We start from the raw sequence: 57,671 nt of genomic DNA on the forward strand, positions 1-57,671 counted from the left end.
GGATCTTGCGCTTCACCGCGACGAAGACCTTGACCATCTTCATCACGCCGGGCGGAAGCTCGTCGCCCCGCTGCAGCTTCTCGACCTTGTCGAGGAAGCGCTGCTCGAGCATCTTCTTCGACTCGTCGTACTGCTTCCGCATGGCCTCGATCTCGGCCATCAGCTTGTCGTTCGGCGAGGCAAACTGCCACCATTGCGACCGCGGATACTCGTCCAGGATCGCACGGGTGATCTTAGTGTCCTTCTTGAAGCCCTTCGGCCCCGCAACGCCCTGACGGCCGTCCAGCAACTCGGCCAGTCGGCCGAACACGTTACGGTCCAGGATCGCCTGCTCGTCGTCGCGGTCCTTGGCAAGGCGTTCGATCTCCTCGCGCTCGATCGCCAGCGCACGCTCGTCCTTGTCGACGCCGTGACGATTGAACACGCGCACTTCCACGACCGTGCCCTGCACGCCGGGCGGCACGCGGAGCGAGGTATCGCGAACGTCGGAGGCCTTCTCGCCGAAGATGGCGCGCAGAAGCTTCTCTTCCGGCGTCATCGGGCTTTCGCCCTTCGGCGTGATCTTGCCGCACAGGATGTCGCCCGCACGCACTTCCGCGCCGATATAGACGATGCCGGCTTCGTCGAGGTTCTTCAGGGCTTCTTCCGACACGTTCGGAATGTCGCGCGTGATTTCTTCCGGCCCGAGCTTGGTGTCGCGCGCCATCACCTCGAATTCCTCGATGTGGATGGACGTGAACACGTCGTCGCGCACGATGCGCTCGGACAGGAGGATCGAGTCCTCGAAGTTGTAGCCGTTCCACGGCATGAACGCGACCAGCACGTTCCGGCCGAGCGCCAGTTCGCCGAGCTCGGTCGACGGACCGTCGGCGATGATGTCGCCCTTCTTCACCACGTCACCGACACGCACCAGCGGACGCTGGTTGATGCAGGTGTTCTGGTTCGAGCGCTGGAACTTCATCAGGCGATAGATGTCGACGCCCGGCTTGGTCGGGTCGGTCTCTTCGGTCGCGCGGATGACGATACGCGTTGCATCGACCTGGTCGACCATGCCGGTGCGGCGGGCACCGATGGCAGCACCAGAGTCACGGGCAACAACGCCTTCCATGCCAGTACCGACGAACGGTGCCTCGGCGCGAACCAGCGGCACCGCCTGGCGCTGCATGTTCGAGCCCATCAGCGCGCGATTGGCGTCGTCGTTCTCGAGGAACGGGATCAACGCCGCCGCAACCGAGACGAGCTGTTTCGGCGACACGTCCATGAAGTCGACCTTGTCGCGCGGATAAGGCGCGACGTCGCCGGCATGGCGGCAGACGATCATGTCTTCGGTGAAACGGCCCTTATTGTCGATCGGCGCGTTCGCCTGCGCGACGGTGTAGCGGGCCTCCTCCATCGCCGAGAGATAGATGACCTCGTCGGTGACGCGGCCGTCCTTCACCTTGCGATAAGGCGTCTCCACGAAGCCGTACTTGTTCACCCGCGCATAGGTCGCGAGCGAGTTGATCAGACCGATATTCGGGCCTTCCGGGGTCTCGATCGGGCAGATGCGGCCGTAATGGGTCGGATGCACGTCGCGCACTTCGAAACCGGCGCGCTCGCGGGTCAGACCGCCCGGTCCGAGCGCCGAGAGACGCCGCTTGTGCGTGATCTCGGAAAGGGGGTTGGTCTGGTCCATGAACTGCGACAGCTGCGAGGAGCCGAAGAACTCGCGCACGGCTGCAGCGGCAGGCTTCGCGTTGATCAGGTCCTGCGGCATGACAGTGTCGATATCGACGCTCGACATGCGCTCCTTGATCGCGCGCTCCATGCGCAGGAGGCCGATGCGATACTGGTTCTCCATCAATTCGCCGACCGAGCGCACCCGACGATTGCCGAGATTGTCGATGTCGTCGATCTCGCCCTTGCCGTCACGCAGATCGACCAGGGTCTTTACGACAGCGAGGATGTCCTCCTTGCGCAGCACGCGATAGGTGTCCGGCGCATCGAGGTCGAGGCGCATGTTCATCTTCACGCGACCGACCGCCGACAGGTCGTAACGGTCGGCATCGAAGAACAGCGACTGGAACATCGCCGACGCGGTGTCGACCGTGGGCGGCTCGCCCGGGCGCATCACGCGATAGATGTCGAACAGCGCGTCCTCACGCGTCATGTTCTTGTCGACGCTGAGCGTGTTGCGGATATAGGCGCCGACATTGATGTGATCGATGTCGAGGATCGGCAGTTCCTTGATGCCGAGCTCGTTGATGGTCTCGAGCAGCTTCTCGGTGACCTCTTCGCCGGCTTCCGCGTAGATTTCGCCGGTTTTATTGTTGACCAGATCCTCGGCGATATAATGCCCGAGCAATTCCTCGTCGGTCATGCGGAGCGCCTTCAGGCCCTTCTCCGCAAGCTGACGCGCCTGACGCACGGTGATCTTCTTGCCGGCGTCGACCACGACCTTGCCGCTGTCGGCGTCGACCAAGTCGTTGATTGCCTTGTAGCCCTTCATGCGGTCGGCATCGAAAGGCACGCGCCAACCTTCCTTGGCGCGCTTGTAGGGCACGATCTTGTAGAAGGTCCGGAGGATTTCCTCGCCGTCCATCCCAAGCGCATAGAGCAGCGACGTCACCGGGATCTTGCGGCGACGGTCGATACGCGCATGCACGATGTCCTTGGCATCGAACTCGATGTCGAGCCAGGAGCCGCGATAGGGGATGATGCGGGCAGCGAACAGCAACTTGCCCGAGGAATGGGTCTTGCCCTTGTCGTGATCGAAAAACACGCCGGGCGAGCGATGCATCTGAGAGACGATGACGCGCTCGGTGCCGTTGACGACGAACGTACCGTTGTTCGTCATCAGCGGGATGTCGCCCATATAGACATCCTGCTCCTTGATGTCCTTCACGGAGCGGGCGCCAGTCTCCTCGTCCACATCGAACACGATCAGGCGCAGCGTAACCTTCAGCGGCGCCGCATAGGTCATGCCGCGCTGACGGCACTCGTCAACGTCGTATTTCGGGGGATCAAACTCGTAGCTGACGAAGTCGAGCTGCGAGGTGTTGGAAAAATCCTTGATCGGGAAGACGGATTTGAAGACCGCCTGCAGGCCCTCGTCGGGCCGCCCGCCCGGAGGCGGGGTGACCAGCAGGAACTGGTCGTAGGACGCCTTCTGAACCTCGATGAGGTTCGGCATCTCCGCCACTTCCTGAATTTTCCCGAAAAATTTCCTAACGCGCTTCCGACCGATAAATGTCTGCGTCTGCGCTTGCGCCATCGTGTCTTTCTCTCGTCTGTCGCTATGGAGACAGCCGGGACGACTCTCCGAACGGCCGCCATCATCGCGGCCATCAGGACAGGCGTCGGGGTGCCTGCGTTCTAGATGATTCGAGCCAACTCGAACCAAAGCATGCGGCCGCTTAGCGGCACGATAAGGGGATGTGGGACCGTATATGGGTCCCACACCCCCTGTGTCTAGGGCCAATCGGAGGATTCGGGCGGAAATGTAAAGATTTCCGACCCGGTTCCCCTCACATTGACGTCAAATCCTGGCCAGGAGCCTATCGCGACCGGGAACCGGCTTCGCGAAGCCCTCGCCTTGGATCCCAGCAAGCAATCGCTTACTTCAGTTCCACCTTGGCGCCGGCCTTCTCAAGGGTGGCCTTCATCTTGTCGGCCTCTTCCTTGTTGACGCCTTCCTTCACGGGCTTCGGCGCGCCTTCGACCAGATCCTTGGCCTCCTTGAGGCCCAGGCCGGTGAGAGCACGCACTTCCTTGATGACCTCGATCTTCTTGTCGCCGGCCGAAGCCAGCACGACCGTGAACTCGGTCTTCTCTTCGGCAGCAGCGGCACCGCCGCCGGCACCCGGAGCAGCGGCAACAGCAACCGCAGCGGCGGCCGAGACGCCCCACTTCTCTTCGAGCATCTTGGCGAGGTCAGCGGCCTCGAGGACGGTGAGCGACGAGAGGTCGTCGACGATTTTCTGCAAGTCAGCCATGGTCTTATCCTATTGTTCGAACCTGATTATTGAAGATGTCACGCCGCGTCTTTGCTGGCATAGGCCTGGACCACACGCGCCACCTTGGCGGCCGGTGCGGACACGACCTGCGCGATCTTGGTGGCCGGTGCCTGAATGAGGCCGACGATCTTGCCGCGCAATTCGTCGAGCGAAGGCAGCGAAGCGAGTTGCTTCACACCATTCACATCCAGGGCGGTCTTGCCCATCGCTCCGCCCAGGATCACGAATTGCTCGTTGGCCTTGGCGAAATCGGTGGCGACCTTCGGTGCCGCGACCGGATCGTTTACGGAGTAAGCGATCAGGGTCGGCCCCTTCAGAAGGGGCACGATGGAAGCGGCATCGGAGCCATCAAGAGCGATCTTGGCGAGACGGTTTTTCGCGACCTTCACCTGTGCGCCCGCCTGCTTCATCTGCTGTCGCAGGGTCTGCATCTGGGCGACTGTGAGGCCGGAATAGTGAGCCACCACGACCACCTTGGAAGCCGTGAAGACCTCCTTCAGTGACGCAACGGACTCCTGCTTTTCCGCTCGATTCACAAGCTCTCTCCGGTTGGCGAGCCCTTGCGGACCCGCCGGTTGCGATTGCCGTTCAGCCCGGGAAAGAATTCGAGGGCGGAACGGCGCTTGCCAGTGCCTGCCCTCCGCGCCGCCGAAGCATGCGTGGAAACGAAAGGTTCGAACCGGATCCTGGCTTGACCCCACGCCAAGAGGCGGCGGGGAAGCCCGAATCTCGTCTCTCACCCGTCTGTGCTGGCAGCCGTCATCGTGCGATGGTGGCGATTAAGCGGGGTAACCCCGCACCGGCAGTCTCGGACAGGACGCGTCAGGCCCAACGTTGGACCGGTAACGCGCAGAGGCGCGCCGGCAACCGGCACGCCTCATGGGCGCTCTCCTACCCGGAACCGCAGGAATTGCAAGTCCGAATTGTCCTTGGCGGGCAGACCACCCGTGAGGCGCTGCACGGAGCGGGAGCGAAAATGCACGGAGTGGTGCTTGCCGGGCCATGCGGACCTGCGACATTCCGGCCCGGTGCGATTCGGCACCTTCGAACCCGGAACATCCCATGAAACGCATTTTGCTGGTTGCGACGGCCGCGCTGCTGTCCGCAACCCTCTCGGCCCAAGCGCAACGTCTCGATGTCTCGACCGTCAAATGCAAGGACTTCATGTCCAGCAACACCGAAAACATCGCCTTCATCATGATGTGGCTGCAGGGCTATTACAGCGCCGAGGACTCCTCGCCGGTGATCGACTTCGACAAGATGAAGAAGGACGGCATCAAGATCGCGGAATATTGCGGCAAGAATCCCGACGACAGCCTGATCACGGCAGCGGACGAGACCATCGCCGAGTGATGGAATGCGGCGCGGCGTTGCGGCATAGTTTCCGCCAAGAACAGACCATGCTCATGGAGGAACTATGCCCGCGCATCCCGGCCGCATTCTCGTCACCCATGTCGGCAGCCTGATCCGGCCGCCGAAGCTGGTCGAGCATCTGCGAAGGACCGAGGCGGGCGAGGCCTATGACGCGGCCGCCTACGAAGCCTGCCTGAAAGACTCCATCGATGAGGTGGTCCGACAACAGGTCGCGGCCGGGATCGACATCGTCAGCGACGGAGAATTCTCCAAAGGCCGCAACTGGGCGTTCTACGTCCACGAGCGGCTGTCGGGCCTCACCACGCGTCCACTCACAGCCGACGAGGCAAAGGACCCGTTGACCCAGGCCGGCGGCGGCAACGACCGCGCGGCCTTCCCGGAATTCTACGCCGAATACGACGCCGCCACGGGGCTTGGCAAACGGCTCGGCAACCGCTTCGTCTGCAATGGCGAAATCAAATATGTCGGCCAGCAGCAGGTCGCGCGCGACATCGAAAACCTTAAATCGGCGGCGACGAAGGCAAATGCGGTGGACGCGTTCCTTCCGGTGGTTGCGCCTGCCAGCGCCCTGCCCGGCGGCAAGAACGAATTCTACGAGGACGAGGAGAGCTACCTGTTCGCGCTCGCCGATGCGCTGAATGTCGAGTATCGCGCGATCGTCGATGCCGGACTGATCGTGCAGATCGACGATGCCTTCCTGCCCTATTGGTACGAGAAGATGGTGCCGCCGATGTCGCTTGGCGAGTACCGCAAATGGGCGGCGCTTCGTATCGACGCGCTCAACCACGCGCTGCGCGGCATCCCCGAAGAGCGCTCGCGCTATCATCTGTGCTGGGGCAGTTGGAACGGCCCGCATGCCTTCGACGTGCCCATGAAGGAGATCGTCGACCTGATGCTCAAGGTAAAAACCGGCGGCTATCAGTACGAAGCGGCCAATCCGCGTCACGAGCACGAATGGGAGGTGTGGGAGAGCGTCAAACTCCCCGAAGGCAAGACGCTGATCCCCGGCTGCGTCAGCCACGCGACGAATATTGTCGAACATCCCGAACTGGTCGCGCAACGGCTGGTGCGTCTCGCCAAGCTGGTCGGCCGCGAGAATGTGATGGCCGGCACCGATTGCGGCTTCGCGCAGAGCCCGTTCGCCAAACGCGTGCATGAGAGCATCATGTGGGCGAAGCTGCGCTCGCTCAGCGAAGGCGCGGCGATTGCGTCGCGCAAATTGTGGGACACGCGCGACGCGGCGTGAAGCTGCGTGTTTCGTCATCACACAATCCGCACGGTCTCGCCGCACTGTCTCGTCGCTATCGTCAAGCCGTCGTCACACTCCGGCTGCGGCGCATGAGTTCGATGCTGGAATGTGCGCATTCATCCTTGCGATGACGGCTTCGCTCCCTAGGTGAAAAAAAGGCTGCGCGCGAGGTGGCGCAGCCCTGAACCAAAGCGGAGGACTGAGATGAAACTCACAACCGACCAGGTACAGCGGACCCTTGACCAGTTTGACGCACAGCCCATTCCGGAGAACCACCCCGTCATCACCGAACTGACCGGGCTGTTCGGCGAGCACACATTCTTTGTCGATGGCCAGGGACTCAATATCGTCGAACCAGCGGAGGGCAACAACGGTCAGGCGATGGCTCGCGTCATCAATCTGGCGGACTGGACCGACGCCACCCGCACCCGTCTTGTTCCGCACGAGCCGCAATCGCGCGATATCGAATTCGCCCTCGCCGCCTGAGCAAAAAAAGCGCCTCCCCACCGGGAGGCGCTTTCGCGAGATGCGGCAACACGTGCAGCGCTGCCCCCGACTTCAGTCCGCCGGACAATGCGCGCCGGTATCGACCCAGGCCTGCATCAGCGCACCAAACTCTTTCTGCGTGCCCGGCGCCGGCGTGCGGCCGGCTCCAGGATTCCAGCCCCAGCCGACGAGATGATCCTCGGCTGAATGATGCACGATCGCGGCGAGGTCCTTTCCGCCGTTGCGCGCGGGATCCTTGAGCTGGCGGCAGATATGGCCGAGCGACATGCCCTCCCAGGCCATCTCCTTCGGCGCAAGGTGCCATTGCGGATCGCCCGGCACCCGTGCCGGATCGAAATTCGCCTCGTGGTGGCAGGTCGTGCATTGCATCGCCGCCACGCCCATGCCGGCCTCGCCGCGCACGACCATCGGCTGATGCGGACGCATCTGATCGGTCTGCAACGGGCTGTCACCGCGTGGATGACAGTTGACGCAGCGCGGATGGGTCAGCACCTTGCCGGCTTCCTCAAACAAGGCCACCGAGCGCCGCTCGGAATCGGCTATCCGGCTGAAGCTGGACACCGGCTGCAACGTCTGCCGCTCCGACGCGGCACGCGGCTGGCCGGATGACTGCTGCGCGCTGATAACGATCGCTATTGCAGCGATCGCACCGGCGGTTGACGCGGCGAACAGTGCGAACCTCATCACGCCACTCCCTTCACGAACGGCAATTGCCGCGGCCGCCCAAGACCAAGCCGCGCCATGGCGTTGGCGACGGCGGGGCCAATCGGGGGAACGCCGGGCTCGCCGACGCCGGTCGGCTTTTCCGTCGATTGCACAATCGCGACTTCGACGTCCGGCATTTCGTTGATGCGAAGCGAACGATAGCTATCGAAATTACTCTGCACCGGCCGGCCCTGATCGAGGGTCAGCTCGGCAAAGAGAATATGGCCGAGGCCGTATCCGATGCCGCCTTCGATCTGCGCGCGGATCACATCCGGATTGACGGCGACACCGCAATCCACGGCGCACCACACCTTGTGAACCCGCGGACCGTTGCGGCCGCCCTCGGACACTTCGGCGATCTGAGCCACGAAGGTGTTGAAGCTTTCGACCACTGCAACACCGCGCGCGCGGCCATTCACCGGCCCTGCCCCGTTCCACTGCGCAAGCTTTGCAACTTCGCGCAGCACATTCGCGGCGCGCGGATGCTTGCCCATCAACTCGAGCCGGCCCGCCACCGGGTCCTTGCCGGCCGCTTCCAGCAATTCGTCGATGAAGCATTCGACCGCATAACCGGTGTGGGTATGCCCCACTGACCGCCACCACAGCGTTGGCACGCCGACATCGGGGCTGTGCAGATCGCAACTGAAGTTCGCGATGTCGTACGGGATTTCCCGCGATCCCTCGACCGAGGTGGCATCGATGCCGTCCTTGATCATCGCGCCCTCGAGCGGCGAACCCTTCATGAAGGACTGCCCGACGATCGTGTTCGACCAGCCGACGATCCTGCCGTTCTCCACCGCGCCGCGCATGCGGTGCACGAATAGCGGCCGGTAATAACCGCCGCGCAGATCGTCCTCACGGGTCCACATCAACTTGATCGGGCGCTTCGGCCCGATCGCCTCGCCGGCGGCCGCAAGTTCGGCGACGAAATGCGACGTGGTCTGCGCGCGCCGGCCGAAGCTGCCGCCGGCCAGCATCGTCTGGATCTCGACCTGCTCGGGCTTCAGGCCGAGAACGCCTGCGATGGTCGCCTGTTCGAAAGTCTGGAACTGGCTGCCGAACCGCGCCAGCGCCCTCTCGCCGTCGAAGCGCAGATAGCCATCGAGCGGCTCCATGGGCGCATGGGCGAGATACGGAAAAATATATTCCGCCTCGACCACCTTGCTGGCCTTCGACAGCGTGCCCTCGGCATCGCCATGATTGCCGGCAACCATTCCGGGCTTGCGGGCCAGCGCGCGGTATTCGTCGAGCAATTGCTGGGTGCCGCGCTTCTCCGCTGCGCTATCGTCCCAGGTGACCTTCAGAAGTTCACGCGCCTTCAGTGCGGGCCAGGTAGCGTTCGCATAGACCGCAACGCCGCTCGGCAGAACCTTGACGTCGACCACGCCGGGCACCTTGCGGGCCTCGGCATCGTCCACTTTCTCGACCTTGCTGCCGAAGCGGTCCGGATGCGCGACCACCACCGTCAGCATGTCCGGCTCGCGGATGTCGAGTGTAAACTGCGCGGTTCCGTTGGTCTTTGCCGCGGTATCGAGCTTGTGGAGTCCCGTGTTCTTTCCTATCAGCTTGAAGGTCGCAGGATCCTTCAAGCGAACATTTCCCGGAGCGGTTAGTTTCGCCGCAGCATCGGCGAACTGGCCGAAGCGGCTTTCGCGCTTGCTCGCGGCGTGGCGGATGATGCCGCTATCGATCGTGATCTCCGAGACTGGCACCTTCCATTCATTGCTGGCAGCCTGCACCAGCATCGCCCGCGCGGTTGCGCCGGCCTGCCGCAACTGATCGTATGAATTGGCGATGGCGGTCGAGCCGCCGGTGCCCTGGATCGGGCCGAAGGCGGTGTTGTTGTAAAGCTTCGCGTCGGCTGGCGCATGCTCCGCCCGCATCTGCGACCAGTCGGCGTCGAGCTCCTCGGCAACGATCGTCGCGAGACCGGTGAATGGCCCCTGCCCGAACTCGATGTGTTTCGACAGAATGGTGACAGTGTCGTCGCCGGCAATACGAATGAATGCATTCGGCGCAAATACCGAGGGATTAGCAGCGCTGGCCGCACCGGACTGGGCACGAGCCTCGCGCGGCAGGTGGAAGGCGATCACCAGGCCGCCCAGGCCCTGCAGGAGCGAACGGCGCGACAGATTGCGTTGATGAATTGTCATACGTCAGCCCTCCAGCGACTTGGCAGCGTCGTGGATGGCCGCGCGGATGCGGACATAGGTCGCACAGCGGCAGATATTGCCGTTCATGGCGAGATCGATGTCTTTGTCACTGGGCTTGTTGTTGTCTTCCAGGAGCGCGACGGCGCTCATGATCTGGCCGGACTGACAATAGCCGCATTGCGGAACGTCGTGCGCGACCCACGCTCTCTGGACCGCCTGCGCTTCACGGCTCTGCAATCCTTCGATGGTGGTAATTTCGGAATCTCCAACAGCCGATACCGGCAACGTGCAAGACCGCAACGGCTGGCCGTTCATGAACACGGTGCAGGCGCCGCATTGGGCGATGCCGCATCCGAATTTCGTACCAGTCAGGCCTACCGCGTCGCGTATGACCCAAAGCAAGGGCGTGTCGGGAAGGACATCAACCGCCCTCGTCTGGCCGTTGATCTGCAACGAATAGGCCGCCATGCGCATTCTCCAGAGACGTTAAATCTGGAAGCGATGTAAACACCGGATACGTGACAACCAGTGCGCCGCAAAAAGTTTCCGCGCATGAGCGCCTAGACTTTGGTTTTGTCATTTTCTGCGGGCGCTTGCCTGTTTCTCCATTGCCGACGACGGCCAACACAAAAAAAGCCCGGCATCGCTGCCGGGCTTTGATTCAATATGTGTCGTTCTGAACGTGTCAGTCTGACGACGTGGCTCAGTCTGACTATCCGCCCATGACCGAATTCGGCTCGACCTTGAGGCCCGGGCCCATTGTGGAGGAGACCGAAATCTTCTGCACGAAAGTGCCCTTGGCACCGGCCGGCTTCGCCTTCTGTACGGCGTCTGCGAAAGCCTTGATGTTGGCGATCAGCGCATCGGCAGTGAACGAGGCTTTGCCAACACCGGCCTGAACGATGCCGGCCTTCTCGACCCTGAACTCGACAGAGCCACCCTTGGCGCCCTTCACTGCGTTGGCAACATCCATGGTGACGGTGCCGACCTTGGGGTTCGGCATCATGCCACGCGGGCCGAGCACCTTACCGAGACGGCCGACCAGCGGCATCATGTCGGGGGTGGCGATGCAGCGCTCGAAGTCGATCTGGCCGTTCTGTACCTTTTCGACCAGGTCCTCGGCGCCCACCACGTCGGCACCCGCGGCCTTCGCCTCTTCGGCCTTGGCGCCGCGCGCGAATACGCCGACGCGCTGGGTCCGGCCGGAGCCCGACGGCAGCGTGACCACGCCGCGCACCATCTGGTCAGCGTGACGCGGATCGACGCCGAGATTCATCGCGATCTCGATGGTCTCGTCGAATTTCGACTTGGCGCGATCCTTGATCATCTTCACCGCTTCGTCGAGCGCATAGAACTTGTCGCGGTCCAGACCTTCGACGGCTTTCTTGTAACGCTTGCCAGCCATGTCAGCCTCCCACCACGTCGATGCCCATAGAGCGGGCGGAGCCTTCGATCATCTTGGCCGCAGCCTCGATGGTCTCGCAGTTCAGATCCTTCATCTTCTGCTCGGCGATTTCCTTGATCTGGGCCTGCGTGATCTTGCCGGCCTTGTCGCGGCCCGGAGCCTTCGAGCCCTTCTCGATCTTCACCGCCTTCTTGATGAAATACGACACGGGTGCCTGCTTCATCTCGAAGGTGAACGAGCGATCCGCGTAGACCGTGATGGTCACCGGGATCGGCATGTTCTTTTCGAGCTTGGCGGTCTGCGCGTTGAAGGCCTTGCAGAATTCCATGATGTTCAGACCGCGCTGGCCGAGCGCGGGACCGATCGGCGGCGACGGATTGGCCGCCCCGGCCGGCACTTGCAGCTTTACATAGCCGGTAATTTTCTTTGCCATTCACTTCTCCTGTTGTGTGAGCCGTGATCTCAAAGATCCCGGCCCGGTTCAGGTGCCGTGGTGCGGATCCGGACGGTTGGCGGCCGCCCTCACCTCCCACGGCTCTCTCTTCTCGCCAGCAGAGGCGGGGACGAGAAACTCTCTTTAAACCTTCTCCACCTGCGCGAATTCGAGTTCAACCGGCGTGGCGCGACCGAAAATCGAGACCGCGACCTTCACGCGCGAACGAGCCTCGTCGACTTCCTCGACCGTGCCGTTGAACGAAGCGAACGGGCCGTCGGACACGCGCACCTGCTCGCCGACTTCGAACGACACCGACGGCTTCGGCCGGTCGATGCCTTCCTGAACCTGCTGGATCAGCCGGGTGGCCTCGCTCTCCGAAATCGGCATCGGCTTGTTGTCGGCGCCAAGGAAGCCGGTGACCTTCGGCGTGTTCTTGATCAGGTGATAGGCCTCGTCGGTGAGGTCGACCTTCACCAGAACGTAACCGGGAAAGAACTTGCGCTCGGTGTCGATCTTGCGGCCGCGGCGGACCTCGGTGACCTTCTCCTTTGGCACCAGGACTTCCTCGAACTGGTCGGCGAGTCCGCGCTGCTTCGCCTGCTCGCGAATGGATTCGGCGACCTTGTTCTCGAAATTCGAGTAGGCGTGAACGATGTACCAGCGCTTGGCCATGTCTATTGATTCCGTTTCGTGAGGCTCAACGCGCGATTGACAGGAGAGTGGTGATCAGAAGGCGGATCACCTGGTCAGCCAGCAGGAAGAAGATCGAGGAAACCGCAACCATCACGAATACCATGACGGTCGTGATCGCGGTTTCGCGCCGGGTCGGCCACGTGACCTTGTCGGTCTCGTCGCGTACTTCCTGCAGAAACTTGAACGGGCTGAACTTCGCCATCGTCAAAATATCCAAACGAGCCGTCCCGCCGCCGATCCCATGTATAAGGACAAGCCGGATTTTGGCCCTGTTTTTTGGGGGTACCGTCGCCGCGGATGTCCGTTGCCGGGCCGCGAAGCGTGGCGCCTAGCTACTGCCAAACCGGCCGGAAATCAAGGTTTGCTTATCCCGGCGGCAGCAAGGTACAGGACGGCCCTGATTAGCAACCCCAGGTTGAAATAACTGCAAAAATCGCCTCTCAGTATCCTGCGGACGCCCATCAATGGCCCGAGAATACCAGCGCCTTGACCGGCAGAACCAGAGCCTGCACCCGAAGCAGCATGGCATGCACCATGCCGACGGCGTCGACCATGTGCAGGAACAGCCATGATCCGAGGCCCAGTTTTCCGCTCGAAAGCCGCTCGTGGTTGCTCGTATAGGCATTGGCCATGCAGCTTGAGCCCCGCGTCACGCCGTCGAGCCCACCCTCGAACATCGGCTCAAGGAAGACCGTGATGGTGCCGGGCTTCGCCGCCTGCTGCGCATCGATGAGCTGCTCGCCGCCCCTGAACTGGCCGCTGGCGATATATTCCTGAACGTCGGTGACGACCATAGGGATGATGGTCATGGGCTTCGACGCGCAGGTCACTTCCGCGGTCATGCCGACCTTCATGACCTGCGCCTCGATCTGGGCGAAACCGGCCTGCAGGCCGGGCCGCCCGAGCTGCTGCGGAATAAGCACGCCGGCCGCCCGCATGAGCGGATTGACGATATCGCCCACCCGCAAAGCGAACTGCTCCACCTGCCCGGCAACTCCTGCATAGATCACGGTCTTGTCGAGATCGATCTGCGCCTGCCGAAGCGTGGCCTCAGCGGTTTCCTTCTCGGCTGGCAAGAGAGTCGACAGCCGCAGCCGCGCGGCCTGTCTTGCCGCCTCGGCCGAGGCCACCTGTCCCCTTCGCCCGTCGACGGCGGTCTCCAGTTTTTCGATCTCGCGCGCCGCGACGACATTCGGGTTGCGTTGCACAAGCTCCTGCTTGGTCCGCAATTCGTCGGTCGCCTGTTCGAGCGCGCTTCTGGCCTGCTGGATCTGGCCATCCGCAGCCACGATGTCGGCACCGGCGACCAGCATCTGCGCCTCGATCTCCTTGATGCGCCGGCGCGCGACGTCCACCGCCGCCTGCTGCTTGACGCTGTCGAGTCGCAGCAAGGGCTGCCCCTGTTTCACGAGGTCGCCGTTCTTGATCAGGACCTCGCTGACCCGCCCGCCGGTTTCCGGCAGGATCGGAATCGTCCGGAAGAACGACGTCACGAGGTTGGTGGACGGATGATAATAGAAGATGACCGTGATCAGCGCGACCGTCAGCATCAGACAGGCTGTGATGCCGTAGCGCAGCTCGAACCAGACCGAGAACAGCGTGATCTCCTTGCCGATCCGCTTACGCTGCACATAACGGCGGTACAGATAGTCCGGCAGGACGGTGAAGATCGAGCACAGCACGATTTCAAGCATGATCGCGCCTCACGCTGTCATGAGCGCGCATGATCTCCGATTCCGGCATTCGTTCGGGTTCGGGAGGCCTCTCGATATGCGCGATCGATTCAACCCCGCGTGCGATGCGTTGAAGCGGCGTGACGATGTCCGGAAAGTCGATCAGCGCCAGGATAAGGCCAGCGACCCAGAACAGATGGACGTGCGTGAACAGCGACAGCAATCCGAGCACCGCGACAATCTCGAATTGCAGCTTCTTGTGACCGAGCCGCTCCGGCAGCGAATGCAACCGGAAGAAAACGACGCCGATTGCAAACACTGTCGCGATCATGACCAGCGTCGTGATCACGAACAATGTGTCGGTCTGCCCCGGCGCGGTGATGAACCACGGCAAGTGATGAGACGCCGCAGGATGCTGCGATGCTGACACGATCCGGTCCCTCCCCAGGGGCTAGCGAACGCTTCAAAATTTCGAAACGCGGCTCAGTGAAATCCGGCGCACGATCGCGAGGCCATGGTTTTGTAGGTCGGGGCCCCTGATCCCTGCCGGCGTCGTACCAACTCTATTGATATCGTAGATCCCGCTTGCGGGGCTGAATTGCCAGTTCGCGAAGCCTTTTTCAAGAACAGCCTGAGCCGACAGCGCGCTACGCGCGACCCGGCAACGTATGACGTTCAAATCCGCTGATCCGGCGCCGGGGTCGGCAACGGCAAGGCAGTGATCTCTGCGGTCATGACGTCACGGCCACGCGCTCGATCGCACCAGGGATCATGTCGAGAAACGCCGAACCTCTGCCGACCTGCACGAGCGCCGCAATGCACCGGTAATTCGGTCGGACCATTTTCCGCGTTGGCAATAACGATGACAACAACATTCAGGCCGCCACGAAGAGGAAAAGTCGCAGCGTTCACTCACGCCGGAGCGCACGCGAGTACGGAACTCTGATCATTGTTTGACTTCCGATTGTCGCGGTTTAGGATTCAACCGCTGCCTGGATCAGGAGATGGGCGTAATGCTGTTCAATAAGAGCGGCCGCATGACCGGCGACAACCTGCGAGCCGAAATAGCGAAATCGAAATGGTTTCACGTCATCGACTTCGGCGACGGGATCAAAACACCGGGCTATTGCCCGGAGGCGCGATTGAAGAGCCAAGCCGAAATTGTGTTCAGCGAACCCGTGAAAGGGCGCTCGTTTCTGGATATCGGATGCTGGGACGGCTACTTTTCGATCGAGGCATACAAGCGCGGCGCAAAGCGGGTCCTCGCTACCGACTATTACATCTGGCACGGCGGATGGGGAAACCGGGCCTCGTTCGAGCTCGCCCGATCGCAGCTTGCACCGTCGATGGAAGTCAAAGAAATCGATATCATGGATTTGTCGCCCGAGACGGTTGGCACGTTCGACACTGTTCTGTTCTCCGGCGTACTCTACCACATGCGCCATCCGTTCCTTGCAATGGAAAAGGCGGCCAGCGTCACGAAGGACATGCTGATCGTCGAGACGCACATGAACGCGCTCGACGAAGCCCGGCCCGCGATGATCATGTATCCCGGAACCGAGTACAACAACGACCCAACCAATTGGTGGGGACCGAACAGACCTTGCGTCGAAGCGATGCTACGCGATCAGGGATTCCAGTGGATCAAATTCACGCAGCATCCCGAGTTGAAGGATCGGGGGATTTTTCACGCGCGACGCTCAGTTGCCTGATCGACAAATATGACCACGCTCGAATCCGGATCGAGCTTTAGCGCTGCGCTGTAAGTGTTGGGTTCGACCCGCGTTTGACTTGAGCAAGTCGAGAGGCAGGGGATCGGAAGTTCAAACAAACCGCGAACGGCTCTGGTCTCGATATCTCAGGAAGGCACTGGCAGGAGTGGAGGGACTCGAACCCCCAACCCCCGGTTTTGGAGACCGGTGCTCTAGCCAGTTGAGCTACACTCCTACGGAAAGCGCCTGCGGCGGACCGCAAGGCCCGCCGCGCAGGGGATATGCCCCAGGGACCGGCACTTGGCAAGAGTTGCGGCCGCAGGAGCACGCCTCCCGCCCCCCTCCCCGACAGCGTCCGAGGACCGCCGCCGCGGCGCGCCTGCCGGTTGCGGCGGACAAGAATACCCGTCACCAAAATTTGCGCGGAGGAGCCCGCTCTTGGCCCCAAATGGCATGACCGCGGAAAATCGCCCTCGTATAGGTCGCCCAACGAAAAACTGGCATTGGGAGCACTCTATGAACGTCACACGCCGTACTGCCACCCTGGGCGGCCTGAGCCTTTTTGCCAGCACCGCCATCAGCTCACCCAGCCTCGCCGAACTGGGCTCTTTCCTCGGCATCCGCGAAGGCATCGAAGATTTCTGGCTCGCGACCGACGCCTACATCTATGGCTATCCACTGGTCACGATGGAAATGACGCGACGGATCATGACCAACGTCGCCAGTCCGCAAGGCACCCGCGCGCCGATGGGCCAGTTCGTCAAGGCCCGCAGCTACCCCGACGCGTCCTTCCGTGATGTCACCGCACCGAACGCCGACACGCTCTACACCACCGCATGGGTCGATGTCGGCAAGGAGCCCTGGTTGCTCAGCATCCCCGACATGAATGACCGGTACTACCTGTTTCCGATGCTGGACGGCTGGACCACCGTCTTTCAGGTTCCCGGAAAACGCACCACCGGGACCAAGGCGCAGACCTACGCGATCACCGGCCCCGGCTGGAAGGGCACGCTGCCGGCCGGCGTGAAGGAATATAAATCCGCCACCAACATCGTCTGGTTGCTCGGCCGCATCTACTGCACCGGCACGCCGGAAGATTACAAAGCCGTGCACGCACTTCAGGATCAGTGCGCGCTCGTCCCGCTATCGTCCTACGGCAAGCCCTATACGCCTCCGGCGGGAACGGTCGATGCGGCGCAGGACATGAAGACGGCGGTGCGCGATCAGGTCAACAAGCTGAGCGCGACCGAATACTTCACGCTGCTCTGTAAGTTGATGAAGGACAACCCGCCGGTCGCGGCCGACGCGCCGGCGCTCAAGAAATTCGAGAAGATCGGGATCGGCGCCGGCAAGGATTTCGATGCCGGCAAGCTGAACGCGGATTTCACCAAACGCATTCCGGAAGTCTCGCAGGACCGGATCATGCTGCAGTTCAAGATCAACCCGAACATCAGGGACGAACAAGGCTGGGCCTTCACCACCAAGACCGGCATCTACGGCACCGACTACCTCATGCGCGCGCTGATCACCGCCATCGGGCTTGGAGCCAATCGTCCTCAGGATGCCGTCTATCCGACCTCGCAGAAGGATGGCGAGGGCAAGGCTTATGACGGAGCCAACAGATACGTCATGCGCTTTCCCAAAGGCCAGCTGCCTCCCGTCAGAGGCTTCTGGTCGCTGACGATGTATGACGCGGATTATTTCTTCGTCGCCAATCCGCTGAACCGGTACTCGATCAGCCCGCGGCAGAGCCTGAAAACCAATCCGGACGGATCGACCGATCTGTACATCCAGAACGAATCGCCCGGAAAGGACAAGGAATCGAACTGGCTCCCCGCACCGAAGGGCAAGTTCATCCTGATGCTGCGCATGTATTGGCCCAACGAGAAGAACCCGTCGATCATCAACGGGTCGTGGAAAATCCCGGCGGTGAAGAAGGCCTGAGCCGCAAATGCATAACGCGAGCGGACATCATACCGCTCGCGTTGTGTCGCTCCCGGGTGCCATGGCTTGATGCTGGCTCTCTCTGCGAGCTTTCAGGATTTCAGCTCTTCAGCAGCCATGCCTTGTATTTTTCGGCGAAGCCGTTGACGACCCTGTCTCCGGGCGAGTTGGAGGCGTCATAAGCCGCCTGAACGATCACACCGGCCCACCCATTCAAGGCCGCCACCACATGTAACATCTCGGGATAGGCCGTGATCACGGCCCCGGACTTGGCGTCCACCAGCGTTACATCCGCGAGCATCCGATAGTCGCCGCCGACGACGACGCGCTGCACCGCACTGGACAGTTGGAATCCCTTGACGACAACTTCAGCGCGGACCGGTCTCTGGCCTCGTAGCGCCTCCCCCAATTGCATTTCCATCGCGGTCTTGACGCGCGCCTGCAGATGATTGCGAGCCCACGCCTTCGCTTCTTCGGTGTCTGTCGCAGCGTTGAGTTCGTAATTGGGAATGCGCTTGGCGGCCGCATATTCGGTGGTCAGGGCGTCGTATCCAACGATCCCTGCTTCGGCCGGCACGGTGACCCGAACCTCCGCGAGCCGAAAGGTTTGCACCTCGGCAGGCGACAATGGGCTCGGAGCGGTCGTCACACACCCGGCCATAATCGGGACGAGGCCGGCGAGCATCGTCACCAAACGCCAATTCACAAATTTCCCCAGTATGATAGCCACTATCGGCGACGACAACTTATAGATGCAGACCTTGCATGGTCAATGTTGCACGGACAAATCATCCCCACAGACGTTTGACGACAAAGACAAAACTGGTCCCGATCGCCGCGCGCGGCCGTTTTGGCCCGTCCGCTGCCGCTTCTCCCGAATGCGGTGCTTAACCCCGCGTTAACCCTGTTCCGGCACATTTATACCGCCGCGCAATGTCATGCGGCCCACGGAATCGATCACGATCCGCGGCGATACGGACCTTGGGGGGTGCGTATGCTCTGGCACTATCGCAGGCGTGCTGAGGAGTGTGCGTCGCGTATTTCCAGCACCAGAAGCGAATCCGTCCGGCAGAATTATCAGCAGCTGCTGATATCCTGGAACGCGCTGATCGAGGCCGAGGAAGCGCGGATGAAGCGCATGGCAGGCTTGCCGCAACGGGAAACCCGGCGGTCCGTGCGCGGCGAGCGCCCGCGGATCGAACTCGTTCACACAGCCTATGACGACCCGATCATCGACCGCCCGCTCATTTGAGCGTCCGCTTGCTTGATTTGAGTCAAGTCTCGCAGATTGCGCCCTCTCTAAGGTTCGTTTCCGCGAGGAGACGCCGGGAGGACGCCCATGAATGTACGCGAGCAAGTTTCCGAACGTGATGCGGAGGCGCTTCACGACACCTTCATGCCATCGATCCATCCGGTCGAATTCTATCAGCGCGACCGCTCGCTGCATCCGCCAGCTTACGCTCCCGGCTACAAGACCAGCGTCGGCCGCTCGCCGCGCAAAGCGCTACTGTCGCTGCAGAACTCGCTGTCCGAGATTACCGGTCCGGTCTTCGGCCAGAACGATATCGGGTTGCTCGATAATGACCTGATCCGCAATTACGCCAAGGATGGCGATCCGATCGGCGAACGCATCATCGTTCACGGCCAGGTGCTGGACGAGAACCGCAAGCCGGTCCCCAATACGCTGGTGGAATTCTGGCAGGCCAATGCCGCCGGCCGCTACCGGCACAAGAACGACACCTATCTCGCCCCGATCGATCCGAATTTCGGCGGCTGCGGCCGCGCGCTGACCGACGAGAACGGCTATTATTATTTCCGCACGATCAAGCCCGGCCCCTACCCGTGGCGCAACTACGTCAATAGCTGGCGTCCCGCCCACATCCACTTTTCGATCTTCGGCACGGGCTTCGCGCAGCGCCTGATCACCCAAATGTATTTCGAGGGCGATCCGCTGATCAAGATCTGCCCGATCGTGCACACCATCCCGGACGAAGCGGCGATCGACCGGCTGATCGCGCCGATCGACATGAACACGGCAATCCCGATGGATCTGCTCGCCTACCGCTTCGACATCGTCCTGCGCGGCCGCCGGTCGACCCTGTTCGAGAACCGGCTGGACGGCAACTGAACACAAAAATCGGATTCAGGAGAAACCCATGCCGCAAGCGCTCGGCTATCTGAAGGAAACCGCCTCCCAGACGGCGGGCCCCTATGTCCACATCGGGCTCATTCCGCATCAGGCCGGCTTCGATATCTTCCAGAACAACTTCGGCAACGTTGTTGCTGGCGCCGCCACCAAGGGTGAGCGCATCGTGATCGAAGGCCGCGTGTTCGACGGCACCGGCACGCCGGTGCGCGACGCGTTGATCGAGATCTGGCAGGCCAATGCCGACGGCCGCTACAACCATCCGGCCGACCGGCAGAAGAAAGCGCTCGATCCGGACTTCCGCGGCTGGGGCCGCACCGGCGCAGACTTCAAGACCGGCATCTACACCTTCGAGACCGTCAAGCCCGGCGCCGTAATCGGCCGCCACACCCGCATGATGGCGCCGCATATCAATGTCTGGATCGTGTCGCGCGGCATCAATATCGGCCTGCATACCCGGATGTATTTTTCCGACGAAGCCGACGCCAACGCGACCGATCCCGTGCTAAACTTGATCGAGCAGGAAGAGCGCCGTCAGACCCTGATCGCGAAGCGAACCAGCCGCGACGGCAAAACAGTCTACCTGTTCGATATCGTCTTGCAGGGGGACAATGAAACGGTGTTCTTTGACGTATAGTTCACCTGTCGCAATCGCACGGATAGCGGCGCTGCTCGCGGCGCTGTCCCTCGTCATGCACACCCGTGCACCGGCCAACGACCTCGCCGATCGGGGTCAGGCGCTGGCAGAGCGGCTCTGCGCGTCGTGTCACGCGATCGGACGGAGCGAGCGCAGTCCGATCGCCTCCGCGCCGGCCTTCCGCCGGATCGAGCCGCGGGTGGACCTGGAGCAGATGGTCGAACGCCTGCAGGACGGCCTGATCGCAGGCCATCCGGAGATGCCGGTCTTCATTTTGAAAGACGATGAGGCGCGCGGGCTGGTCGCCTATATGAAATCGCTGCGCGATCTTTAGCGCGTTTTCAAGCGAAGTGGGTCCCGGTTCGCGTTAAGAAAACGCGTCAACCCAAGACTCTAGACTGCCGCGGCCAGGCGACGGCGGGGAGCGCCGCTCTTGCGCGGTTGCTCGCTGCCAAGGAGCGTCCGCATCACGGCGCCGGCATCGTCGGCGACTTTCGGATTGCGCATCACCATTGCCGCGATAATCGCGCCGTCGATCAGCAGTCCGATCTGGTGGGCGAGCGCAGCCGGGTTCGGCAGATCCGCTTCCACCGCAAGCCGCTCGATCCGCGCCAGAACCAGACTTTTATGCTTGATGGTGATCGAACGCAGCCGCTCGTCTGCCTTGTCGTGCTCGCCGATCGCATTGATGAACGGGCAGCCGTAAAAGCGCTCCTCGGAAAACCATTCCTTGAGCAGCGGAAAAATCCGCAGCAGCTTCGTGCGCGGCGCCGCATTGCCGGCCTCGATTCCGCCGATGAACCAGTCACGCCAGCGCTGGCCCTCGCTCTCCAGCACCGCCTCGATCAGCCCCTCCTTCGAACCGAAGATCCGGTAGAGCGTGGTCTTGGCGGTCTTCGCCTGGTCGATCACGGCGTCCACGCCGGTTGCGTTGATGCCGTAGCGGCAGAACAATTCCGTAGCGGCATCCAGCAGGCGCTTGCGCGCGCTCTCGGCATCGTTGGCCAGGCGCGATTCCATTTCGGCTGCAGCGCTTTTTCCGCTCATGATTCATTCCTTAGCGCAGGATCGATCGAAACGGAATTGCTTCGCTCGCACCATCCTGCATGAGCGTCGCGCATGATGTGTGCCGCGCAAGGCAAACCGGTCGCCATGACGCTCGCGGCATAGCTGCTCCCAAACCAAGCGCGGTCCCGCCCATTTGGTGCCCGTCTGCCCCAGCATTGAGCATGTGTGAGCCGAAGCCGATCTCCAGGCCCGGGCGCGGCCCTTGAGTTTCCAAGGAAATCCGGACCCGGCCCGGCTGGCACGGTCCCTGCAAAGAAACAGACCGGTTGGTAGCCTACTGAACCTGAAAGCTGGAGGAACGCATGGCCGTTGCCGCGGAGAAAGTCGTGCTCACCGGATGTCTTGCCCCGATCGACAAGGGCGGGCTGGAAAAACTGATCGAAAGCGGAAAGGCAAACCCGAAGGTCATCAAGACACTGAAATGCAAGACCGTCGCCGAGGGTAAATTCCGGCATCTCAACTTCATCCGCAATCTCCCGCCCTATATCGTCGACGAGCCGCCGGCCTTGCTCGGCGACGACACCGCGCCGAACCCGTCCGAAGCATCGCTTGCGGCACTGGGCTCCTGCCTCGCGGTCGGCCTGCATGCCAATGCGGTGCATCGCGGCTGGATCGTACGCAAGCTCGAACTCGAACTCGAGGGCGACCTCAATATCTCCGCGGTCTGGGGCACCGGCGACGTCAGCGAGAAGCCGGTCGGCTTCACCGACGTGCGCGTCAAGGTCGACATGGAATGTGACGGCGTGTCGCCTGAAGAAATCGATGCGCTGATCACGCATGTGAAGAAATGGTCTCCGGTCGCCAACACCTTCACCCGCCCGGTCGGGCTCGAGGTGAGCCGCTGATCCCAATCGCCGACATGACGGAAAGGTCGTAGAGCCATGACGCAGCCCGCGCTCGCGCTGGATACCCGAAACGAACCGGAGGATCTTTGCGAGCGCGTCCGCGCCGTGACAAAAGCGAAGCTTGCACCCGTCATCGACGCCATCGACAAGGGCGACCTTTATCCTGACGAGGCCTTGCGTGCCTTCGGCGCCGAGGGCGCATTCGCGTCACACATGCCGGTGAACGGGGACGCCGACCTGCGGCCGGCAATCGCGGCGATGTCGGTAATCGGCGAGACCTGCGGCGCGACTGCGTTCATGGCGTGGTGCCAGGACACGCTCGCCTGGTATGTCGGCAATTCGCAGAATGCGGCGCTGCAGGCGCAGTGGCTCGCTCCGGTTTCCAGCGGCACGCAGCTCGGAGGTACCGGTCTCTCCAATCCGATGAAAAGCTTCTTCGGGATCGAGACCCTGAAGCTGAAGGGCCGCAAAGTCGACGGCGGTTACATCGTCAAGGGCGCCCTGCCTTGGGTCTCCAATCTCGCGCCCGGGCATCTGTTCGGCACCATCTTCGAGCGCGAGGATGCGCCAGGCGAAAAGGTGATGTTTCTCGCCGATTGTGGCGATCCCAAAATCACACTGCACGCCTGTCCACCGTTTCTGGCCATGGATGGTACCGGCACCTATGCGGTCCAGATTCGCGACGCGTTCGTGCCGGACCGGCTGATCCTTGCCGAGAATGCGATGCCATTCGTCAAGCGCATCCGCGCCGGCTTCGTGCTGCTGCAGGCCGGCATGGGGATCGGCGTGATGCGCGACTGCGTCGCCATCATGAAAGAGCTTCGCCCGATGCTCGGGCACGTCAACCGCTTCCTCGACCAGCAGCCGGAGGATTTCGAGAGACTGCTTGCCGAAGCCGAACGCGAGGTCATGACGCTCGCCGCCACGCCCTATGACCCGAGCCCGGCCTTCTGGGAGCGAGTGATCAAGATCAGGTTGCAGCTCGGCGAGGCCTCGGTCGCGACCGCGCATGCGGCGATGCTGCATGCCGGCGCGCGCGGCTATCTCAAGTCGCATCGGGCGCAGCGGCGCCTGCGCGAAGCCTATTTCGTCGCCATCGTCACGCCGGCGACCAAGCAACTGAAAAAAATGCTCGCCGACGGCGCGCAATAAACGGGGTGAGGACGTCCGGGACCATCGCGGAGCAGAACATCAACGGAGGTTCGTCATGACTGCGGCTTTGATTACTGCGGAAGACCTCAAGACGATGATGGCGAGTGAGCCTGTCGTCGTGATCGATACCCGAAACCCCGACGCCTATGCCGCGGGACATATCCCCGGCGCGGTCAATGTCCACGACATCTTCACCTATCTCGCGACCTCGACGCCCGAGGGAATGGCGGAGCTGAAGTCGAAATTCGCGGATGCGTTTGGCGCCGCCGGCCTGTCCGGCAAGGAAACCGCGGTGTTCTACGAGCAATCGATGAATTCGGGCTTCGGACAGTCCTGCCGCGGCTATTTCCTGCTGAGCATGCTGGGTTATCCGAGCATTAAAGTGCTGCATGGCGGGTTCGACGCCTGGACCATGAAGGGCCTGCCGGTCACGACCGAGGTGCCCTCACCCACCCCCTCATCCTTCCCGATCGTGCCCGAGGCCGGCGAAATCGTCATTGATTACAAGACGATGTTGGCCGCGCTCGGAAAGCCCATCGCGCTGCTCGACGTCCGCGATGTCGACGAATGGATCGGCGAAAGCTCCTCGCCCTATGGCAAGGATTTCTGCCCGCGCAAGGGCCGCATTCCCGGCGCCGTCTGGCTTGAATGGTACCGCATGATGAAGCCAACCGCCGAAGGTCCGCGCTTCAAGTCGTCGGAAGAAATTCTCGCCGAATGCGCCACCGTCGGCATCACCCCCGACACGCCGGTCTATCTCTATTGCTTCAAGGGTGCACGCGCGTCCAACACCTTCCTCGCGCTCAAGAATGCCGGTGTGAAGGACGTGCGGATGTATTTCGGCTCCTGGAACGAATGGTCGCGTGATCCCTCGCTGCCGATCGAGGAAGGCCATCCGTCAGCGCCCAAGGCGATGCAGGGCAAGGCCGCCTGAACGAACACGATTGTCCGGCGCGGCCTGCGGGCCGCGCCTTTTTTACTAACACATCACCGCATCGAGGGACCGTAGCAATGATCGACAAATCGCCAACCCGCGTGAGCGCCTGTGCCTGCGGCATGGACCACGATGCGGGCCTAACCTGCGAAGGCCTGAGCGATGCCGGCCTGCGCGGGCGCGTGGAGAGCGCGGTTCTGCGTGCCGCTTTCCCCGACGCGATGACGCGCCGCTCTCTGCTCGCAGCCGTCGGCAGCGCCACCGTCACCGCTGCGCTGTCGCAGATTTTCCCGATCGCCACCGCGACCGACGCTTTCGCGCAATCGGGCCCGCTGGAAAAGACCAAGCTCGCGGTAGGCTTCATCCCGATCACCTGCGCGACCCCGATCATCATGGCCCATCCGCTCGGCTTCTATTCGAAGCAGAAGCTGGATGTCGACGTGGTCAAGACCGCCGGCTGGGCCGTGATCCGCGACAAGACCATCAACAAGGAATACGACGCCGCTCACATGCTGGCGCCGATGCCGATCGCGATTTCGATGGGGCTGGGCTCGACACCCATACCCTTCACCGTACCCGCGATCGAGAACGTCAACGGCCAGGCGATTTGCCTGTCGATGGCGATGAAGGATCGCCGCGATCCGAAATCCTGGAAGGGGCTGAAGCTAGCGATTCCCTTCGATTATTCGATCCACAATTACCTGTTGCGCTATTACCTCGCCGAAGCCGGCCTTGATCCCGATCAGGACGTCCAACTCCGCGTCGTGCCGCCGCCGGAAATGGTCGCAAACCTGCGCGCCGGGAATGTCGACGGCTTCCTTGCCCCCGACAACATCGTGCAGCGTGCGGTGTTCGACGGTGTCGGCTTCATCCATCTGATCTCGAAGGAACTGTGGGACGGACATCCGTGCTGCTCATTCTCGGCCCGCGCGGATTTTGCCAGCGAGATGCCGAACACCTATGCGGCACTGCTGCGCGCCATCATGGAGGCCAGCGCCTATTCGGCGAAGCCCGAGCACCGCAAGCAGATCGCCGAAGCGATCGCGCCGGCCAACTACATCAACGCGCCCGTCACCGTGCTCGACCAGGTGCTGACCGGCACCTATGCCGACGGGCTCGGCGGCATCAAGAAGGATCCGAACCGCGTCACTTTCGATCCCTTCCCGTATGAAAGCTTTGCGGTCTGGATCCTGACCCAGATGAAGCGCTGGGGTCAGGTCAAGGGCGACGTCGATTATGCGGGCATCGCCAAGAAGGTGTTCCTCACCACCGAGGCCGGCAAGGCGATGAAGGATGCCGGCATGCCGGTTCCCGCCTCCGCGACCAAGGGCTTCACGGTCATGGGCAAGGCCTTCGACCCCGCCAAGCCGAACGAATATGTGGACAGCTTCGCGATCCGAAGGGCATGAGGCCGGTCTCACGGCGATTTCCGGCCACGCGCAAAGTGCCGCCGGAATGTTAATGACCGAGATTTTGCGCTAGGATGGAACCTCGATTGAGTCCGTGCGTTTGACACGGCTTCAAGCAAAGGAAGGGCGGCGCATGGGCATCATCTGGACCATTATCATCGGCTTCATCGCGGGCGTGATCGCGAAATTCATCATGCCGGGCGACAATGAGCCGAAAGGCTTCATCCTGACGACCCTCTTGGGCATTGTCGGCGCCTTTGCGGCCACCTTCCTCGGCCAGGCGATCGGCTGGTACCAGGCGGGCCAAGGTGCGGGGCTGATCGGCGCCATCGTCGGTGCGATCATCGTGCTGGCGGTATGGGGCATGATCCAGAAGCGGGCCTAACGGCACGATAGGGGCACGACGCGAAGCTGCGGACAACTCCGTAGCGCTCCAGTTTTTGCCGGCCGGGCACCTGCCCGGCCGGCATTTTCGTATGCACAGGCGGCGCAAAGCGTCCGCGCGCAGCCGTAAAAATCTTGGTATTCTCCTGACCGAAATTCTTGTCCTGGGGTGAACCGGACGGGCTCGGCCTGCGACCAACGCCGAGTATCCTTGACCGGATCGCCTGGCGCAGCCGTGCCACGCAAAGGTTGCGATAGCGGTCGAACAGAGGGGAAGCCATGTCCAAGATCCTGACACAGGCGGCGGCCGTCGCATCCAGCGGAAGCGGTGGTGGCGGACGCGGCCGCAGCGTCCTCGTGATTGTCGGAATCGCAATCCTTTTCGTGCTCGGGCTCTCGATCGTCCTCGGCAGCTGGTACACCATCGACCAGCGCGAGCGCGGCGTCATCCTGCGTAACGGCAAGCTGATCGGCACAGCCACACCGGGACTGGGATTCAAGATTCCCTTCATCGATTCGATCGTTAAAATCTCGCTGGAGACCCAGCGCGTGCAGTTCGACAAGGTCAATTCCTACAGCCGCGACCAGCAACCTGCGGATCTCCTGATCTCGGTGAATTTTCGGGCCACGGAAGACAAGGTCGACGATCTTTACTCGCAGTTCGGCGGCCTGCGTGGCTATGCCGACCGCATTCTTCTTCCCACGGTGCAGTCGCAGTCGAAGATCGTTTTCGGTCAGTTCAACGCCGTGACCGCGATCCAGGAACGCGGCAGGTTGAATGCCGAGGTCATGGCCGCCGTGCTCAAGCATGCCGAGGGGCCGGTCGTGATCGAATCCGTGCAGATCGAAAATCTCGATTTCAGCAACGAATACGAAAAGTCGATCGAGCAGCGCATGCTGGCCGAGGTCGAGGTGCAGCGCCTGCGGCAAAATGCCGAGCGTGAAAAGGTGCAGGCCGAGATCGTGGTCACCAAGGCGACGGCGGAAGCCAATGCCGTGCGCCAGCGCGCCCAGGCCGAGGCCGAAGCGATCCGGTTACGCGGCGAGGCGGAAGCCGCAGCGATCCGCGCCCGGGGCGCCGCACTGGGCGACAATCCCAATCTCGTGAATCTGGTTCAGGCCGAGAAATGGGACGGCAGACTGCCGGTGACGATGTTGCCGGGCGGCGCGGTGCCGATGCTCAATCTCGACCCTCGCGCCGTGACGCCCTCGCCCGCCGGAACCCGCGCGTCAACGCCGACGCAGGGTCCGCTCAGCTCATCCGCCCGGTAAGAGACGCGACGACCGGAAGCACCCAAGGGGGCTTCCGCCGCTGGCGTACGGTGCTAGACTTTGACCATGGACCGCGCGTCGATCCTTGGCCAGTCGGAACAACTCGAGCGTCACATCGCGCTGGTGGAGGAGGATTTGACGCGGCAACGCGAGATCGTGGCGGATCTGCTGCGCGACGATCGCGACGCCTCCGCTGCAATGGACTTGCTGCATGAGTTCGAGGTGCTCCACGACCGGCTCATCGCCGATCGCGCAATTGTGCGTCGGAAACTGGATTACGCAACGCGCTGAGCGCCGACGTCCTTTTGCTGCGCGAGGGGCGTGGGCACGGAAACTGGGGCGGTTGAGGGAACTCAGGGCGCGAGCCATGACTCCGTTGCCAGGTTGAACTCCCTGTCAATTCTGGCGTATCGCAACCATGTTCATGGGCTCCCCGCTCCTAAACAATCAGCCTGAGCGCGGACCTCTCCTGGCGTAATGCCTTCCAGCAAACCGAACCGCTCCTGAAATGGGTTCCATTGCCCCCCCTTCCACCGCGACATCAACGCCTTCTTCACTGAACGAGGCGATCCGAGCGCGACTGGTCTATGGACTCGGCAAGACCGTCGCGGAGGCCAACAAGCAGGATTGGTACGTCGCCACGACGCTGGCGGTGCGCGACCGCATTACCGAGCTCTGGCTGGACATCCGACCCGACAACCGACGCTCACGCAAGAAGCGGGTCTATTACCTTTCGATCGAGTTCCTGATCGGGCGTCTGTTGTCCGACTCTCTCGCCAATCTCGGTTTGACGGAAGAAGCGCGCGCGGCGCTGGCCGGCTTCGACGTCGATCTTCAGGATATCCAGGACGTCGAACCGGACGCCGCTCTCGGCAATGGCGGTCTTGGGCGGCTCGCCGCCTGCTACATGGACAGCATGACGTCGCTGGGAATACCCGCTTACGGCTACGGCATCCGGTACGAACACGGGTTGTTCGCGCAAACGATCCGCGACGGCTGGCAGGAAGAACGTCCGGAGCAATGGTTGAAGTCCGGCAATCCATGGGAATTGCCGCGCCCGGAAAAGGAATACGCCATCGGCTTTGGCGGCGCAGTCGAATATGTTGAAGGCCATCACGATACGCCGCGTGCGATCTGGTACCCCGGCGAGACCGTGATCGCGACCACCCACGACATTCCGCTAATCGGGTGGAAGGGCACGCACGCCAATGTGCTGCGGTTATGGGGTGCGCGGGCACCGGACCCCATCCAGTTGTCCGCTTTCAACGAAGGCGATCACATCGGCGCGATGGCGGCGCGGATCAAGGCCGAAGCGATCACACGCATCCTGTATCCCAACGATCAGACTCCCCAGGGGCTCGAGTTGCGGCTGCGGCAGGAGTATTTCTTCACCGCGGCATCGCTGCGCGACATCATCCGGCGGCACATGGAGCAGATCGGCGATATCCGCCTCCTCGGCGATCATGCCGCCATCCAGCTCAACGACACCCACCCCGCCATCGCGGTGGCGGAGCTCATGCGGGTGCTGATCGACGAGCACGATCTGAACTGGAACGAGGCCTGGGACATCACCCGCGCAACCATCAGCTTCACCAATCATACGCTGATGCCGGAAGCGTTGGAGAAATGGTCGCTGTTCCTGTTTGGGCATGTCCTGCCGCGCCACCTGCAGATCATCTATCTGATCAACTGGCACCACCTCGAAGACGCGACGCGTCGCGGCCTGACCGATCCTGAATTCATCGCCAATATTTCGCTGATCGACGAAGGCGGCGATCGCTCGATCCGCATGGCGCATCTGGCCTTCGTCGGATCGCACCACGTCAACGGCGTCTCGGCCCTCCACACCGACCTGCTGAAGGCCACGGTATTCCACGACCTGACCAAGGCTGCGCCGACCGTGATCGTCAACAAGACCAACGGCGTCACCTTCCACCGCTGGCTGTTTCAGGCCAATCCAGCCCTGACCGCTCTCATTTCGGAGGCCGCAGGGCGTGACATTCGCGAGCATCCCGACGCGCTTCGGTCGATCGAGGCCGCCAGCGACGATGCCGGTTTCCGCGAGCGCGCCCAGCGCATCCGTCGTGCGAACAAGGAGCGGCTGGCCAGTCTGATCCGGTCGCGGACCGGCATCGCCGTCGATCCCGACGCGCTGTTCGACGTGCATGTCAAACGCATCCACGAATACAAGCGCCAGACGCTCAACCTGCTAGAGACGATTGCCCTCTACGCGCACATCCGCGCCAATCCCGGCGGCACGCACGTTCCGAGGGTCAAGATCATCGCCGGCAAGGCGGCGCCCGGCTATCAGCGCGCCAAGCTTCTGATCAAGCTCGCGCATGACGTCGCGAACGTCATCAACTCCGACCCGGTCGTCGGCGATCGGCTGAAGCTGGTTTTCATACCGAACTACAATGTGAGTCTGGCCGAGGCCATCGTTCCTGCCGCCGACCTGTCCGAGCAGATTTCCACCGCGGGCATGGAGGCGTCTGGCACCGGCAACATGAAGCTCGCACTCAATGGCGCGCTGACCATCGGCACGCTCGACGGTGCCAATATCGAGATCCGCGATCACGTCGGCGCCGACCATTTCTTTCTCTTCGGCATGACAGCGGAGCAGGTCGAGGAACGCAGACACTCACACTATGAGGGAATCGCGGCGGCGCGGGACAGCGAGGTACTGCAGACCGCCCTGCAAATGTGCGTGGCCGGCGCCTTCTCACCCGACGATCCGTCGAGATACAGCTCGCTCGTTGACACGCTGCTCGGCGCCGATCCGTTCATGGTGGCGGCAGATTTTTCTGACTACTGGACGAGGCAGCGGGAGGTCGACCGCGCGTGGCTCGACCGCACACAATGGTGGCGCTCCAGCATCCTGAATACGGCCCGGATGGGATGGTTCAGCTCTGACCGCGCAGTGCGGGAATATGCAGCCGAAATCTGGAATGTGCCCGTGCGCGTCTGATGCGGCGGATCGCGAAAGATGCGGTGCCGATCCCATGCCAAGTCCTTGCACGCTGCGCGTGGAACTGGCTTCGGCCAGGAGCCACTAGCGGCGAAGGCTGCGTCCCGCGCGCTCAAAAGTGGACGCCACCATCTTCCAGGTATCGCCATCAGTCCATTCTTCCAGAGCGACAGGAAGTTTGCGCCGCCAGTTCGGATGCTGATCGATGGTGCCGGGAATATTGACCTGCTCCACGACGTCCAGCATGTCCTCCAAAGACACCATCACGAGTTTTGCCGGAGTTGCGGCAAGATAGGCGCACGCCGATGGAAGGCCCTCGCCTGAACCGTTCTCACCAGACGACAACGCACGACCCAGCGCCTCTCGGGCCCGCTGGCGGCTGTCGTTGTCTTCTCCCGGATCGATTCCAAGCGCCCGTTTCACGTCGAGGTCATGCCCACTGACCCAACCGCGAAAGGTCGGCAGGTCGTGCGTATTGAATGTTGCAAGCGCTTCATGCGGGTAATCGTGCGGCTTCTTGAACTCGCCGTCGCCCCAGCGTTCGAACATCATCACGCGATAGGTCCAGACGCCCCACCGCGCGGCGGTCTCGCGAAAGCCCTCCGGCACGGTGCCAAGATCTTCGCCGATGAAGACGCAGCGATATTTGTTGCTCTCCTCCGCGATCACGCGCAGTAGCGGCTCGAAAGGAAAGCGGAGATAGGCGCCGCGGGATGCGCCCACACCATGCGGCACGAGATAGAGGCGCATCAGACCAAGCACATGATCAAGCCGCACCGCGCCGGCGTGGCGCATCGCGGCGGAAAGCAATTCACGAAACGCAGCGAAGTCGTTATCCTGTAATGCGTGGGGATTGAACGGCGCCAGCCCCCAATCCTGTCCGGCCGGGTTGAATTCGTCGGGAGGCGCGCCGATGGAAAAATCGCGGAGTACCGCTGACTGGTTACTCCACGCATCGGCGCCATCCGGATCGACGCCGACGGCGAGATCGAGATAAAGCCCGATCGGCAGACCGAGTTCTTTCGCCTTGTCACGGCAGGCGGCGAGTTGATCGTCGGCGACCCATTGCAGAAACTCGAAGAACCCGCATTCACGATCCTGCCGTCTGCGAAGTTCATTCAGCGTTGTCGTGTCGGGGTTCTTCCAGGGATCGGGCCATTGCCGCCAGGAGGCACGATTGAAACGCCGCCGCAGGATTTCGAAGCAGGAAAAGCGGGTGAGTTTCTCCCCCTGCGCGGCGCGAAAGTTCGCGAACCTGGCTGCGCGTTCTGTCGTCCCGCGCTCAAGAAACCGGGCATAGACCGCGCGCAGCATCCGCTCTTTCAACGCCGCGACGCCGACATAGTCAACAAGATCATTCGCCCGCAACGCCTGAACGGCTTCGCCGAGCGACGCGTCCTCGATCCCCTCGAATTCAGGTATCGCCTCAACATCGATGTAGAGCGGGTTGAGAAACAGCCGGCTGTTCGGCGCATAGGGACTGGCGGCTTCTGGCCTATCCAGAAACAGGGCATGCAAGGGGTTCAATCCAACCGCACTTGCACCGCTACGCGCTGCGACCCCGAGCATATGCCGAAGATCCGTGAAGTCGCCGATCCCCCAATTCGTCGCCGAGCGAACCGAATAGAGTTGCACCGCAAGGCCCCAGCCCGGTACGGCATCGCCCTGGAACGCGCGGAGTTCCACATCCAACGACGTGCGCATATCCAAAGGCGCAGCGCGACCTGCCGAAAGCCGATCGACGAGCCGGTCTAGAGTTTCTCCGTCTGCTTGATGCCAGTTGCCGAAAACGTCGTGATATCCGTCTTCGACCCCCCACGCCCGCGCTTTGTCTGTCATTTCCAGATTTCAGTTCGTCGCGCGTCCAACGCCGCGCTTATGCATTAAGTTTCGCAAATTGCGGGAACTACTATCATTTTCGCCCGTTGCCTCGCCGAAGGGGTGATCAATGTACCGACGAACCGCTGGTCATGCGTAGGGAGTTTGCGTCGGCGACGGTCGAACAAGAGGTCACTTCGGCGGATCCTACGGGTCCGCGCTTCCGCATCGAAGACATCTACCCCTGCATCGATAACGGTCGTTACGCCGTCAAGCGTGTCGTCGGCGAAATCATTGATATCTGGGCGGATCTGATCGCCGACGGTCATGACGCCATTGCAGCTTCGATCCGCTGGCGGCCTGAGGATGCGACCGACTGGCACAGCGCGCCGATGAAGCTATTCGGCAACGACCGCTGGACCGGAACAATTCTACCGACACAGACCGGGCGTAGCGTGTTCCAGATCGAGGTCTGGTCTGACCGCTACAGCTCGTGGCGCAAGGGCTTTCTGCTCAAACAGGATGCAGGACAAGATGTGACGGTCGACGCACGCGAGGGCGCGGAACTGATCGCCGAACTGTCGCCGCGGAACTGGCCGGACTACGCCGTCGTCCAGACCGCATTGGCGCAGTTCAAAACGACCGGCCGGCCGGACGCATTGCTCTCCCCGGACATGGTCAAGAGCATGGCCCGGAGTCCGGTTCGGTCTGATCTCAGCCGTAGTGCAATCATTCCGATCATGATCGAGCGGCCTCGGTCTCGCGCGGGCGCCTGGTACGAGATGGTGCCTCGCAGCCAGAGCAAGGTACCCGGTCAGCACGGGACCTTCGACGATTGCATCGCGCGCGTGCCGGAGATCGCCGGGCTCGGATTTGACGTTCTGTATCTGACACCCATTCACCCGATCGGCACAGCTCACCGCAAAGGCAAGAATAACGCCCTGCGCGCCGAGCCGGGCGATCCGGGCAGCTTTTACGCTGTCGGCAACGTCAGCGGCGGACACGACGCCGTACATCCTCAATTGGGTACGCTGGATGATTTTCGACGGCTGGTGGAAGCCTGCCGTGCGCATAACATGGAGATCGCGCTCGATATCGCGGTGCAATGCTCGCCTGACCATCCGTGGCTCAAACAGCACCCTGAGTGGTTCAGGAAGAGACCGGATGGCACGATAAAATACGCGGAAAATCCGCCCAAGAAATACGAAGACATCGTCAACCCGGATTTTGGATCGGACCACCGCGTCGCCCTGTGGACCGCACTGCGCGACGTCTTCCTGTTCTGGGTCGACCAAGGCGTCGAGATTTTCCGTGTCGACAATCCGCACACCAAGCCTCTGCCCTTCTGGGAGTGGGTGATCGGCGAGGTGCATCGCCGCAACAGCAACGTGATCTTCCTGTCCGAGGCTTTCACGCGGCCGAAGTTGATGAAGGCGCTCGCCAAGCTCGGCTTCTCGCAGTCCTATACGTATTTCACCTGGCGGACGACAAAGGCCGAGCTCCAGGAATACCTGTCCGAGCTCACCGCTCATCCCGAACGGGATTATTTCCGCCCCAACTTTTTCGTCACCACGCCAGACATCCTACCGGTGCAGTTGCAGACCGGCGAAACCTGGCTGTTCAAGGCGCGCGCGGCGCTGGCCGCGACCCTGTCGTCGAATTACGGAATCTATAACGGCTATGAGCTGCTCGAGCATGAGCCGATACCCGGCAAGGAGGAGTATCTCAATTCCGAGAAATACGAGATCAGGACCCGCGACTGGCACAAGGCCGGCAACATCTCCGATTATCTCGGCCGCCTGAACCGGTTTCGGCGCGAGAACGCTGCGCTGCTGCAGACATCCGATCTGCGCTTCCTCGATATCCAGGACGACCATCTCATCGGCTTTATCAAGACGTCTGTCGACGGGACGAATACGGTGGCGGCGGCCATCGCATTGTCACCGCAAGCGCGCGAATTCTGGCTCCACTTCGGCAACGCGCGGCTCGGCACCGGCGAGCCGGTACGCGCCATTGAAAATCTGGTCACCGGCGAACGTCGCATCCTCGAATGGGGTGGCGTGCGCCTCTGGATCGATCCCCAGAACGATCCCGCCCTCCTCTTCCGCTGCCTGGCCTGACAATGAACATCGCACCGACATTCAGCTCCGACGTGCAACTGGACGATGAGCTCTGGTTCAAGGACGCCATTATCTATCAGCTGCACGTCAAGGCATTCTGCGACAGCAACAATGACGGCATCGGGGACTTCGCCGGACTGACCGGACGTCTGGACTATCTGAAAGATCTCGGCGTCACCACCCTCTGGCTTTTGCCGTTCTATCCCAGTCCGGGCCGCGACGATGGCTACGACATTGCCGATTACGGCAGCGTCAACAGCGATTTTGGGACCATGCGCGACTTCCGCCGCTTCATGCAGGAAGCCCATGCGCGGGGCCTGCGCGTCATCACCGAACTCGTCATCAACCACACCTCGGATCAGCATCCTTGGTTCAAGCGCGCCAAGCGGAGTCCGCGCGGCTCAAGCGCCCGCGACTGGTATGTGTGGAGCGACACGGACCAGAAATATCTGGACACCCGGATTATCTTTACCGACACCGAGAAGTCGAACTGGGCCTACGACCAGGAGGCCGGCGCCTATTACTGGCATCGCTTCTTCTCGCATCAACCGGACCTCAACTTCGACAATCCACGCGTCGTGAGCGCGATCGTGCAGGTGATGAAGCGCTGGCTGGACGCTGGCGTTGACGGCTTCCGGCTTGACGCTGTGCCGTATTTGATCGAGCGGGACGGCACCAGCAACGAAAATCTGCCGGAGACTCACGCCATTATTCGCCGGCTGCGCGCCGAACTTGACGCCTATGCGCCCGGAAAGGTCCTGATCGCCGAAGCCAATATGTGGCCCGAGGACGTGCAGCAATATTTCGGCGAAGGTGACGAGTGCCACATGGCCTATCACTTTCCGCTGATGCCACGAATTTACATGGCGATCGCGCAGGAAGATCGCTTCCCGGTCACCGACATTATGCGCCAGACCCCGGACATACCGGAGAATTGTCAGTGGGCGATGTTCCTGCGCAATCACGACGAACTGACGCTCGAAATGGTCACGGATGCGGAGCGCGACTATCTTTGGGCAACCTATGCCTCGGACCCTAGAGCACGGATCAATCTGGGTATTCGGCGGCGCCTGGCGCCGCTGATGGATAACGATCGTCGCAAGATCGAATTGATGAATTCGATCCTGATGTCGATGCCGGGCACGCCGATCATCTATTACGGCGACGAAATCGGGATGGGCGACAACATCTATCTTGGTGACCGCAACGGCGTCCGTACCCCGATGCAATGGACGCCCGATCGGAATGGCGGCTTTTCGCGCGCCGACCCGGCCCGCCTCTTTCTCCCCTGCATCATGGACCCGGTCTACGGCTATGCTTCGGTCAATGTCGAAGCACAGACGCGCTCGCTGTCATCGCTTCTCAGCTGGACCAAGCGCCTGATCAGCGTACGAAAATCTTCTCGCGTATTCGGACGCGGCGATCTTTCCATTATTCGACCCGCTAACCGGTCTGTGCTCTCCTATGTGCGCCAGCTCGGCGACGAGGCAATCCTTTGCGTTGCGAATCTGTCGCGTTCGGCGCAGGCGGTCGAACTCGATCTGACCGCGTGGAAGGGACGTATCCCACTGGAGATGCTGGGGCGGACCCGCTTCCCGCGCATCGGCGACCTGCCTTATCTCGTGACCCTCCCCCCCTATGGCTTCTTCTGGTTTCAGCTTCTTAGCGAGTCACCCGACTTCACCGAAGTGTTGCGTCCGCGTGAAGTTACAACGCTTGTCGTCGGCAGTGACGTCGAATCGGTCTTGTCGGGTCGCAACCGCCACGCGCTCGAAACCGACGTACTCCCGTCGTTCCTCATGGAGCGACGCTGGTTCGGCGAAAAGGCGGCGCGGCGTCTGTCCTGCTCGCTGCCGGTTGCATTTCCGCTCGAGCATGGCGGCGAGAAATTCATGCTCGCCGTCACGGATGTCACCCAGGAAGACGGCAGTAGCCGCTATCAACTGCCGGTAACGATCCGCTGGTCGCGTTACACCGAGCTCGACGATACCGGCCCCGGCAAGGTCCTCGCCGCCGTGCGCCGCCATGCGCGCGAGGGTGCATTGCTCGATGCGGCGCTGGAGCCGCACTTCATTGCGGCGCTGGTCAACAAGATTTTCGAGGGCACGACCGAAACTGCCGGCACCCGCACGCTGGAATTCCGCCGCACCTCTGCGTTCAAGGAGCTGACTCCTTTTTCTGCGGTAAGCCCCGTCGGCGTCGAGCAGTCCAACACCAGCATGGTGGTCGAGAGCAAATACGTGGTGAAGATCCTGCGCAAGATCACGCCCGGGATCCATCCGGAGATCGAGATCGGACGCTTCTTCGTCGAGGACGCGCCGTTCTCGCATACGCCGGCCTTGCTCGGCTCTCTCGAGCTGGTCGACGGCGATGATGCCAGCGCCCTCGCCGTGGTGCACGAGTTTGCCGAGAATCAGGGCGATGCCTGGACCGTCATCGGACAGTCTCTCGACCGGCTTCTCGATGAACAGCGTATCCTGCCGGACGATGCTGCCAACGAGACGCCCGAATACGCAACGATGATCCATCGGATCGGCCAGATCGGCCTGCGGACGGGCGAATGCCATCTCAAACTGGCAAGCCGACCGGATATTCCGGCGTTCGCGCCGGAGGCTGTCGAGGCGGCCGATATCGACCGCTGGACCAAAGGGATGCTGGAGCGCGCCGATCGCGTGTTCAAGCTCCTGGAGCGCAATCGCGACGACAAGTCGGACCCGCTCATCGGCACGCTGCTCCAGAATCACGCCGCCATCCGATCGCATATCGAACAGAGCCGCGTCGCGACGCCGGTGGCACTGAAGATCCGCCATCACGGCGACTTCCATCTTGGCCAGGTGCTGATGGTGAAGGACGATGCCTTCCTCATCGACTTCGAAGGAGAACCCCGCCGCAGCCTCGAGGAACGCCGCGCCAAGGCGCCGGCCGCGCGGGACGTCGCAGGATGCTGTCGCTCGATCGACTATGCCGCAAGTGCGGCGCTGCGACGAATGACCGATATCACCCCGGAGGAGCATTCCCGGTTGATCCAGAGCGTGCGACGCTGGTCGGGCATTCTCACCGAAACCTATCTCGACGCCTATCGTTCGGCGGTAAAAGACAGCGCGCTGTGGCCGCAAGACCCTAAGGCGGCCGACGACCTGCTGGCATTTTTCCTGCTGGAGAAAGCATTTTACGAGATCGAATACGAAATCTCGAACCGGCCCACCTGGATGGCCATTCCGGTTGAGGCGACCGTCCGGATTCTCGAACGGCGGGGGGCCATCGTCACATGAGACTGTCCGACGAGGCCAAAGCCGTCGTGACCGGGCGGCATTCCGATCCGTTCAGTTTCCTCGGCCCGCATAAGGAAAACGACCGGACCATCCTCCGCGTGCTGATGCCGGATGCGAGCCGTGTGGTCGCGATCGAGGAAGGCGGACAGGAGCAGGAACTGACGCAGGTCGACCAGACGGGCTTGTTCAGCGGGCCGATCGGCAACGACCGCTACCACCTGCGAGCCCGCTTCGGCGACCGAGAAGTGGAGCTGGAGGATCCCTATCGGTTTCCGCCGCTGCTGTCCGATTTCGATCTCCATCTGCTTGGAGAGGGCAACCACCTCCACATCTATGACAAGCTCGGAGCGCATCCGCAGCAGCTCGACGGTGTCCAGGGCGTTGGATTCGTGGTGTTCGCTCCGAACGCCCAGCGGGTCAGCGTCGTCGGCGAGTTCAACAATTGGGACGGGCGCCGGCACGCCATGCGGGTGCGTGGCAACGGCTATTGGGAGATCTTCGTCCCGGCGGCGGTCGCAGGAAACAAATACAAGTACGAGATCATCAATCGTAATGGCGACCTCCTGCCGCTGAAGTCGGATCCGTTTGCATTTGCCGCCGAGATGCGGCCGTCCACGGCCTCGATCGTCCTGGACCTGAACACGTTGCCGAAGCCGCGCCCGGCTCGCGACGGGCTAAATTCGGTCAAAGCGCCCATATCGATTTACGAAGTGCATCTCGGATCCTGGCGTCGCAATCCTCGCCGGGACAACAGCTGGCTGACCTATCGCGAGCTTGCCGAAACGCTGCCGGATTACGTCCACGATATGGGTTACACGCATGTCGAGTTGCTGCCGATTTCGGAGCATCCGTTCGACGGCTCGTGGGGCTATCAGCCGACCGGCATGTACGCGCCGACCAGCCGCTTCGGATCGCCGGAGGACTTCGCCGCGCTGGTCGATGCCTTCCATCGGCGGGGAATCGGCGTCCTTCTGGACTGGGTGCCGGGACATTTTCCCGATGACCCCCATGGTCTCGGCCAATTCGATGGCACCGCGCTCTATGAGCACGCCAATCCCATGCAGGGCCGGCATCTCGACTGGGGTACGCTGATCTACAATTTCGGCCGCACGGAAGTTTCCAATTTCCTGCTGGCGAATGCGTTGTTCTGGCTCGACCGTTACGCAGTCGACGGCCTGCGCGTCGATGCCGTCGCGTCCATGCTCTATCTCGACTACAGCCGGCCACAGGATGCCTGGGTCCCGAACAAGCATGGCGGACGCGAGAATCTGGACGCGATCGACTTCCTGCGCCACGTGAACACCGAGGTGTTCGGCCGCTATCCGAATGCCACGACGGCCGCCGAGGAATCCACAGCCTGGCCGCAGGTGTCCCGGCCGGTCGAATGGGGCGGACTGGGCTTCGGCTACAAGTGGAATATGGGCTGGATGCACGACACGCTTGATTACATCTCGAAGGATCCGATCCACCGTCGCCACCATCATGGGCAAATCCTGTTCGGTCTGCATTACGCATTCTCCGAGAACTTCATCCTCCCGCTGTCGCACGATGAAGTCGTGCACGGCAAACGCTCCATTCTCGGCCGGATGCCGGGTGACGAATGGCAGCGCTTCGCCAATATGCGCGCCTATTTCGCCTTCATGTTCGCGCATCCGGGCAAGAAGCTCATGTTCATGGGCAGCGAATTCGCGCAGGACACCGAGTGGAATCACGACGTCAGTCTGCCATGGCACCTGCTCGAACGGCCGCTCAACAAAGGCGTACAGCAGTTGGTCCGCGATCTGAACCGGCTGTATCGCACGCTGCCCGCGCTACATCAGCGTGATTGCGAGCCGGAAGGCTTCGAGTGGCTGGTGATGAATGACGCCGACAACAGCGTGTTCGCCTGGCAGCGCAAAGGCGCGGCGGAAGGTGACCGGTGCGTGGTGGTGGTGAACTTCACCCCGCAGGTCCTGAATGATTATCGCGTCCCGGTCCCGTTCAGCGGGCAATGGCGGGAAGTGCTGAATTCCGACTCCGCCATATATGGAGGCAGCAACGTTGGGAACAACGGCACTGTGACGGCGGTTATGACGCGTGACATCCCGGAGCTCCACATTGTTGTCCCACCGCTTGCTGCCGTCTATTTCGTTCCTGAGGTCTAAGGCGAAAATCTCAGGCGGAACCCCCTACCCGCTCGGTGCAACCTTTGACGGTCGGGGCACGAACTTCGCCTTGTTTTCGGCGAACGCCACGAGCGTGGAGCTGTGTCTATTCGACAGCTCCGGGAAGCATGAAAGCAGCCGTGTCATCTTGCCGGAACGCACGGATGACGTCTGGCACGGCTATTTCCCCGACGTGGCGCCGGGACAACTTTACGGCTATCGCGTGCATGGGCCCTACGCCCCCGAAGCCGGACACAGATTCAATCCCAACAAGCTGCTGATCGATCCATACGGGAAGGACCTCGGAGGGCAATTCATCTGGAGTGATACCCATTTCGGTTATCGCACCGGCAGCAAGCAGCAGGATCTCTCCTACGACAAGCGCGATAACGCGCGCTATATGTACAAGTCGGTGGTCCTGGACGACGCCCATAGCTGGGGAAACGGGTCGCGGCCGCAGATCCCGTGGGAGCAAACACTCATCTATGAGGCTCACGTCAAGGGACTGACCGAGACATTTCCCGACATGCCGGAGGGGCTTCGCGGCAGCTATGGCGCGTTGTCGTCGCCAGCACTGATCGCACATCTCCGGCGGCTTGGGATCACCGCAATCGAGCTGTTGCCGGTGCATGCCTTTCCCGACGACCGGCATCTGATCGATCGCGGCCTGCGCAATTACTGGGGCTACAACACGCTCAGCTTCTTCACGCCGGAAAAGCGATACGCGAACGGTAACACCGTCAACGCGTTCCGAAGCACGGTCGCGGCGCTGCACGATGCCGGCATCGAGGTGATCCTCGACGTTGTCTATAACCATACCTGCGAAGGCAACCAGCTCGGTCCGACGCTGTGCTATCGCGGTATCGACAACGCATCGTATTACTGGCTGATGCCGGATGAACCGCGCTATTACGACGATTTCACAGGGACCGGGAATTCGCTCAAGCTCGCCACGCCGCGCGTCTTGCAGATGGTCATGGATTCGCTGCGGCGCTGGGTCGAGGTCTATCACGTCGATGGATTCCGCTTCGATCTGGCAAGCACTCTTGGTCGCGGTCCCGGCTTCGACGCCAATGCTCCGTTCTTCGCCGCTGTGCGGCAGGATCCGGTCCTGGCCAGCGTGAAGATGATTGCCGAGCCGTGGGACATCGGTCTCGGCGGCTATCAGGTCGGCGGATTTCCAACCGGCTGGTCGGAATGGAACGACGTCTACCGAAATACCATGCGCCGATATTGGCGCGGCGATGGCGGGCTGCTCGGCGATGTTGCGCGCTGCATGACCGGCTCGGCGCCGCAATATCAGCATAACGGCCGCGGACCCCGGAGCAGCATCAACCACGTGACCGTGCATGATGGATTCACGCTCAACGATCTGGTGAGCTACCAGGACAAGCACAACGACGCTAATGGCGAGGACAACCGGGACGGTTCGGACGACAACATCAGCGTCAATTTTGGTGTCGAGGGTCCTACCGACGACGAGGGCATCAATGCCATTCGCCGCCAGCTCCGGCGCAACCAGATTGCTTGCCTGATGCTGGCCCAGGGGGTCCCATTGATCCTGGCCGGCGACGAGGCAGCCAATACGCAGAACGGCAACAACAACACCTATTGTCAGGATAACGAAATCGGCTGGGTCGACTGGTCGAAACTCGGAACCGAAGACGATCTCACCGACCTGATCGGCACCCTGAAGCGGATGCGCGATTCTTATCCGCAACTGCAGCCTCGTCAGTGGCTGATCGGCAAACGCGACGACGACACCTACGACGTCAAATGGCTGACACCCTCCGCGTCGGAGATGTCGGAAACCGATTGGAATTTTCCGGCTGGCCGGTTTCTTTCTTATGTGTTGGCCGCATCCGAGGAGACAGGCAGCCCTTTATTCATCGTCCTGAACGCCGCGCATGAGGAGATCGAATTCACTTTCCCGGAATGGCCGAACGTCCAGTCATGGGCGCTGGCGCTCGAAACGACCGAACAAATGTCGGAGACGGGCGGCGGACCGGGGCACAACGCAAAGTCCCCGGGGCTGAGCGTAACGGTTTACGAGGGCCGGGCATGAGCGGGGAGCTTTTCGGCCCGCAACTACACGATGATGGCGTGACGTTCAGACTCTGGGCCCCGGCCGCGAAACGCGTCGACTTGTTGCTGGACAGCCAGATCCCGATGGCGGCGCAGGATGGCTGGTACCGGCTGGAGGTGCCCGGTGCAAAAGCCCGCACGCGCTATCAATTCCTGATCGACGGCGAGCTCGCGATTCCCGACCCGGGTTCCAGGTTTCAGCCGGACGATGTCCATGGTCCGAGCGAAGTGGTCGACCAGCGTTTTGCCTGGGAGGCCACCGACTGGAAAGGAAGGCCTTGGCAGGACACGGTGCTCTATGAACTTCATGTCGGGACGTTCACGCCTGAGGGGACCTACCGCGCCGCGATCGGCAAACTCGATCATCTGGCAGAGACTGGTATAACGGCGATCGAGTTGATGCCGCTATCCGACTTTCCGGGGCGTTGGAATTGGGGCTACGACGGCGTTCTGCCTTTTGCGCCTGACAGCGTCTACGGAGGGCCGGAAGACCTCAAGGCGTTGATCGATGCGGCGCACCAGCGCAAGCTGATGGTGTTCCTGGACGTGGTCTATAACCACTTCGGACCGGAGGGAAACTACCTCCACCGCATCGCGCCTCAGTTCTTCTCCGAAGAGCAGACGCCCTGGGGCGGCGCGATCGACTACACCCAGCCTTGCGTGCGTACCTTTGCGATCGAGAATGCGGTGTACTGGTTGCGCGACTATCGCTTCGACGGCCTGCGCCTCGACGCCGTGCACGCCATCGCGACCCCGGGCAGCCCGCATATGCTGCACGACCTGAGCGCGGCGGTCGGAACACTCGCGACCCAAACCGGACGGCACATCCATCTGGTACTCGAGAACGACGATAACCAGGCCGCCTTGCTCGAGCCCTTGGAGGTCGTTCCACGCGGCGGCTATCGCGCGCAATGGAATGATGACTATCACCATGCCTGGCACACGCTGCTGACCGGAGAACTTCAGGGCTATTACAAGGACTACGACAGTCCCGGCGCTCGCGTCGCGCGCAGCCTCGCGGAGGGTTTTATCTACCAGGGCGAGCCCTCGCCCCACCGCGGCGGGCGGCCGCGCGGCGAGCAAAGCAGACATCTGCCGCCGGCCGCTTTCGTGAACTTCCTTCAGAACCACGACCAGATTGGCAATCGGGCCAAGGGCGAGCGCCTGTCGGCGCTGGCAACGCGCGCAGCGCTTGAGGCCGCATTCACGATCCTCCTGCTATCGCCCTCACCGCCCCTCATCTACATGGGCGACGAATGGGGCGCGACCGAACCTTTTCCGTTCTTCTGCGATTTCCAGGGCGACCTGGCGGACGCAGTGCGCAACGGACGGAAGCGCGAGTTTGCCGAAGCCTATGCCGAGTCGGGCGATGACATTCCCGACCCGCTCGCCGAATCAACCCGCAATATCGCGACGCTGGACTGGTCCGCCCTATCGCGGAACGACGGCGCAGATCGGTTGGCGCTGACGCGCAAATTACTGCAGGTCCGCAAGGCACACATTGTCCCCCTGCTTCCGCAGATCCCGCAAGGCGGTGACGCGCACTTCAACGACGGTGTCCTGTTCGCGTCATGGGACGTGGGCGAGAAGCGCCTTTGTTTGCTCGCGAATATCTCGGATAACGAGCGTTCGCTCCCGTCCGACCTGCCCGCTTGGGACGAAACGATCTGGGGAGACGCGCCTGATTCGACGCTCGCGCCGTGGTCGGTATTCGTGGCGCTTGGAGCGCGCTGATGCCACCCGCCATACCGGTTGCAACCTATCGTCTTCAACTCACCAAGGATTTTGATTTCTACGCGGCGGCGGCGCTGGTTCCTTATCTGAAGCAACTCGGCATCTCGCACCTGTATGCCTCGCCGTTTCTCGCAGCGCGGCCGGGCAGCACACACGGCTACGACATCGTCGACCATAACCGCCTCAATCCCGAACTCGGCGGCGACGAAGCCTTCGAGCGGCTATCCACGGCGCTTGCTAGCGCCGATATGGGGCTGATCCTCGACTTCGTCCCCAATCACATGGGTGTCGGCTTCTCCGACAATCTCTGGTGGCTCGACGTCCTGGAATGGGGCCAGAAGTCGCCGCACGCGGCGTCATTCGACATCGACTGGAACGGCCTGCCGCATCGGCAGCAGCCGGGCGTGCTCCTGCCCATCCTCGGCAGATCCTATGCCGATGCGTTGTCGCAGGCCGAAATCGAACTGAAATACGACGCCGCCAGCGGCACGTTCGCTGCCAAGTATTTCGAACACAAGCTTCCGATCAATCCGCAGCGTTATGGCGAAATCCTCCGCAATCTTGTCAGCGCCGCGAACGCGCACGACACGGCGGCGGGTCAGGCGATCATCGGGCTGGTTCAGCCGCATCGCAGCCCGAATGCTCCGTCCTACCGGGATGCGCCGAGGTTCAAGCAGGAACTGGCGGCCATCGACGGCGCTGCGGAACTGATCGCGCGCGGGCTGCATGTCTATGACGCGAAGACCGAGGCCGGCCAGCTCGCCCTGCATCGTTTGCTGGAGCGGCAACACTATCACCTGGCTTACTGGCGTATCGCTTTTTCCTCGATCAACTATCGGCGGTTCTTCGACATCAACGATCTAGCGGGCTTGCGCGCCGAACACCCCGCGACCTTCCGCGCGATGCATGGTCTGGTTGCACGCCTGATCGCGGAGCAGAAGCTGCATGGTCTGCGGCTCGACCATGTCGACGGATTGCGGGATCCCGCTCAATACACCCGCCGCCTGCAGGAGCTGGTCCGGCGCATCCGGCCCTCGCCTGGAAAGCAGCGCTTCTACCTGCTGATCGAGAAAATCCTTGGCGACGAAGAGCCGCTGCCGAGCCTGACCGGCGTTGCGGGCACAACCGGCTACGAGCGGCTGAACCATATCTCGCATGTTCTGCTCGAGCCCGCCGGACTGGAGCAGTTGGAGCGGACATGGCGTGACTTCGTCGGAGAACGTGGCCGGCTCGACGACATCCTGGCGGATGCCAAACGCACCGTGCTCGAGACAATGCTGGCCAGCGAGTTTTCCGTGCTGACACGCGCGCTGTCGCGCATCGCTGCCGGGTCATTCGCGACTCGAGACTTTGTCACCGAGCGGCTACGCATGGCGCTTCAGGCTTACGTGCTCGAATTCCCTGTCTATCGGACATACATCGCCATCGATGGGCCGTCCGATCGGGATCGCGCCGTGATCGCGGACGTGATTGCGCGTGCCCGCGCAAAATGGCGCGGTCCTGACCCGGAGATCTTCGATTTCCTTGAGAAGGCGATCAACACAGATCTGGCGGAGTTTCCGTCCTACAGCCGGCCGCGCGTGCGCAACTTCGCGATGAAGCTGCAGCAATTCACCGGTCCGTTGATGGCCAAGTCGCTCGAAGATACCGCGTTCTATCGTTACCATCGTCTGCTGGCTCTGAATGAAGTCGGTGGGGAGCCAGCACACCCGGATGCCTCACTGCAAACCTTTCACCGCCGGCAGACAGAGGCGGCCGAAGTCGCGCCGCATGCCCTCACCACAACCGCAACCCACGACACCAAGCGGGGCGAGGACGCGCGCATGCGTATCCTCGCACTCGCCGAGCTGGCACCGGAATGGCAAGAAGCCGTCCAGCGCTGGTCGGCCATGAACAGACATTTCATTCGCGGTACGGGCGGTAAGGTTCGGCAGCCGTCGTCGGCACACGAGTACATGCTGTATCAGACCCTGATCGGCGCCTGGCCGCTCACCGGCATCGATGAAAGCTTCGTCGAGCGGATGGAAGCCTATGCCATCAAGGCGGCGCGCGAAGGCAAGCAGGACACCAGCTGGGCCACGCCCAATGCGGCCTATGAAAACGCCCTGACGGGATTCCTGCGTGACATCCTGTCCGGGGATCGCTCCGCCGCGTTCACGGCCGATTTTTCGCAGTTTGCGCGGCGGACTGCGTTGCTTGGAGCCCTGAACAGCCTGTCACAACTCACTCTGAAAATAATGTCGCCCGGCGTGCCCGATTTTTTTCAGGGCACCGAGTTCTACGACTACTCCCTGGTTGATCCGGACAATCGCCGGCCTGTCGATTTTGAACGCCGGATTGGTGGCGTGGCTGAAGGAGCTGACTGGCCTGACCTATCTGTGCAATGGCCGGACGGCCGCATCAAGTTTGCTCTGACACGGCGCCTGCTGGAGATTCGTAACAACTATGCAGACTTGTTTCGCGACGGACGATACGACCCGGTTCCGGTCGATGGCGAGGACGCAGAACACGTCGTGGCGTTCACGCGCAGCCTCGGCAAGCGGCGGGTTCTGGTCGCGGCTGGCCGCCGGTTCGCGGCGCGGACCGCCGGCGGACACCAATGGCCTGCCGGATGGCGCGGCGCAATCGCCACCCCATTTCCGAGCGCGCGCGACCTGATTGGCGATCGGTCCATTAACAATGGCATGGAGCTTGGCCAGCTCTTCGACGTCCTGCCCGTTGCCGTTGTCGCCACCGAAGAGTGACATACCCGTCGCTCGGTCGGTCGGGACCTTAACGAGGGATTGCACTCAATTGTCCTGCTGTTTTCCAGCAAACGCGTTTCGGATAGGAATCGCGACAAGGGACAACGCCGCAAGGCCGGCCAATGCCGCGATGATGTTTGGTGTTAGCACCGAACTGACCGTGAAGTCCTCACCCGTGTCGAAGATAGTGCCAAGCCCGGCACCGGCGGCACTATAGACGAGAGTCCCTGGTATAATGCCGAACAGGGTCGTCACTGCGAACACCGGCAATGCGACGCCGACAAAGGCTGGCACGATATTGACAAGGAAGAACGGGAATAGCGGAACCAGGCGAAGCGCCAGCAGATAGGACCAGGCGTTTCGACGGATGCCCTCACCCAGCGAAGCCGCCTTCGGGCCGAACGCATCCAGCGTCCGCCCTTTCATCAGGAAGCGTGCGATCAGAAACAATGCGATGGCGCCGATGGTCGCGCCGGCCACCGCGAATGCGGCTCCATACAGCGCACCAAATAGAAAGCCGCCAGCCAGCGTCAGGACGACGGCACCGGGAACGGACAGCGCGGTAGCCAGAATATAGACGGCAAGATAGATGGCCGCCGACGCAATCGGGTGCTGCTCGACCAGACCGGTCAGCGTCTTGCGGTAGGCTCGCAACGTATCGAGCGAGAGAAATTCACCGGCTCCGGAGAGATGGAGACCGGTGATGACCGCGATGATAGCGATGCCGATCCAGATCCGTCGGTCGCGGATGATGGACGTCCAGCCTGGAATGAAGCGTCTCGGTGCCCCGTGCATTTCGCGTCCCGCCTGCTCAGGGCAGCAGCCACTGTATCGCCCTCACAAGAGCCTTCACCCGGTCGCCATACAATGTCTTGGTGTAATACTGGCCGGCCACCTTTTTCGATATCTCCGATAGCGTCGGGTAAGGCGCAATCATCCCGGCCATGGCCGATAGCGTCATGCGCTGACCGATGGCGAGTCCCCATAGCCCTATCAGTTCTCCGGCATGCGGCGCGACGATGGTCGCGCCGAGGATTCGCCCCCGTGAGCCAAGAACGATCTTGGCAAGGCCTTCGGTCGCGCGCTCGGCCTGAGCCCTGTCATTCGTCCGCAACGGCTCCGCCAAGGTCGAGACGGAGTGCCCTTCTGCGCGGGCCTGCACTTCGGTCAAACCGACATGGGCCAGTTCCGGGTCGCTGTAAGTGACCCAGGGTAGCGCCCGGTAATCAACCTGTGCAGGTAGCGAGAATAAAGCATTCCGGATCACGATGCCGGCGTGATAGCCCGCAATGTGGGTGAATTGCGGACCGCCGGACACATCGCCGATCGCAAAGATCTTCCGGTTGCTCGTTCGCAACCGCGCATCAACGGTAATGCCCTTCGGGCCATGCTCCACCCCGGCCGCGGCCAGATCGAGGCTGTCGAGATCGGGCTTGCGCCCCGCCGCAACGAGGATATGCGAGCCGGTCATGCTGCGTGCTTCGCCGCCCTCGGTCCGGACCGACACTTCGACGCCGCCCGACTGCGCGACCGCAACGATCTCTGCATTCTCGAGCAGTTCGACGCCGCCTTGGCGCAGCGCGGCGCGAACGATGGCGACGGCCTCTGGCTCGTCGCGCGGCAGGATGTTCGCGCGCTCGACCAGCGTAACCTGCGAGCCCAGCCGCCGGAATGCCTGACTGAGTTCGACCCCAATCGGGCCGCCGCCCACGACGATCAGGTGGTCCGGCCGTTCCTGCAAATCGAAGATCGTCTCATTGGTGAGGTATTTGCAGTCGGACAGACCGGCGATCGGCGGGATCATGGGCCGGGACCCGGTTGCAATCACGAAGCGGCGGGCACGAATGCGGGCGTCGCCTGCGGCGAGCAGGTCCGGCTTAAGGAAACGCGCCTCGGCCTTGATGACATTGACGCCAAGACCGGAGAAACGCTCGACACTGTCATGCGGCGCGATCGCGGCGATGACGCCGTGAACGTGCCGGTACACGTCCTCGAAGCGCACGTCCGGCGTGACACTAGCTATTCCGAATTTTTCGCTATCGCGCATTGCATGAGCGCGGTGCGCCGCTGCGATCAGCGCCTTGGAGGGGATGCAGCCGGTGTTGAGACAATCGCCGCCCATTCGGGCGCGCTCGACCAATGCCACATTGGCGCCCATCTGTGCCGCACCGGCGGCGACAGATAGACCGCCCGATCCGCCGCCAATGACGCAAATATCGAAGCGTCCTTCCCTGCTCATTGCGGCCGCTCGCGGTGCCGCTTCAAAAGGTTCATCGTCACCCGTGAACCAATGCGGTGCCCACGTATGGCGCGGTGTCCTGCAGGATGCGCGGAAATCCCGTCCGACACTGCGCACCGCAGGCAAGCCACAACCTTCGAAGATCCGGAATGACCTTCCGACGCTGACAGGTTCATGGCACTCCGATCAGAGCTGGAAGCTCGGCGAGACTCTTGATTTCGTCGTTCGGGCTTCCGGGAAGGCGCTCGCGGCGCTGCCCGTAGCGGTTGCACCAGACCACCTGCATCCCGAATGCCGACGCCGCAAATGCGTCCCAGGCATTGGATGACACAAAGCAAATATTCTCCTTCGGGATGCCGAGCCGGTCGACCGCGAGCTGATAAACCTTGCGGTCCGGCTTGTAGATGCCGACCTCCTCAATCGACAGGACCGCGTCGAACAAGCCGTCGAGCTTCGCGTTGCTGACAACCGCGTCGAGCATCCGAGGGGTGCCGTTCGACAGAATTGCCAAGCGTAAATCCGCGCGCTTCAGGCGGCGCAACAGGTCCGAAACCTCGGAAAAGGCGTCGAGCGCGAGATACAGCGCCATCAGCCGGTCGCGCAGGTTCGCCCGCTGCAGCCCGAGTGTCTCCATCGCGAAATCGAGTGCATCCCCGGTGACCTGCCAGAAATCCGCGTGCCGGTTCTGTACCGCGCGCAGCCACGTATATTGCAACTGCTTGTCGCGCCACAACGCGGTCAGGTTGTCGAAATCATCGCCGATCTCGTCCCGGCAAGCGCGAGCCGCCGACGCAAAATCGAATAGCGTGCCATACGCATCGAACACACAGGCTCGCGCCTCGCTTAATGCCGTCATGCCGGACCCGCGCCGCGTGGATAACACGCCTAGACCAGCAAATATCGGCGGTCTGCACATCAAACGCAATCGCGCGGGCGCGCGTTGGGATCACATAACCTTCGGTGCGCGGTCGAGCAGTATGCCTCGCGGATACTCGCTGCCCTGCCCCGGCGCTGCCGACAACTGGCTTGGCCTTTGTCACATTTCTCCGAAATTCTCCACCAAGCGCGTAACGTCTTAAAGTCCAAGACCGAAGACAGGAATGCCTCAATTGCGGCCAGCCGGGGGTGGAACAGCATGTCCTGTAAATCGCATGTTCCGGACAATGGCGATCTTTGCGCGCATAGCGGTTGCAGCAATCAGGTGAATGATTAGTCTCTCTGGGGTGGGCTCTCTGGATCTTTGCTGGACACATGCAAGTTATACGAACTTCCGGACCGGTCCTGATATTCGGCGGGCCTTACAGCAATCTCGAAGCGACACAGGCCCTGATCGACGAGGCCGCTCGCCTCGGCTTCACCCCGGAGCGAATGATCTGTACCGGCGACGTCGTCGCGTATGCGGCCGACGCGTCAAAGACCGTGGGCCTGGTTCGGAACTCGGTCTCGCACATCATCAAGGGCAATTGCGAGGAAAGCCTCGCAAACGACTCAGACGATTGCGGGTGCGGATTTCCGGAAGGCAGCGATTGCTCGCGGCTTTCAAAAACCTGGTTTCAGCACGCGCGCCACCAGCTCAGCGCCGCTGATCGGCTATGGATGGCTGGCCTCCCGGATCGGCTGGTGCTCGATCTCGACGGTGTGCGTCTGGCCGTGGTTCACGGCATTCCGAGCACAATCAACCGATTTGTGTTCGCCTCCACAGGACATCTGCTGAAGCTGAAGGAGATCGAAGCCGCCGGAGTCTATGGCATGATCGGCGGACATTGCGGATTGCCGTTCACACAGTCGATATCGGGATATCTCTGGCATAACTCCGGAGCAATCGGGATGCCGGCGAACGACGGAACGCCGCGCGTCTGGTACAGCATCATCAGCCGCACCGCCGATGGTCTCTCAATCGAGCACCGCAGCCTCGTCTACGATCACGCCGCAGCGGCCGGCAAGATGCTGCGTGCGGGGCTCCCGGAGGGTTACGCCCTCGCTCTCTCAACAGGCATCTGGCCGAGTTGCGATGTCCTGCCCCTGGAGGAAATTCTGGCGCGCGGCCGGGCGCTCGTGCCAGGGACTATTGTCTGGCACCATCCCGCGAACCGGCAACCGGCTGGCCGCGCCAAGGGTCCGAAGGTCACGTCGCTTTGGCCGCAACACATGTCCGCGCCAGAGCTTGATCAACGAAAGTTTCGTCTGCCGGAGGTGACCGCAAAGGGCGAGCAGCGCGCCGCCGTCGACTTCACGAGTCTGAAGACGCTGTGGTTCAATACCGGAACGCTCTGCAATATTGCCTGCCGAAACTGCTATATCGACTCCGGCCCCCGGAAGGATCAGCTAGCCTATCTCACCCCCCGGGACGTCTCACAGTTTCTCGACGAAATCGAGCAGGGCAAATTCCGAACCCGTGAAATCGGGTTCACCGGCGGCGAGCCGTTCATGAATCCGGACTTTTTCCATATCCTCGACGATGCGCTCTCGCGCGGACATCACGTGCTGGTGCTGACAAACGCCATGCGTCCGATGCAGCGGTCGAAGGCGAAGCTTGAGCAAGTCAGGATGCGCTACGGTGACCGGCTTCGACTGCGCGTATCACTCGACCATTTTTCACCAGAGCGTCACGAGGAAGAGCGCGGCGAAGGAACGTTCGTTCCAACAATTCAAGGTCTGCTGTGGCTGGTGCGGTCCGGGTTCAATGTCTCGGTGGCCGGCCGGACCATGTGGGGCGAGAAGTTGGACGCTCAGCGCGCCGGCTATGCCCGTCTGTTTGCAGAGCACGGCATTATTATCGACGTAAACGATCCCGAACGGCTTGTACTGTTTCCGGAAATGGAACCTCGCGCCGACGTTCCTGAAATCACCGAACAATGCTGGGACATTCTCGGATCGTCGCCGCAGGACATCATGTGCTCGCAGTCGCGGATGGTGGTGAAGCGGAAGGGCGCGGATCGACCGGTCGTTCTGGCCTGCACGCTGATCGCCTACGATCCGCAATTCGAAATGGGCGCGACCTTGCAAGATTCGATGAAGCGCGTCTGGCTCAACCATCCCAGTTGCGCGAAATTCTGCGTCCTCGGCAATTCATCCTGCAGCCCTGCCCCGGCGAGCGCGGAGCGGAGCCCCGCTACACGAACCGGCGCCGACGACAGCCGCTTTGTAAACGTCGACACCTAGCCGGACGGCCATGGCAGACACGCTAGCGGATCGCTCACGGGGCATTTGCGCGCCACTGGCAATAGTCCGCTATCGTGTCGACATCCGCCAGCCGAGGTGCAAAGCCGACCGGACCATTCCAGGCGGCGACGGTGTCATCCATCGCAGATGCGGTCGACCAGCGGACGTTGTCGAAGACTCCTGACTTGAAGGGCCGTGCGCCGGCGCCGCGCGCAATCAGCCAATATCCGCCGTCCGGTGCCGGACCGAGCACCAGATTGCTGCCGGTGACCTGTCGCAACGCGGCGGCAATATGCGCCGGCTGGACACCGGGAATGTCCGAGCCGATCACCACAACCGGATGCCGCGACGTCTGCGAGAGAAGACGAACCATGCGTGCCCCCAGTGCACCACGACCCTGTCGAAGTCTTGGCACCTCCGCTGGCCAGAAGCTCGCATAACAATCGGTGTCCGGTGTCACTGCGATTGCCAGCCGCCACCTTGGATCGCGCGAGAGGCTTCGAATCAAACGTGCCGTCGTCACCCGATAGAATCGCAGCGCCTCGGAGGAGCCGATCAGTTTCGAAAGACGCGACTTCACCCGTCCGGGACGCGGCGCTTTCACCATCAGAATGACCAGTGGCTTCGACCGGGACCTAACCATAGAATTTCGCTATTCGCGCCGGCGGAACGCCCAGAAAATACAAAGCCAAGCAGGTGAGATTTCGCAGGCTGCGCCTCATATATCCATCACGACGATATCTCTGCGCGCTGGTGACGGCATAAGCCGGCAAAATGGTCAGGCGGCGTCGTCCGATGCGGCGAATGATGTCAACGTCTTCCATCAGCGGGATGTCCGAAAAACCTCCGATGTCATCGTAGAACTTCCGCGACAGGACGAGCGCCTGATCTCCGTACGGCAGTCCCAGCCAGCGGGTCCGAAGCGACACCACCACTTCGAGAGCCCGCGCCCGTGTCCGGATATCATCAAGCCTGAACTGAAACACCGCCGCTAACTGACCGGACCCGGGCCGCGCAACAAAGTCGGAAATAGCCGTCGCCCAATCGGCGTTCAGTCGCGTATCGGCATGCAGGAACAGCAACCATTCTCCGGTCGCAGCCGCCGCGCCACGCCGCAATTGTGTTCCCCGCCCCTTGCTCGCACGCACCACCCGGCAACCAAGCTTCTGCGCAATATCAAGTGTCTCGTCATCGGAGCCGCCGTCGACGATCACGACTTCCTTGATCAAACCGTGCCTCTGCGGCGTCAACGCATCCAGCGTCTTCCCCAGGGTGTGCGCCGCATTGAGCGTCGGCACGATCACACTCAGTGTAGCGGCAGACATCGGCGAACCATTCATGATACTGCCGATGCGTTCGCCAGGGAGTACCGCGCGTTGGGCTGCATCTTCTATTGCTGACCGCCGGAATATTGCAGACTGATCTTGCCCGAGACCTCCCGCAGTCGCGGTAACAGAACGTTGTCGACCTGGTTTTGCGGCAGCGCATCGCGCAGATAGATCAGCACCATCGCGGCAACCGCAGTGTCGCCCGAAAACACCGGCACGGCAATTGCGCGCGTTCCCTCAATCGGCGTGTTGTAATCGTGGACAGCGTAGCCGCGTGCAAGTGTCTCAGCGATTGCGCGCCTGGTCGTCCGCACCACACCGTCGCGCTCGGAGATCTTTTCCTGCAGGAGCGCGGAGCGGACAATCTCTTCTCGCTGCCGCGGCTTCGACCACGCCAGCAGCGCGATCCCGGAAGCGGAATACAGAAGCGGAAAGCGTATATGCTCAAATCTCCGCAAGTTGATTGGGGCGCTGTCACGATTGGACACTTCGATCACCATCGTCGCGCCTTCGCGCACCATGAATTCAGCCGGCCATTTCACGACGGTCGCAAAATCGTTGAGAAGGCGGCGGATGGCCTGGGTTGGCGCACTCTCCCGATCAATCGAGCTGAAAAGATCGCGGACGCGCGGCGACAAGCGGTAACCCGCATTTTCGGCTCGCTCGATGTAGCCGGCTTCGCGCAGGGTATGCAGCAGCCGCACGACAGTGGCTTTTGGTAGACCAGTCGCGTCCACCAGAACGGCCAAGCTGGCCGGTCCCGCTTCATTGATCGCTGCAAGCAGCGACAGCCCTCGCTCCAGGGCATGGACAGTCTGAGAAGCACGGGCCGCGGACATGGCAATCACAGATCAAGTTTGCAGGCGTTCCAGTGTTTGGTCCGTCTGGCGGACCTTTGGTCTATTAAGCTTTCGGCAGTGACCTGGGAAGCCCAGAATGGTCCTAACCGTCGGTGTGACCGTCGGAATCAAAAGCTCCGGAGGATTTGCCATGCCGTCCGAATCTCTTAACCGCCGATTATTTCTCGCCACCGGCGCAGCCGCGGTGGTTTCAGCACGCGGCTTCGATGCCCGCGCCCAAACGCAAAATGCGGTCCGCCTGATTTATCCTTTTGCCGCTGGAAGCGGTGGCGACACCATGGCCCGGATTGTGGCCGAGAAGCTCAGCGCCGGGCTATCGGTACCCGTGATCGTCGATAACCGCACCGGTGCTGCCGGCCGGATTGGCGTCAAGGCCGTGGTGAACGCAGAACCGGACGGGACGACGCTGCTGTTTGTGCCGAACCCGCCGGTTGCGATCTATCCACATTCCTATCCCAGCCTCGAATACGATCCGGTGCGCGATCTGACACCGGTCTCGCTCGCATCAACCTTCGATGTCGCGCTCGCTGTTTCGTCGACGAACGACATCAAGACCATTCAGGAGCTGATCACCTGGGCCAAGGCGAACCCGACGCAGGCGAATTATGGCTCGCCCGGTGCCGGCGGCCTTGGTCATTTCTTTGCCGTGATGGTTGCCGCCGGTACCGGGCTTGACCTGAAGCATGTCAGCTATCGCGGGTCCGGGGCGGTCATGGCTGACCTGCTCGGCGGACAGATTCCGATCGCTGTGGTCCCGCTCGGCGACGCGCTGGAGCTGCATCGCGGCGGAAAGGCCCGGGTGCTTGCGACGTCGGGTAATGCACGCTCGCCGCTCCTGCCTGACGTCCCGACCATGAAAGAGGCCGGCATCAATGCCGAGGGCCAGGGATGGTATGCGGTCTATGCGCCAGCCAAGACGCCACCCGAGACGGTCAAGCGGCTCAACAGGATCATCGTCGATGGGCTGTCGGACTCGGCGACCAAAGAAAAGGTGCTGAAGCTGAATATGGTCCCGCTCACCTCCACCCCCGAAGGCCTCGCCGCCTTCCGCGACGCGGACAGCGCCCGCTGGGCACCGGCGGTCAAAGCCTCAGGATTCAAACCGCAACAATGAAACTGTTCTCGTACAAAAACCGCCCGGTTCATCTCGGCCCCTACCCGCTGGAGAGGCTGCGCCGGTCATTGGCGCAGCCCGACCTTTCGGCAGTTCCGAAGATGGCGCCGGTCTCGTTCGACGATCCGCACAACCCGGAATCGCTCGTCAATGCGATGACGCGCTATATCGGCATGTTCGATGTGGTGCGTGACGGCGCGGTCACGCCGATACCCGCGGAGATTCCGGACGACCCGCAGGAGCGCTCCGATCACCTGAAGGCAGCCGGATACTACTACGACGCCACAATGGTAGGCGTCGCCGCTTTGCCGGAAGCGGCTCTGCTCGAGACGCCGATCCGCAACCCGAGCCTGCCGGTGCTGGTGGCCGAGCTTGAAAAGGGTCAACCCAAGAGTTTCGCGGCCGGCATCGACGTGATCTATGCCGACGTGCTGGACTCCGCCCGCAAAACGCTGGGGCCGATCCCGCATCACACCCATGCGCTGGTCTTCCTGGTCGAATATACCCGCGATCCGACGTCGTCCGAACCCGGCACCGACTGGTTCATGGACAGCCAGGCACAGCGCGCCGGACTGCTCGCGGCCAATACCGCGATCCTGCTATCGAGTTATATCCGCCTGCTCGGATACGAGGCGCGTGCGCATACGGTGACGAGCAGCGACGTCGATCTGAACAAACTCGCCGTCGCGGCGGGGCTTGCGCATCTCAGCGCCGACGGCGAGGCGATCGAAAACCCCTATGTCGGGCGGCGCTTTGGTCTCGCGGCCGTAACGACGACGCTGGCACTGGCACCCGACCAGCCACTCGCCGCGCCGCGTCTCGCCGACTGGCTGCACAGCCACGGACCCTCATGGTGGCTTGGCAAGGGCACGACCAAGAATGCCTTCAACAAGGTGCCCTATAGCCGGCGCCCGTTCCATCTCGGCGCCTATCCGTTCGAAAAGCTGAACCGGCGCGACGAGACGACCACTTTCATCGACGAGCCGCGCGTGCCGCGCTTCCCCAAACGCGCCGATTTTTTCGCACGCGCCGTTTTCGGCGACATGGGCAAGGAGATGCAGAACAACGCCAAGGGCGGCTTCTATGTGCAGAAATCCGCCATCGGCGCGTGCGCACGCCGTGCGCTGGGCGCGCTGTTGCTGCTGCAATTCGGCGAAGCACGCGGGCCGGTCTCGGACTCGGTCACCGACCCGAAGCGAAACGCTGCGAATGTGAAGGCCGCTTCCTATTACATGGCGACCGATGCCGTCGGGCTCTCACGCTGTCCGGAGTGGGCGTATTACAGCCACGACGCCGCCGGCAACGTGATGAAGCCCTACCACAAGAATGCGGTGTCGATGCTCTTCGACCAGGGCCACGAAACCTTCGAGGGCGCCAGCGGCGACGACTGGATATCCGTAGCGCAAAGCATGCGCGCCTATCTGCGCTTCTCGCTGCTGGGAGGCGTGATCGCCGAGCAGATTCGCAGGCTCGGCTATTCGGCGCGCGTACATACCGTGCTGGACGGCGACGTGTTGCAACCGCCGCTGCTGCTTCTGTCGGGACTTGGCGAAGTCTCGCGCATCGGCGAGGTGATCCTCAATCCCTATCTCGGACCGCGGCTCAAGTCGGGCATCGTCACCACCGACCTGCCATTCAGCTACGACAAGCCGCTCGATTTCGGGCTGCAGACTTTCTGCAACAACTGCAACAAATGCGCGCGCGAATGTCCGTCGGGAGCAATCACCGCCGGGCCGAAGCTGATGTATAACGGCTACGAGATCTGGAAATCCGACGCCGAGAAGTGCGCGCGCTACCGGATCACCAACCAGGGCGGCGCGATGTGCGGCCGCTGCATGAAGACCTGCCCGTGGAATCTGGAAGGGCTGTTTTCCGAAGCGGCGTTCCGCTGGGTGGCGATGCGCTTTCCGGGCGCGGCGCGCTGGATTGCCTGGCTGGACGACCGCCTCGGCCGCGGCGGCATTAACCCGGTCAAGAAATGGTGGTGGGACATCGATCTCGATCGCGCCACCGGGCAGCACAAGCGGGCCAAGGCGACCCATGCGCGTGGGCTCAATCGCGAGCTCGACCTCAAATACGAGGATCAGACACTGGCGGTCTACCCCGCCGACGTCATGCCGCCGCCCTACCCGGTGCCTTTCCCGGTCAACCGCGAAGCCGGCATCGAGCGCTATCGTTCGATGCTGTCGCCGGACGAACATAAGGCCCGGATCGCGCGCGGCGAGACCGCTGACCTGGTGCCGCAATTCAAGATTCCTGACGGACCGCCGCCGGTCTTTCCGGTGATCCTGAAGCGGCGCGAGGACATGGCCGAGGATGTCGCCCGTTTCGAGTTCGTCGCAGCCAATGGTGACGAATTGCCGAAATTCGACGCTGGCGCGCATGTGGACGTG

Annotated in this window: 47 protein-coding genes and 1 tRNA gene (1 of these 48 running past the window's edge); 26 read left to right on the forward strand and 22 right to left on the reverse strand. The window is 62.0% G+C overall.

The annotated features are described in order from the left end of the window. The 3 genes from rpoB to rplJ all read right to left on the reverse strand — a co-directional run. The coding region (gene rpoB / locus AC5I5I_RS10810; protein WP_495972780.1) for a DNA-directed RNA polymerase subunit beta at nucleotides 1-3,253 on the reverse strand (3,253 nt) is incomplete at its 3' end. A 343-nt stretch (nucleotides 3,254-3,596) separates the two neighbouring features. Further along, nucleotides 3,597-3,974 carry a 50S ribosomal protein L7/L12 gene (rplL, locus tag AC5I5I_RS10815; RefSeq protein WP_495972782.1) on the reverse strand — a complete coding sequence of 126 codons (378 nt, stop codon included), beginning with the start codon at nucleotides 3,972-3,974 and terminating at the stop codon, nucleotides 3,597-3,599. A gap of 38 nt (nucleotides 3,975-4,012) precedes the next feature. Beyond that, nucleotides 4,013-4,531: a 50S ribosomal protein L10 gene (rplJ, locus tag AC5I5I_RS10820; protein ID WP_495972784.1), complete on the reverse strand. Its 519-nt coding sequence runs from the start codon at nucleotides 4,529-4,531 to the stop codon at nucleotides 4,013-4,015. A gap of 526 nt (nucleotides 4,532-5,057) precedes the next feature. Here rplJ and AC5I5I_RS10825 point away from each other — a divergent pair. From AC5I5I_RS10825 to AC5I5I_RS10835, 3 genes are all read left to right on the forward strand, one after another. Then, entirely contained in the window at nucleotides 5,058-5,348 is a 291-nt protein-coding gene (locus AC5I5I_RS10825) for an HdeA/HdeB family chaperone (protein WP_495972786.1), read from the forward strand. Between the two features lie 64 nt (nucleotides 5,349-5,412). After that, entirely contained in the window at nucleotides 5,413-6,615 is a 1,203-nt protein-coding gene (locus AC5I5I_RS10830) for a cobalamin-independent methionine synthase II family protein (protein WP_495972788.1), read from the forward strand. A gap of 207 nt (nucleotides 6,616-6,822) precedes the next feature. Next, on the forward strand, nucleotides 6,823-7,104 hold the full coding sequence (locus tag AC5I5I_RS10835; protein ID WP_495972790.1) for a hypothetical protein: 282 nt from the start codon (nucleotides 6,823-6,825) through the stop codon (nucleotides 7,102-7,104). A 72-nt stretch (nucleotides 7,105-7,176) separates the two neighbouring features. On the opposite strand, the gene AC5I5I_RS10840 is transcribed toward AC5I5I_RS10835, so the two are convergent. The 9 genes from AC5I5I_RS10840 to AC5I5I_RS10880 all read right to left on the reverse strand — a co-directional run bounded on the left by AC5I5I_RS10840 (nucleotide 7,177) and on the right by AC5I5I_RS10880 (nucleotide 14,620). Next, on the reverse strand, nucleotides 7,177-7,809 hold the full coding sequence (locus AC5I5I_RS10840; RefSeq protein WP_495972792.1) for an Isoquinoline 1-oxidoreductase subunit: 633 nt from the start codon (nucleotides 7,807-7,809) through the stop codon (nucleotides 7,177-7,179). Further along, the gene (locus AC5I5I_RS10845; RefSeq protein ID WP_495972794.1) at nucleotides 7,809-9,983 is read right to left on the reverse strand and encodes a xanthine dehydrogenase family protein molybdopterin-binding subunit; all 2,175 of its coding nucleotides are present in this window, start codon (nucleotides 9,981-9,983) and stop codon (nucleotides 7,809-7,811) included. The genes AC5I5I_RS10840 and AC5I5I_RS10845 overlap by 1 nt, the downstream gene beginning before the upstream one ends. A 3-nt stretch (nucleotides 9,984-9,986) precedes the next feature. Further along, on the reverse strand, nucleotides 9,987-10,451 hold the full coding sequence (locus tag AC5I5I_RS10850) for a (2Fe-2S)-binding protein (RefSeq protein ID WP_495972796.1): 465 nt from the start codon (nucleotides 10,449-10,451) through the stop codon (nucleotides 9,987-9,989). A gap of 244 nt (nucleotides 10,452-10,695) precedes the next feature. Then, entirely contained in the window at nucleotides 10,696-11,388 is a 693-nt protein-coding gene (rplA, locus tag AC5I5I_RS10855) for a 50S ribosomal protein L1 (protein ID WP_495972798.1), read from the reverse strand. A 1-nt stretch (nucleotide 11,389) separates the two neighbouring features. Then, nucleotides 11,390-11,821: a 50S ribosomal protein L11 gene (gene rplK / locus AC5I5I_RS10860; RefSeq protein WP_495972799.1), complete on the reverse strand. Its 432-nt coding sequence runs from the start codon at nucleotides 11,819-11,821 to the stop codon at nucleotides 11,390-11,392. 144 nt (nucleotides 11,822-11,965) lie between these two features. Further along, entirely contained in the window at nucleotides 11,966-12,496 is a 531-nt protein-coding gene (gene nusG, locus AC5I5I_RS10865) for a transcription termination/antitermination protein NusG (RefSeq protein WP_495972801.1), read from the reverse strand. 25 nt (nucleotides 12,497-12,521) lie between these two features. Further along, a complete protein-coding gene (gene secE, locus AC5I5I_RS10870; RefSeq protein WP_495972803.1) occupies nucleotides 12,522-12,719 on the reverse strand; it encodes a preprotein translocase subunit SecE in 198 nt (65 codons plus the stop codon). Between the two features lie 259 nt (nucleotides 12,720-12,978). Continuing rightward, the gene (locus AC5I5I_RS10875; protein ID WP_495972805.1) at nucleotides 12,979-14,211 is read right to left on the reverse strand and encodes an HlyD family secretion protein; all 1,233 of its coding nucleotides are present in this window, start codon (nucleotides 14,209-14,211) and stop codon (nucleotides 12,979-12,981) included. Beyond that, nucleotides 14,204-14,620 carry a hypothetical protein gene (locus AC5I5I_RS10880; protein WP_495972807.1) on the reverse strand — a complete coding sequence of 139 codons (417 nt, stop codon included), beginning with the start codon at nucleotides 14,618-14,620 and terminating at the stop codon, nucleotides 14,204-14,206. The genes AC5I5I_RS10875 and AC5I5I_RS10880 overlap by 8 nt, the downstream gene beginning before the upstream one ends. Before the next feature lie 607 nt (nucleotides 14,621-15,227). Between AC5I5I_RS10880 and AC5I5I_RS10885 the strand changes: the two genes are divergently transcribed. Then, a complete protein-coding gene (locus tag AC5I5I_RS10885; RefSeq protein WP_495972809.1) occupies nucleotides 15,228-15,902 on the forward strand; it encodes a class I SAM-dependent methyltransferase in 675 nt (224 codons plus the stop codon). Nucleotides 15,903-16,060: 158 nt separating this feature from the next. Here AC5I5I_RS10885 and AC5I5I_RS10890 read toward each other — a convergent pair. Further along, nucleotides 16,061-16,137 (reverse strand) — tRNA-Trp (locus tag AC5I5I_RS10890). A 281-nt stretch (nucleotides 16,138-16,418) separates the two neighbouring features. On the opposite strand from AC5I5I_RS10890, the gene AC5I5I_RS10895 reads away from it, so the two are divergent. Then, nucleotides 16,419-17,846 carry a DUF1254 domain-containing protein gene (locus tag AC5I5I_RS10895; protein WP_495972811.1) on the forward strand — a complete coding sequence of 476 codons (1,428 nt, stop codon included), beginning with the start codon at nucleotides 16,419-16,421 and terminating at the stop codon, nucleotides 17,844-17,846. A 100-nt stretch (nucleotides 17,847-17,946) separates the two neighbouring features. On the opposite strand, the gene AC5I5I_RS10900 is transcribed toward AC5I5I_RS10895, so the two are convergent. Then, nucleotides 17,947-18,531, reverse strand: a complete 585-nt coding sequence (locus AC5I5I_RS10900; RefSeq protein WP_495972813.1) for a DUF6778 family protein — start codon at nucleotides 18,529-18,531, stop codon at nucleotides 17,947-17,949. Between the two features lie 165 nt (nucleotides 18,532-18,696). Between AC5I5I_RS10900 and AC5I5I_RS10905 the strand changes: the two genes are divergently transcribed. The 4 genes from AC5I5I_RS10905 to AC5I5I_RS10920 all read left to right on the forward strand — a co-directional run bounded on the left by AC5I5I_RS10905 (nucleotide 18,697) and on the right by AC5I5I_RS10920 (nucleotide 20,963). Next, on the forward strand, nucleotides 18,697-19,098 hold the full coding sequence (locus AC5I5I_RS10905) for a hypothetical protein (RefSeq protein WP_495972815.1): 402 nt from the start codon (nucleotides 18,697-18,699) through the stop codon (nucleotides 19,096-19,098). Between the two features lie 144 nt (nucleotides 19,099-19,242). Beyond that, nucleotides 19,243-19,974, forward strand: coding sequence for a protocatechuate 3,4-dioxygenase subunit beta (gene pcaH, locus AC5I5I_RS10910; RefSeq protein WP_495972906.1), 732 nt, complete (start codon nucleotides 19,243-19,245; stop codon nucleotides 19,972-19,974). 28 nt (nucleotides 19,975-20,002) lie between these two features. After that, nucleotides 20,003-20,629, forward strand: coding sequence for a protocatechuate 3,4-dioxygenase subunit alpha (gene pcaG, locus AC5I5I_RS10915; RefSeq protein ID WP_495972817.1), 627 nt, complete (start codon nucleotides 20,003-20,005; stop codon nucleotides 20,627-20,629). After that, the gene (locus tag AC5I5I_RS10920; protein WP_495972819.1) at nucleotides 20,619-20,963 is read left to right on the forward strand and encodes a c-type cytochrome; all 345 of its coding nucleotides are present in this window, start codon (nucleotides 20,619-20,621) and stop codon (nucleotides 20,961-20,963) included. The genes pcaG and AC5I5I_RS10920 overlap by 11 nt, the downstream gene beginning before the upstream one ends. A 59-nt stretch (nucleotides 20,964-21,022) precedes the next feature. On the opposite strand, the gene AC5I5I_RS10925 is transcribed toward AC5I5I_RS10920, so the two are convergent. Beyond that, entirely contained in the window at nucleotides 21,023-21,676 is a 654-nt protein-coding gene (locus AC5I5I_RS10925; RefSeq protein ID WP_495972820.1) for a TetR/AcrR family transcriptional regulator, read from the reverse strand. A gap of 323 nt (nucleotides 21,677-21,999) precedes the next feature. Here AC5I5I_RS10925 and AC5I5I_RS10930 point away from each other — a divergent pair, with 323 nt between their 5' ends. The 8 genes from AC5I5I_RS10930 to AC5I5I_RS10965 all read left to right on the forward strand — a co-directional run bounded on the left by AC5I5I_RS10930 (nucleotide 22,000) and on the right by AC5I5I_RS10965 (nucleotide 30,658). Further along, nucleotides 22,000-22,542 (forward strand): OsmC family protein, encoded by a 543-nt coding sequence (locus AC5I5I_RS10930; protein WP_495972822.1) that lies wholly within the window; start codon nucleotides 22,000-22,002, stop codon nucleotides 22,540-22,542. Nucleotides 22,543-22,578: 36 nt separating this feature from the next. Next, nucleotides 22,579-23,694: an acyl-CoA dehydrogenase family protein gene (locus AC5I5I_RS10935; protein ID WP_495972824.1), complete on the forward strand. Its 1,116-nt coding sequence runs from the start codon at nucleotides 22,579-22,581 to the stop codon at nucleotides 23,692-23,694. A gap of 55 nt (nucleotides 23,695-23,749) precedes the next feature. Further along, a complete protein-coding gene (locus tag AC5I5I_RS10940) occupies nucleotides 23,750-24,628 on the forward strand; it encodes a sulfurtransferase (protein ID WP_495972826.1) in 879 nt (292 codons plus the stop codon). 77 nt (nucleotides 24,629-24,705) lie between these two features. Next, on the forward strand, nucleotides 24,706-26,037 hold the full coding sequence (locus AC5I5I_RS10945; protein ID WP_495972828.1) for a CmpA/NrtA family ABC transporter substrate-binding protein: 1,332 nt from the start codon (nucleotides 24,706-24,708) through the stop codon (nucleotides 26,035-26,037). 133 nt (nucleotides 26,038-26,170) lie between these two features. Next, nucleotides 26,171-26,422, forward strand: coding sequence for a GlsB/YeaQ/YmgE family stress response membrane protein (locus tag AC5I5I_RS10950; protein ID WP_495972830.1), 252 nt, complete (start codon nucleotides 26,171-26,173; stop codon nucleotides 26,420-26,422). Between the two features lie 278 nt (nucleotides 26,423-26,700). After that, nucleotides 26,701-27,693: a prohibitin family protein gene (locus AC5I5I_RS10955; RefSeq protein ID WP_495972832.1), complete on the forward strand. Its 993-nt coding sequence runs from the start codon at nucleotides 26,701-26,703 to the stop codon at nucleotides 27,691-27,693. 66 nt (nucleotides 27,694-27,759) lie between these two features. Beyond that, entirely contained in the window at nucleotides 27,760-27,984 is a 225-nt protein-coding gene (locus AC5I5I_RS10960; RefSeq protein ID WP_495972834.1) for a hypothetical protein, read from the forward strand. Between the two features lie 217 nt (nucleotides 27,985-28,201). Continuing rightward, a complete protein-coding gene (locus AC5I5I_RS10965) occupies nucleotides 28,202-30,658 on the forward strand; it encodes a glycogen/starch/alpha-glucan phosphorylase (protein ID WP_495972836.1) in 2,457 nt (818 codons plus the stop codon). A gap of 84 nt (nucleotides 30,659-30,742) precedes the next feature. Here AC5I5I_RS10965 and malQ read toward each other — a convergent pair whose 3' ends face one another. Beyond that, nucleotides 30,743-32,497, reverse strand: coding sequence for a 4-alpha-glucanotransferase (gene malQ, locus AC5I5I_RS10970; protein ID WP_495972838.1), 1,755 nt, complete (start codon nucleotides 32,495-32,497; stop codon nucleotides 30,743-30,745). Nucleotides 32,498-32,628: 131 nt separating this feature from the next. Between malQ and AC5I5I_RS10975 the strand changes: the two genes are divergently transcribed. The 6 genes from AC5I5I_RS10975 to treY are packed head-to-tail and all read left to right on the forward strand — an operon-like array spanning nucleotide 32,629 to nucleotide 46,575. Next, entirely contained in the window at nucleotides 32,629-34,596 is a 1,968-nt protein-coding gene (locus AC5I5I_RS10975) for an alpha-1,4-glucan--maltose-1-phosphate maltosyltransferase (RefSeq protein WP_495972840.1), read from the forward strand. Nucleotides 34,597-34,598: 2 nt separating this feature from the next. Then, nucleotides 34,599-37,868, forward strand: a complete 3,270-nt coding sequence (gene treS / locus AC5I5I_RS10980) for a maltose alpha-D-glucosyltransferase (RefSeq protein ID WP_495972842.1) — start codon at nucleotides 34,599-34,601, stop codon at nucleotides 37,866-37,868. Then, a complete protein-coding gene (gene glgB, locus AC5I5I_RS10985; protein WP_495972844.1) occupies nucleotides 37,865-40,012 on the forward strand; it encodes a 1,4-alpha-glucan branching protein GlgB in 2,148 nt (715 codons plus the stop codon). Before treS ends, glgB begins: the two co-directional genes overlap by 4 nt. Next, nucleotides 40,002-42,077, forward strand: coding sequence for a glycogen debranching protein GlgX (gene glgX / locus AC5I5I_RS10990; RefSeq protein WP_495972908.1), 2,076 nt, complete (start codon nucleotides 40,002-40,004; stop codon nucleotides 42,075-42,077). Before glgB ends, glgX begins: the two co-directional genes overlap by 11 nt. Beyond that, entirely contained in the window at nucleotides 42,074-43,831 is a 1,758-nt protein-coding gene (treZ, locus tag AC5I5I_RS10995) for a malto-oligosyltrehalose trehalohydrolase (RefSeq protein ID WP_495972846.1), read from the forward strand. The genes glgX and treZ overlap by 4 nt, the downstream gene beginning before the upstream one ends. Then, nucleotides 43,831-46,575 carry a malto-oligosyltrehalose synthase gene (gene treY / locus AC5I5I_RS11000; RefSeq protein ID WP_495972848.1) on the forward strand — a complete coding sequence of 915 codons (2,745 nt, stop codon included), beginning with the start codon at nucleotides 43,831-43,833 and terminating at the stop codon, nucleotides 46,573-46,575. The genes treZ and treY overlap by 1 nt, the downstream gene beginning before the upstream one ends. Nucleotides 46,576-46,620: 45 nt before the next feature. Here treY and AC5I5I_RS11005 read toward each other — a convergent pair whose 3' ends face one another. The 3 genes from AC5I5I_RS11005 to AC5I5I_RS11015 all read right to left on the reverse strand — a co-directional run bounded on the left by AC5I5I_RS11005 (nucleotide 46,621) and on the right by AC5I5I_RS11015 (nucleotide 49,670). Beyond that, entirely contained in the window at nucleotides 46,621-47,370 is a 750-nt protein-coding gene (locus AC5I5I_RS11005) for a TVP38/TMEM64 family protein (protein ID WP_495972850.1), read from the reverse strand. 16 nt (nucleotides 47,371-47,386) lie between these two features. Continuing rightward, nucleotides 47,387-48,814, reverse strand: a complete 1,428-nt coding sequence (locus AC5I5I_RS11010) for a dihydrolipoyl dehydrogenase family protein (RefSeq protein ID WP_495972852.1) — start codon at nucleotides 48,812-48,814, stop codon at nucleotides 47,387-47,389. 172 nt (nucleotides 48,815-48,986) lie between these two features. Next, nucleotides 48,987-49,670 carry a haloacid dehalogenase type II gene (locus tag AC5I5I_RS11015; RefSeq protein ID WP_495972854.1) on the reverse strand — a complete coding sequence of 228 codons (684 nt, stop codon included), beginning with the start codon at nucleotides 49,668-49,670 and terminating at the stop codon, nucleotides 48,987-48,989. Nucleotides 49,671-50,065: 395 nt separating this feature from the next. Here AC5I5I_RS11015 and AC5I5I_RS11020 point away from each other — a divergent pair, with 395 nt between their 5' ends. Continuing rightward, nucleotides 50,066-51,976 carry a radical SAM protein gene (locus tag AC5I5I_RS11020; RefSeq protein ID WP_495972856.1) on the forward strand — a complete coding sequence of 637 codons (1,911 nt, stop codon included), beginning with the start codon at nucleotides 50,066-50,068 and terminating at the stop codon, nucleotides 51,974-51,976. A 34-nt stretch (nucleotides 51,977-52,010) separates the two neighbouring features. On the opposite strand, the gene AC5I5I_RS11025 is transcribed toward AC5I5I_RS11020, so the two are convergent. The 3 genes from AC5I5I_RS11025 to AC5I5I_RS11035 are packed head-to-tail and all read right to left on the reverse strand — an operon-like array spanning nucleotide 52,011 to nucleotide 54,143. Beyond that, nucleotides 52,011-52,619, reverse strand: a complete 609-nt coding sequence (locus AC5I5I_RS11025) for a TIGR04282 family arsenosugar biosynthesis glycosyltransferase (protein WP_495972858.1) — start codon at nucleotides 52,617-52,619, stop codon at nucleotides 52,011-52,013. Continuing rightward, nucleotides 52,612-53,316 carry a TIGR04283 family arsenosugar biosynthesis glycosyltransferase gene (locus AC5I5I_RS11030; protein WP_495972860.1) on the reverse strand — a complete coding sequence of 235 codons (705 nt, stop codon included), beginning with the start codon at nucleotides 53,314-53,316 and terminating at the stop codon, nucleotides 52,612-52,614. The genes AC5I5I_RS11025 and AC5I5I_RS11030 overlap by 8 nt, the downstream gene beginning before the upstream one ends. 50 nt (nucleotides 53,317-53,366) lie before the next feature. Then, on the reverse strand, nucleotides 53,367-54,143 hold the full coding sequence (locus AC5I5I_RS11035; RefSeq protein ID WP_495972862.1) for a helix-turn-helix domain-containing protein: 777 nt from the start codon (nucleotides 54,141-54,143) through the stop codon (nucleotides 53,367-53,369). A 151-nt stretch (nucleotides 54,144-54,294) separates the two neighbouring features. Here AC5I5I_RS11035 and AC5I5I_RS11040 point away from each other — a divergent pair, with 151 nt between their 5' ends. Next, nucleotides 54,295-55,278 carry a Bug family tripartite tricarboxylate transporter substrate binding protein gene (locus tag AC5I5I_RS11040; protein ID WP_495972864.1) on the forward strand — a complete coding sequence of 328 codons (984 nt, stop codon included), beginning with the start codon at nucleotides 54,295-54,297 and terminating at the stop codon, nucleotides 55,276-55,278. Continuing rightward, nucleotides 55,275-57,671, forward strand: the 5' portion of a protein-coding gene (locus tag AC5I5I_RS11045) for a 2Fe-2S iron-sulfur cluster-binding protein (RefSeq protein ID WP_495972866.1). It continues 828 nt past the right edge of the window; the window shows 2,397 of its 3,225 coding nt (coding positions 1-2,397); the start codon lies at nucleotides 55,275-55,277; its stop codon lies off the right edge, out of view. The genes AC5I5I_RS11040 and AC5I5I_RS11045 overlap by 4 nt, the downstream gene beginning before the upstream one ends.

The sequence above is a fragment of the Pseudorhodoplanes sp. genome (genome assembly GCF_059499825.1).

Excerpts from the sequence above, each read along its gene's own strand:
- AC5I5I_RS10885 (WP_495972809.1), top strand. The coding sequence starts at position 15,228 with ATGACCGGCGACAACCTGCGAGCCGAAATAGCGAAATCGAAATGGTTT.
- AC5I5I_RS10940 (WP_495972826.1), top strand. The coding sequence starts at position 23,750 with ATGACTGCGGCTTTGATTACTGCGGAAGACCTCAAGACGATGATGGCG.
- AC5I5I_RS10840 (WP_495972792.1), bottom strand. The coding sequence starts at position 7,809 with ATGAGGTTCGCACTGTTCGCCGCGTCAACCGCCGGTGCGATCGCTGCA.
- AC5I5I_RS10900 (WP_495972813.1), bottom strand. The coding sequence starts at position 18,531 with ATGCTCGCCGGCCTCGTCCCGATTATGGCCGGGTGTGTGACGACCGCT.
- AC5I5I_RS11020 (WP_495972856.1), top strand. The coding sequence starts at position 50,066 with ATGCAAGTTATACGAACTTCCGGACCGGTCCTGATATTCGGCGGGCCT.
- AC5I5I_RS10895 (WP_495972811.1), top strand. The coding sequence starts at position 16,419 with ATGAACGTCACACGCCGTACTGCCACCCTGGGCGGCCTGAGCCTTTTT.
- AC5I5I_RS10875 (WP_495972805.1), bottom strand. The coding sequence starts at position 14,211 with ATGCTTGAAATCGTGCTGTGCTCGATCTTCACCGTCCTGCCGGACTAT.
- AC5I5I_RS10930 (WP_495972822.1), top strand. The coding sequence starts at position 22,000 with ATGGCCGTTGCCGCGGAGAAAGTCGTGCTCACCGGATGTCTTGCCCCG.
- secE (WP_495972803.1), bottom strand. The coding sequence starts at position 12,719 with ATGGCGAAGTTCAGCCCGTTCAAGTTTCTGCAGGAAGTACGCGACGAG.
- AC5I5I_RS11010 (WP_495972852.1), bottom strand. The coding sequence starts at position 48,814 with ATGAGCAGGGAAGGACGCTTCGATATTTGCGTCATTGGCGGCGGATCG.
- rplA (WP_495972798.1), bottom strand. The coding sequence starts at position 11,388 with ATGGCTGGCAAGCGTTACAAGAAAGCCGTCGAAGGTCTGGACCGCGAC.
- AC5I5I_RS11040 (WP_495972864.1), top strand. The coding sequence starts at position 54,295 with ATGCCGTCCGAATCTCTTAACCGCCGATTATTTCTCGCCACCGGCGCA.
- treZ (WP_495972846.1), top strand. The coding sequence starts at position 42,074 with ATGAGCGGGGAGCTTTTCGGCCCGCAACTACACGATGATGGCGTGACG.
- AC5I5I_RS10955 (WP_495972832.1), top strand. The coding sequence starts at position 26,701 with ATGTCCAAGATCCTGACACAGGCGGCGGCCGTCGCATCCAGCGGAAGC.
- rplK (WP_495972799.1), bottom strand. The coding sequence starts at position 11,821 with ATGGCAAAGAAAATTACCGGCTATGTAAAGCTGCAAGTGCCGGCCGGG.
- AC5I5I_RS10975 (WP_495972840.1), top strand. The coding sequence starts at position 32,629 with ATGCGTAGGGAGTTTGCGTCGGCGACGGTCGAACAAGAGGTCACTTCG.
- AC5I5I_RS11030 (WP_495972860.1), bottom strand. The coding sequence starts at position 53,316 with ATGAATGGTTCGCCGATGTCTGCCGCTACACTGAGTGTGATCGTGCCG.
- AC5I5I_RS10950 (WP_495972830.1), top strand. The coding sequence starts at position 26,171 with ATGGGCATCATCTGGACCATTATCATCGGCTTCATCGCGGGCGTGATC.
- AC5I5I_RS10945 (WP_495972828.1), top strand. The coding sequence starts at position 24,706 with ATGATCGACAAATCGCCAACCCGCGTGAGCGCCTGTGCCTGCGGCATG.
- AC5I5I_RS10850 (WP_495972796.1), bottom strand. The coding sequence starts at position 10,451 with ATGGCGGCCTATTCGTTGCAGATCAACGGCCAGACGAGGGCGGTTGAT.
- treY (WP_495972848.1), top strand. The coding sequence starts at position 43,831 with ATGCCACCCGCCATACCGGTTGCAACCTATCGTCTTCAACTCACCAAG.
- AC5I5I_RS10925 (WP_495972820.1), bottom strand. The coding sequence starts at position 21,676 with ATGAGCGGAAAAAGCGCTGCAGCCGAAATGGAATCGCGCCTGGCCAAC.
- AC5I5I_RS11015 (WP_495972854.1), bottom strand. The coding sequence starts at position 49,670 with ATGACGGCATTAAGCGAGGCGCGAGCCTGTGTGTTCGATGCGTATGGC.
- glgB (WP_495972844.1), top strand. The coding sequence starts at position 37,865 with ATGAGACTGTCCGACGAGGCCAAAGCCGTCGTGACCGGGCGGCATTCC.
- AC5I5I_RS10960 (WP_495972834.1), top strand. The coding sequence starts at position 27,760 with ATGGACCGCGCGTCGATCCTTGGCCAGTCGGAACAACTCGAGCGTCAC.
- pcaH (WP_495972906.1), top strand. The coding sequence starts at position 19,243 with ATGCCATCGATCCATCCGGTCGAATTCTATCAGCGCGACCGCTCGCTG.
- AC5I5I_RS11005 (WP_495972850.1), bottom strand. The coding sequence starts at position 47,370 with ATGCACGGGGCACCGAGACGCTTCATTCCAGGCTGGACGTCCATCATC.
- nusG (WP_495972801.1), bottom strand. The coding sequence starts at position 12,496 with ATGGCCAAGCGCTGGTACATCGTTCACGCCTACTCGAATTTCGAGAAC.
- AC5I5I_RS10830 (WP_495972788.1), top strand. The coding sequence starts at position 5,413 with ATGCCCGCGCATCCCGGCCGCATTCTCGTCACCCATGTCGGCAGCCTG.
- pcaG (WP_495972817.1), top strand. The coding sequence starts at position 20,003 with ATGCCGCAAGCGCTCGGCTATCTGAAGGAAACCGCCTCCCAGACGGCG.
- AC5I5I_RS10965 (WP_495972836.1), top strand. The coding sequence starts at position 28,202 with ATGGGTTCCATTGCCCCCCCTTCCACCGCGACATCAACGCCTTCTTCA.
- AC5I5I_RS10935 (WP_495972824.1), top strand. The coding sequence starts at position 22,579 with ATGACGCAGCCCGCGCTCGCGCTGGATACCCGAAACGAACCGGAGGAT.
- AC5I5I_RS10835 (WP_495972790.1), top strand. The coding sequence starts at position 6,823 with ATGAAACTCACAACCGACCAGGTACAGCGGACCCTTGACCAGTTTGAC.
- AC5I5I_RS11035 (WP_495972862.1), bottom strand. The coding sequence starts at position 54,143 with ATGTCCGCGGCCCGTGCTTCTCAGACTGTCCATGCCCTGGAGCGAGGG.
- AC5I5I_RS10845 (WP_495972794.1), bottom strand. The coding sequence starts at position 9,983 with ATGACAATTCATCAACGCAATCTGTCGCGCCGTTCGCTCCTGCAGGGC.
- malQ (WP_495972838.1), bottom strand. The coding sequence starts at position 32,497 with ATGACAGACAAAGCGCGGGCGTGGGGGGTCGAAGACGGATATCACGAC.
- rplL (WP_495972782.1), bottom strand. The coding sequence starts at position 3,974 with ATGGCTGACTTGCAGAAAATCGTCGACGACCTCTCGTCGCTCACCGTC.
- AC5I5I_RS11025 (WP_495972858.1), bottom strand. The coding sequence starts at position 52,619 with ATGGTTAGGTCCCGGTCGAAGCCACTGGTCATTCTGATGGTGAAAGCG.
- AC5I5I_RS10825 (WP_495972786.1), top strand. The coding sequence starts at position 5,058 with ATGAAACGCATTTTGCTGGTTGCGACGGCCGCGCTGCTGTCCGCAACC.
- treS (WP_495972842.1), top strand. The coding sequence starts at position 34,599 with ATGAACATCGCACCGACATTCAGCTCCGACGTGCAACTGGACGATGAG.